This window comes from Streptomyces sp. NPDC002467, from assembly GCF_042889825.1.
Classification (GTDB): Bacteria; Actinomycetota; Actinomycetes; order Streptomycetales; family Streptomycetaceae; genus Streptomyces.
Map to the genome: position 1 here is coordinate 161435 of NZ_JBIARJ010000014.1, position 55837 is coordinate 217271.

At 71.8% G+C, this 55837-nt stretch carries 55 protein-coding genes and 2 riboswitches (1 of these 57 only partly in view); of the genes, 32 read left to right on the plus strand and 23 right to left on the minus strand.

All coding sequences use genetic code 11. The features are described from left to right. Window positions 1-118: 118 nt before the first annotated feature. Both ACFYYJ_RS27235 and ACFYYJ_RS27240 read right to left on the minus strand, forming a co-directional pair. Window positions 119-1240 (minus strand): glycosyltransferase, encoded by a 1122-nt coding sequence (locus ACFYYJ_RS27235; RefSeq protein ID WP_385122372.1) that lies wholly within the window; start codon window positions 1238-1240, stop codon window positions 119-121. An 11-nt stretch (window positions 1241-1251) separates the two neighbouring features. After that, the gene (locus ACFYYJ_RS27240; RefSeq protein ID WP_385122204.1) at window positions 1252-1791 is read right to left on the minus strand and encodes a WcaF family extracellular polysaccharide biosynthesis acetyltransferase; all 540 of its coding nucleotides are present in this window, start codon (window positions 1789-1791) and stop codon (window positions 1252-1254) included. A gap of 121 nt (window positions 1792-1912) precedes the next feature. Between ACFYYJ_RS27240 and ACFYYJ_RS27245 the strand changes: the two genes are divergently transcribed. Further along, window positions 1913-3427, plus strand: coding sequence for a hypothetical protein (locus tag ACFYYJ_RS27245; protein ID WP_385362011.1), 1515 nt, complete (start codon window positions 1913-1915; stop codon window positions 3425-3427). 45 nt (window positions 3428-3472) lie between these two features. After that, window positions 3473-4723, plus strand: coding sequence for a Gfo/Idh/MocA family protein (locus ACFYYJ_RS27250; protein ID WP_385122208.1), 1251 nt, complete (start codon window positions 3473-3475; stop codon window positions 4721-4723). Here the strand turns inward: ACFYYJ_RS27250 and ACFYYJ_RS27255 are convergent. From ACFYYJ_RS27255 to ACFYYJ_RS27265, 3 genes are read right to left on the minus strand one after another with little or no spacing between them, the layout of a single operon-like run. Next, complete coding sequence (locus ACFYYJ_RS27255; protein WP_385362009.1) at window positions 4720-5931, minus strand: hypothetical protein; 1212 nt, start codon at window positions 5929-5931, stop codon at window positions 4720-4722. The genes ACFYYJ_RS27250 and ACFYYJ_RS27255 overlap by 4 nt on opposite strands. Next, on the minus strand, window positions 5928-7676 hold the full coding sequence (locus tag ACFYYJ_RS27260) for a lipopolysaccharide biosynthesis protein (RefSeq protein WP_385362007.1): 1749 nt from the start codon (window positions 7674-7676) through the stop codon (window positions 5928-5930). The genes ACFYYJ_RS27255 and ACFYYJ_RS27260 overlap by 4 nt, the downstream gene beginning before the upstream one ends. Then, window positions 7673-8878 (minus strand): glycosyltransferase family 4 protein, encoded by a 1206-nt coding sequence (locus ACFYYJ_RS27265; RefSeq protein WP_389136330.1) that lies wholly within the window; start codon window positions 8876-8878, stop codon window positions 7673-7675. Before ACFYYJ_RS27265 ends, ACFYYJ_RS27260 begins: the two co-directional genes overlap by 4 nt. A gap of 170 nt (window positions 8879-9048) precedes the next feature. Here ACFYYJ_RS27265 and ACFYYJ_RS27270 point away from each other — a divergent pair, with 170 nt between their 5' ends. After that, window positions 9049-9549 (plus strand): adenylyltransferase/cytidyltransferase family protein, encoded by a 501-nt coding sequence (locus ACFYYJ_RS27270; protein ID WP_385122217.1) that lies wholly within the window; start codon window positions 9049-9051, stop codon window positions 9547-9549. Here the strand turns inward: ACFYYJ_RS27270 and ACFYYJ_RS27275 are convergent. Further along, a complete protein-coding gene (locus ACFYYJ_RS27275) occupies window positions 9530-10252 on the minus strand; it encodes a CDP-alcohol phosphatidyltransferase family protein (RefSeq protein ID WP_389136232.1) in 723 nt (240 codons plus the stop codon). The genes ACFYYJ_RS27270 and ACFYYJ_RS27275 overlap by 20 nt on opposite strands. Before the next feature lie 64 nt (window positions 10253-10316). After that, window positions 10317-12665, minus strand: a complete 2349-nt coding sequence (glgX, locus tag ACFYYJ_RS27280) for a glycogen debranching protein GlgX (RefSeq protein WP_389136235.1) — start codon at window positions 12663-12665, stop codon at window positions 10317-10319. A gap of 172 nt (window positions 12666-12837) precedes the next feature. On the opposite strand from glgX, the gene ACFYYJ_RS27285 reads away from it, so the two are divergent. The 8 genes from ACFYYJ_RS27285 to ACFYYJ_RS27320 all read left to right on the plus strand — a co-directional run bounded on the left by ACFYYJ_RS27285 (window position 12838) and on the right by ACFYYJ_RS27320 (window position 21178). Beyond that, window positions 12838-14058 carry an Ig-like domain-containing protein gene (locus ACFYYJ_RS27285; RefSeq protein ID WP_389136332.1) on the plus strand — a complete coding sequence of 407 codons (1221 nt, stop codon included), beginning with the start codon at window positions 12838-12840 and terminating at the stop codon, window positions 14056-14058. A gap of 153 nt (window positions 14059-14211) precedes the next feature. Beyond that, window positions 14212-15009: a collagen binding domain-containing protein gene (locus tag ACFYYJ_RS27290; protein WP_385122224.1), complete on the plus strand. Its 798-nt coding sequence runs from the start codon at window positions 14212-14214 to the stop codon at window positions 15007-15009. A 114-nt stretch (window positions 15010-15123) separates the two neighbouring features. Next, entirely contained in the window at window positions 15124-15837 is a 714-nt protein-coding gene (locus ACFYYJ_RS27295) for a L,D-transpeptidase family protein (protein WP_385122227.1), read from the plus strand. A 131-nt stretch (window positions 15838-15968) separates the two neighbouring features. Continuing rightward, window positions 15969-17210 carry an Ig-like domain-containing protein gene (locus ACFYYJ_RS27300; protein WP_389136239.1) on the plus strand — a complete coding sequence of 414 codons (1242 nt, stop codon included), beginning with the start codon at window positions 15969-15971 and terminating at the stop codon, window positions 17208-17210. Window positions 17211-17313: 103 nt separating this feature from the next. Continuing rightward, window positions 17314-18081 (plus strand): enoyl-CoA hydratase/isomerase family protein, encoded by a 768-nt coding sequence (locus ACFYYJ_RS27305; RefSeq protein ID WP_376656779.1) that lies wholly within the window; start codon window positions 17314-17316, stop codon window positions 18079-18081. A gap of 230 nt (window positions 18082-18311) precedes the next feature. Continuing rightward, window positions 18312-18824: an ATP-binding protein gene (locus ACFYYJ_RS27310; protein ID WP_385122232.1), complete on the plus strand. Its 513-nt coding sequence runs from the start codon at window positions 18312-18314 to the stop codon at window positions 18822-18824. A 420-nt stretch (window positions 18825-19244) separates the two neighbouring features. Further along, window positions 19245-19994, plus strand: a complete 750-nt coding sequence (locus tag ACFYYJ_RS27315) for a polysaccharide deacetylase family protein (RefSeq protein ID WP_385362013.1) — start codon at window positions 19245-19247, stop codon at window positions 19992-19994. Then, window positions 19991-21178: a YncE family protein gene (locus tag ACFYYJ_RS27320; protein ID WP_385122235.1), complete on the plus strand. Its 1188-nt coding sequence runs from the start codon at window positions 19991-19993 to the stop codon at window positions 21176-21178. The genes ACFYYJ_RS27315 and ACFYYJ_RS27320 overlap by 4 nt, the downstream gene beginning before the upstream one ends. A gap of 71 nt (window positions 21179-21249) precedes the next feature. Here the strand turns inward: ACFYYJ_RS27320 and ACFYYJ_RS27325 are convergent, their stop codons facing one another. Both ACFYYJ_RS27325 and ACFYYJ_RS27330 read right to left on the minus strand, forming a co-directional pair. Further along, window positions 21250-22488 (minus strand): cytochrome P450, encoded by a 1239-nt coding sequence (locus tag ACFYYJ_RS27325; RefSeq protein WP_389136244.1) that lies wholly within the window; start codon window positions 22486-22488, stop codon window positions 21250-21252. Further along, entirely contained in the window at window positions 22469-23218 is a 750-nt protein-coding gene (locus ACFYYJ_RS27330) for a tRNA-dependent cyclodipeptide synthase (protein ID WP_385122240.1), read from the minus strand. The genes ACFYYJ_RS27325 and ACFYYJ_RS27330 overlap by 20 nt, the downstream gene beginning before the upstream one ends. 254 nt (window positions 23219-23472) lie before the next feature. On the opposite strand from ACFYYJ_RS27330, the gene ACFYYJ_RS27335 reads away from it, so the two are divergent. Continuing rightward, on the plus strand, window positions 23473-23685 hold the full coding sequence (locus ACFYYJ_RS27335; RefSeq protein ID WP_376656785.1) for an EF-hand domain-containing protein: 213 nt from the start codon (window positions 23473-23475) through the stop codon (window positions 23683-23685). Between the two features lie 46 nt (window positions 23686-23731). Here the strand turns inward: ACFYYJ_RS27335 and ACFYYJ_RS27340 are convergent, their stop codons facing one another. The 6 genes from ACFYYJ_RS27340 to ACFYYJ_RS27365 are packed head-to-tail and all read right to left on the minus strand — an operon-like array spanning window position 23732 to window position 28015. Beyond that, a complete protein-coding gene (locus ACFYYJ_RS27340) occupies window positions 23732-24340 on the minus strand; it encodes a PadR family transcriptional regulator (RefSeq protein ID WP_385122243.1) in 609 nt (202 codons plus the stop codon). 9 nt (window positions 24341-24349) lie between these two features. Next, the gene (locus ACFYYJ_RS27345) at window positions 24350-25366 is read right to left on the minus strand and encodes a hypothetical protein (protein WP_389136249.1); all 1017 of its coding nucleotides are present in this window, start codon (window positions 25364-25366) and stop codon (window positions 24350-24352) included. Window positions 25367-25381: 15 nt separating this feature from the next. Next, entirely contained in the window at window positions 25382-26203 is an 822-nt protein-coding gene (locus ACFYYJ_RS27350; protein ID WP_385122249.1) for an ATP-binding cassette domain-containing protein, read from the minus strand. After that, window positions 26200-26949, minus strand: coding sequence for a cobalt ECF transporter T component CbiQ (cbiQ, locus tag ACFYYJ_RS27355; RefSeq protein ID WP_385361992.1), 750 nt, complete (start codon window positions 26947-26949; stop codon window positions 26200-26202). The genes ACFYYJ_RS27350 and cbiQ overlap by 4 nt, the downstream gene beginning before the upstream one ends. 2 nt (window positions 26950-26951) lie before the next feature. Continuing rightward, a complete protein-coding gene (locus tag ACFYYJ_RS27360) occupies window positions 26952-27338 on the minus strand; it encodes an energy-coupling factor ABC transporter substrate-binding protein (RefSeq protein WP_389136252.1) in 387 nt (128 codons plus the stop codon). Further along, entirely contained in the window at window positions 27335-28015 is a 681-nt protein-coding gene (locus ACFYYJ_RS27365; protein ID WP_384587920.1) for an energy-coupling factor ABC transporter permease, read from the minus strand. The genes ACFYYJ_RS27360 and ACFYYJ_RS27365 overlap by 4 nt, the downstream gene beginning before the upstream one ends. Before the next feature lie 29 nt (window positions 28016-28044). Then, window positions 28045-28240, minus strand: a riboswitch (cobalamin riboswitch). Between the two features lie 55 nt (window positions 28241-28295). Between ACFYYJ_RS27365 and ACFYYJ_RS27370 the strand changes: the two genes are divergently transcribed. Further along, window positions 28296-29009 (plus strand): flavodoxin family protein, encoded by a 714-nt coding sequence (locus ACFYYJ_RS27370; protein WP_385122256.1) that lies wholly within the window; start codon window positions 28296-28298, stop codon window positions 29007-29009. Between the two features lie 2 nt (window positions 29010-29011). On the opposite strand, the gene ACFYYJ_RS27375 is transcribed toward ACFYYJ_RS27370, so the two are convergent. Further along, window positions 29012-29518 carry a hypothetical protein gene (locus ACFYYJ_RS27375; protein ID WP_389136255.1) on the minus strand — a complete coding sequence of 169 codons (507 nt, stop codon included), beginning with the start codon at window positions 29516-29518 and terminating at the stop codon, window positions 29012-29014. A gap of 514 nt (window positions 29519-30032) precedes the next feature. Here ACFYYJ_RS27375 and ACFYYJ_RS27380 point away from each other — a divergent pair. Beyond that, a complete protein-coding gene (locus ACFYYJ_RS27380) occupies window positions 30033-30899 on the plus strand; it encodes a hypothetical protein (protein WP_389136257.1) in 867 nt (288 codons plus the stop codon). Window positions 30900-30974: 75 nt separating this feature from the next. Here the strand turns inward: ACFYYJ_RS27380 and ACFYYJ_RS27385 are convergent, their stop codons facing one another. The 5 genes from ACFYYJ_RS27385 to gcvT form a co-directional block, all read right to left on the minus strand. After that, window positions 30975-32357, minus strand: coding sequence for an L-serine ammonia-lyase (locus ACFYYJ_RS27385; RefSeq protein WP_385122275.1), 1383 nt, complete (start codon window positions 32355-32357; stop codon window positions 30975-30977). 278 nt (window positions 32358-32635) lie between these two features. Next, window positions 32636-32998 carry a hypothetical protein gene (locus ACFYYJ_RS27390; RefSeq protein ID WP_389136260.1) on the minus strand — a complete coding sequence of 121 codons (363 nt, stop codon included), beginning with the start codon at window positions 32996-32998 and terminating at the stop codon, window positions 32636-32638. A gap of 158 nt (window positions 32999-33156) precedes the next feature. Beyond that, window positions 33157-34413, minus strand: coding sequence for a serine hydroxymethyltransferase (gene glyA / locus ACFYYJ_RS27395; RefSeq protein WP_385122281.1), 1257 nt, complete (start codon window positions 34411-34413; stop codon window positions 33157-33159). Between the two features lie 15 nt (window positions 34414-34428). Then, entirely contained in the window at window positions 34429-34809 is a 381-nt protein-coding gene (gcvH, locus tag ACFYYJ_RS27400) for a glycine cleavage system protein GcvH (protein WP_384587842.1), read from the minus strand. A gap of 101 nt (window positions 34810-34910) precedes the next feature. Next, window positions 34911-36026 (minus strand): glycine cleavage system aminomethyltransferase GcvT, encoded by a 1116-nt coding sequence (gene gcvT / locus ACFYYJ_RS27405; RefSeq protein ID WP_384587839.1) that lies wholly within the window; start codon window positions 36024-36026, stop codon window positions 34911-34913. Window positions 36027-36184: 158 nt separating this feature from the next. Continuing rightward, window positions 36185-36288: riboswitch (glycine riboswitch) on the minus strand. A 234-nt stretch (window positions 36289-36522) separates the two neighbouring features. Here gcvT and ACFYYJ_RS27410 point away from each other — a divergent pair. The 11 genes from ACFYYJ_RS27410 (at window position 36523) to ACFYYJ_RS27460 (ending at window position 49135) form a co-directional block, all read left to right on the plus strand. Further along, window positions 36523-37209: an AAA family ATPase gene (locus ACFYYJ_RS27410; protein ID WP_389136265.1), complete on the plus strand. Its 687-nt coding sequence runs from the start codon at window positions 36523-36525 to the stop codon at window positions 37207-37209. A gap of 348 nt (window positions 37210-37557) precedes the next feature. Further along, window positions 37558-38304 (plus strand): enhanced serine sensitivity protein SseB, encoded by a 747-nt coding sequence (locus ACFYYJ_RS27415; RefSeq protein WP_385122286.1) that lies wholly within the window; start codon window positions 37558-37560, stop codon window positions 38302-38304. 61 nt (window positions 38305-38365) lie between these two features. Further along, window positions 38366-39106 carry an enhanced serine sensitivity protein SseB C-terminal domain-containing protein gene (locus tag ACFYYJ_RS27420; RefSeq protein ID WP_385122288.1) on the plus strand — a complete coding sequence of 247 codons (741 nt, stop codon included), beginning with the start codon at window positions 38366-38368 and terminating at the stop codon, window positions 39104-39106. A 440-nt stretch (window positions 39107-39546) separates the two neighbouring features. Beyond that, entirely contained in the window at window positions 39547-40542 is a 996-nt protein-coding gene (locus tag ACFYYJ_RS27425; protein ID WP_389136269.1) for an ABC transporter permease, read from the plus strand. Between the two features lie 90 nt (window positions 40543-40632). Further along, window positions 40633-42408, plus strand: a complete 1776-nt coding sequence (locus ACFYYJ_RS27430; protein WP_385122290.1) for an ABC transporter substrate-binding protein — start codon at window positions 40633-40635, stop codon at window positions 42406-42408. A gap of 144 nt (window positions 42409-42552) precedes the next feature. Further along, window positions 42553-43551: an ABC transporter permease gene (locus ACFYYJ_RS27435; protein ID WP_385122292.1), complete on the plus strand. Its 999-nt coding sequence runs from the start codon at window positions 42553-42555 to the stop codon at window positions 43549-43551. Next, a complete protein-coding gene (locus ACFYYJ_RS27440; RefSeq protein WP_385365402.1) occupies window positions 43548-44648 on the plus strand; it encodes an ABC transporter ATP-binding protein in 1101 nt (366 codons plus the stop codon). The genes ACFYYJ_RS27435 and ACFYYJ_RS27440 overlap by 4 nt, the downstream gene beginning before the upstream one ends. Next, window positions 44645-45775: an ABC transporter ATP-binding protein gene (locus ACFYYJ_RS27445; RefSeq protein ID WP_389136273.1), complete on the plus strand. Its 1131-nt coding sequence runs from the start codon at window positions 44645-44647 to the stop codon at window positions 45773-45775. Before ACFYYJ_RS27440 ends, ACFYYJ_RS27445 begins: the two co-directional genes overlap by 4 nt. Window positions 45776-46132: 357 nt before the next feature. Then, the gene (locus ACFYYJ_RS27450) at window positions 46133-46789 is read left to right on the plus strand and encodes a trimeric intracellular cation channel family protein (protein ID WP_385122298.1); all 657 of its coding nucleotides are present in this window, start codon (window positions 46133-46135) and stop codon (window positions 46787-46789) included. Between the two features lie 59 nt (window positions 46790-46848). Continuing rightward, complete coding sequence (locus ACFYYJ_RS27455) at window positions 46849-47706, plus strand: thioesterase family protein (RefSeq protein ID WP_389136277.1); 858 nt, start codon at window positions 46849-46851, stop codon at window positions 47704-47706. Between the two features lie 265 nt (window positions 47707-47971). After that, the gene (locus tag ACFYYJ_RS27460) at window positions 47972-49135 is read left to right on the plus strand and encodes a cysteine desulfurase family protein (protein ID WP_385122303.1); all 1164 of its coding nucleotides are present in this window, start codon (window positions 47972-47974) and stop codon (window positions 49133-49135) included. 11 nt (window positions 49136-49146) lie between these two features. Here the strand turns inward: ACFYYJ_RS27460 and ACFYYJ_RS27465 are convergent, their stop codons facing one another. Further along, a complete protein-coding gene (locus tag ACFYYJ_RS27465; protein ID WP_389136281.1) occupies window positions 49147-49806 on the minus strand; it encodes an N-acetylmuramoyl-L-alanine amidase in 660 nt (219 codons plus the stop codon). Window positions 49807-49874: 68 nt separating this feature from the next. On the opposite strand from ACFYYJ_RS27465, the gene mnmA reads away from it, so the two are divergent. Then, window positions 49875-51011, plus strand: a complete 1137-nt coding sequence (gene mnmA / locus ACFYYJ_RS27470; protein ID WP_385122308.1) for a tRNA 2-thiouridine(34) synthase MnmA — start codon at window positions 49875-49877, stop codon at window positions 51009-51011. 107 nt (window positions 51012-51118) lie between these two features. Next, a complete protein-coding gene (locus ACFYYJ_RS27475) occupies window positions 51119-51607 on the plus strand; it encodes a CAP domain-containing protein (RefSeq protein WP_389136283.1) in 489 nt (162 codons plus the stop codon). Window positions 51608-51628: 21 nt separating this feature from the next. Here ACFYYJ_RS27475 and ACFYYJ_RS27480 read toward each other — a convergent pair whose 3' ends face one another. Next, window positions 51629-52552, minus strand: a complete 924-nt coding sequence (locus ACFYYJ_RS27480; protein WP_389136286.1) for an NADP-dependent oxidoreductase — start codon at window positions 52550-52552, stop codon at window positions 51629-51631. A gap of 126 nt (window positions 52553-52678) precedes the next feature. Between ACFYYJ_RS27480 and ACFYYJ_RS27485 the strand changes: the two genes are divergently transcribed. The 5 genes in view from ACFYYJ_RS27485 to ACFYYJ_RS27505 are tightly spaced (at most 51 nt apart) and all read left to right on the plus strand, a layout consistent with a single transcriptional unit that may run on beyond the window. Continuing rightward, window positions 52679-53737 (plus strand): GlxA family transcriptional regulator, encoded by a 1059-nt coding sequence (locus tag ACFYYJ_RS27485; protein ID WP_385122315.1) that lies wholly within the window; start codon window positions 52679-52681, stop codon window positions 53735-53737. 51 nt (window positions 53738-53788) lie between these two features. Continuing rightward, window positions 53789-54133, plus strand: coding sequence for a DUF1330 domain-containing protein (locus ACFYYJ_RS27490; RefSeq protein WP_385122318.1), 345 nt, complete (start codon window positions 53789-53791; stop codon window positions 54131-54133). Window positions 54134-54135: 2 nt separating this feature from the next. Then, complete coding sequence (locus ACFYYJ_RS27495; RefSeq protein WP_385122320.1) at window positions 54136-55080, plus strand: hypothetical protein; 945 nt, start codon at window positions 54136-54138, stop codon at window positions 55078-55080. 30 nt (window positions 55081-55110) lie between these two features. Next, complete coding sequence (locus tag ACFYYJ_RS27500; protein WP_384753623.1) at window positions 55111-55800, plus strand: SDR family oxidoreductase; 690 nt, start codon at window positions 55111-55113, stop codon at window positions 55798-55800. Next, window positions 55797-55837 carry the 5' end (the start) of a methionine synthase gene (locus ACFYYJ_RS27505; protein WP_385122322.1) on the plus strand. The gene runs 943 nt beyond the window's last position, so the window shows 41 of its 984 coding nt (coding positions 1-41); its start codon is at window positions 55797-55799; the stop codon falls past the right edge of the window. The genes ACFYYJ_RS27500 and ACFYYJ_RS27505 overlap by 4 nt, the downstream gene beginning before the upstream one ends.

The following is a 55837-nucleotide window of genomic DNA, read 5'->3' on the forward strand; positions in this document are numbered from 1 at the left end:
CGGGTGGTCCCGCCCGGCAGCCTCTCGGGGTGGGGGGTGGTGCTGACGGGTGCGGCGTTCCCCGTCGCGGGCGGGCGGTTTTTGGGCCGCGGGGGAGCGGCTCCGCGCAGCGGGGGGCCTAGCGGCGGACGGCCGCCTCGTACACCGGCAGCAGCGTGTCCAGGACGGCGTCCATCGAGAAGGACTCCGACGCCAACTTGCGCGCAGCGCCCGACGCAGCCGAGTTGACCGCCGGGTCCAGCAGCGACAGGACCGCCGCGGAGACCCCCGCCGCCCCCGGGTCCACGACCCGCCCCGCCCCCGCCGCCCCCACATCCCGCGCCAGCCCGTTCGACCGCGTCACGACCACCGGCACGCCCACCGCAAGCGCCTCCAGCACCGACATCGGGAACGGCTCGTCCACCGACGGCAGCACGTAGACGTGCGCCCGCCGCAGTTCCTCCTGCACCCCCTCGGCGGAGAGCGCCCCCGGCACCGTGAACCGATCGGACAGGCCGAGCGCGGTGATCCGCGCGCGGACGGCCGCCAACTCGCCCTCGTCCGGACCCGCCACCACGAAATGCGCGTCCGGACGCACGGCCAGCACCGCCGGCGCCGCGTCCACGAAGTCCACCGGCCGCTTGCGGGCCTGCAACCGCGCCGAGTACAGGATCCGCGGCGGACCGCCCGGTGCCGGCCGCTCCTCCTGCGCCGGGGTCCCGTTCACCAGCCGTACGGCCCGTCCCAGCGGCGGCGCGCCGACGACCGCGTCCAGGCCCTCCCGTTCGTGCGGGGTCAGGTACAGCACGGAGTCCGCGCCGCGCAGCACCCGGCGTACCGCGACCGCGTCCAGCACCTTCGCCAGCAGCTTCTCGCTCGGGTCGACCATCCCGTGGGTCTGCAGCACCAGGGGCCTGCCCGCCCGCAGCGCCGCCAGCGCCACCGGCAGGGTCACCAGGTCCCGCGCGAGGTGTACGTGGACCACGTCGGCCTCCCGCACCAGACGCCCGGCCGAGGCCAGCAGCGCGGGCGAGGTCATCCCGCTGAAGCCGAGGGGCAGGAACCTGCGGGCCGGGAACAGCCTCGCGGGCACCCCCTCCACGGAATCGGGCCACGGCTCGCCGAAGCCCTCGCCGAGCGCCAGCAACCGCGCCTCGTGGCCGCGGGCCCGCAGCCCCTTGGCCAGGTTCAGCGCGACCCGGACCGGCCCGCCGAAGGCGTGCGACGGTGAGTGCAGGGTGACGGCGTGCAGGACTCGCAGACCACGGGTGCTCACTTCGGCTCCTCCACCGGGCGGCGCCGCCCGTCCTGGGTCTGCAGGGTCAGCTCCGGCAGGTCCCGGTGCACGACCGAGCCCGCGCCCGCGACCGCGCAGCGGCCCACGGTCACCCCGGCCAGCACGGTCGCCCGTACCGCGACCCAGGCGCCGTCCTCGACGGCGATGGGCGCGTTGCGGTAGCGGAAGTCGGCGGCCCGGTGGTCGTGCGAGCCGGTGCACAGCATCGCCTCCTGCGAGAGGCACACGTTCGCGCCGATCGTCACCGGCTCCAGGTTCAGCAGCCAGGCGCCCTCGCCGATCCAGGTGTGGTCCCCGACGGTGAGCTTCCACGGCCACAGCACCCGCACCCGGTGCCGGATCAACACGCCCTCGCCGATCGTCGCCCCGAAGGCCCGCAGCAGCGAGACCCGCAGCCGCGCCGGGCAGAACCAGCTCATGAACAGCGTGTTCATCACCGCGAACCAGAGCGCCTGCGTCAGCAGCCCGCGCCCCTTGTCGTATCCGGCCAGCGTGAAGGAAGGAAGGTCACGCAACTGAAGCCCCGATCGTGTCCGCCCCCGAACTCCGTCCGGGGGGACCCCGCCGGCGCCTCCCCTGACGCCGCGCGCTCAGACTAGACTGCGCGCGGACCAGGCACATGGGGTGGGGGCGGCAGTGGCAACGGACATACGCAAGCCCCCGATCGCGCCCCGACCGCCGAGCGCGTTCGAGGACGAGTCGCAGTGGGGCAGGGTCACCACCCCGCGCACCCTGCTCTCCCGCGCCCTCTCGGTGCCCCTCGCCCTCGGGTTCACCGTCTTCCTGCCGCTCTTCGTCGCCGTGCAGGACGGCGACGGCCGGCGCGACGCGGCCTTCTGGCTCCAACTCCTGCTCACCATGTACGCGGGAGCCCGGCTCTCCGCGATGGTGCTGACCAGCCGCCGCAAGCTGCTCCAGGGCTCCTTCTGGCTGTTCGTCTACATGGCCATGGGCGTGGCGCCGCTCGCGCAGGCCGTCCTCGGCAGGGTGCCGACCCCCGTCGTCGGCCCCCGCTCCGACCTGGCCGTCGCCATCGGGCTGGTGCTGCTCGGCTGCCTCGCCTTCGACGTGGGCGCCCTGCTGGCCCGGCACCGACCGGCCGGCCGCGCGGGCGGCTCCCAGAAGGAGTCGCGACCGGTCATGGCGCACCGGCGGCGCCTCCAACTGCTCACCGTCATCTCCTTCTTGTGCAGCGCCGCCTTCATCGTGAAGCTCGGCGGCCCGGCCGTCTTCTTCTCCAGCCGCCAGGAGATCATCGCGGGCATCGAGGAGGCGGGCATCTCCGACGGCGACGGCCAGGCCGGACAGGCGCTGCTGCGCGGCTTCGGCACCGTACCGGCGCTGCTCGCGCTGCTCCTCTACACGCGCTGGCTGATCACCTCGAAGTTCGCCCGCCGCAAGGTGTCGGTCATCGTCACCTGGGGGGCGCTCGCCGTCCTCAACCTGGTGGTCAACAACCCGATCTCGAACCCGCGCTACTGGTTCCTGACGGTCATGTTCGCGCTGCTGTTCACCGTCTTCCCGGTGAGCGCCGCGATGTACCGGGTGGCGCTGTCGATGGCGGTGGTCGTCGCCCTGCTCGTCTTCCCCTTCGCGGACCGCTTCCGCTACGACGAGAAGAACTACAAGCCGGTCGAGACCACGTCCTTCCTGGAGCCGATGGCCCTCAAGGACTACGACCAGATCGGCATGTTCGCCAACACCATCACCTTCTCCGACTCCGGCCCCGGCCACTTCTACGGACGCCAGCTCGCGGGATCGGTGTTCTTCGCGGTGCCGCGCGCGGTGTGGCCGGGCAAGCCGCGCGACACCGGCGTGATGGTCGGCCAGTGGATGGGCACGGTCAACACGAACCTCTCCTCCCCGATCTGGGCGGAACTCTGGCTCGACTTCGGCCCGCTGGGCATGGGGGCGGGACTGCTCGGCATCGGGTACGCCTCCGCCCGTGTGGACCGCCGGTACGCCAAGCGCGCCACCCGAAGGTCCCCGCCGGGCAGCCTGATCTCGGTGGTGGTTCCGCTCGTGGCGGGGTATTCCTTCATCCTGCTGCGCGGGCCGCTGCTCCAGGCGTCGGGCCGGGTCGCCATCGCGGCGATGTGCCTCGCCCTGGTGGCCACGTACCGGCAGGACAGGGCCACGACACTGCGCTGACCGACCGCACGCGCGGTCGCGCGCAATCGACGGAAGGCGGATCGCATGTCCTCACCGGTCACCCTCGCGGTCGTCGGCGCCGGAGACCGGGGCACCGGTTACGCGCGCTGGGCCCTGGCCCACCCGGACCGGGCACGGGTCGTCGCGGTGGCCGAGCCGCGCGCGATCCGGCGGGACCGCCTCGCCGCCGACCACGGCCTGGACGCCGGCGCGGTCGTGGACGACTGGCGGGAGCTGGCCGCCCGCGGCCGGATCGCGGACGCGGTCCTGATCTGCACCCTGGACCGGGACCACCTCGAACCGGCCCTGGCCTTCGCCGGACTCGGCTGCCACATCCTGCTGGAGAAGCCGATGGCGCCCACCGAGGAGGAGTGCCGGCGGATCGTGGCGGCGGTCGAGCGGGCCGGGGTGACCCTCGCGGTCGGCCACGTCCTGCGCTACACGCCCTACACGCGGGCGCTGAAGGCCGTCGTCGACTCCGGCCGGATCGGGGAGGTCGTCAGCGTCCAGCACCTGGAGCCGGTCGGTTTCTGGCACCAGGCCCATTCGTTCGTACGGGGCAACTGGCGGCGCGAGGACGAGGCCACGAGCATGCTGATGGCCAAGTCCTGCCACGACCTGGACTGGCTCCAGTACGTGCTCGGGCAGCCGCCGGTCCGCGTCGCCGGCTTCGGCCGCCTCTCGCACTTCCGGCCCGAGAACAAGCCGGCGGGCGCCGCGGACCGCTGTCTGGACTGCGCGGTGGAGACGACGTGCGCGTACTCCGCCAAGCGCGAGTACGGAGACCGGCTCGCCCGCGGCGAGCGCGGCTGGCCGCTGCGCGTGGTGGTCGACGAGTTCACCCCGCGGGCCCTGGAGACGGCCCTGCGCGAGGGCCCGTACGGGCGGTGCGTGTACGCCTGCGACAACGACGTGGTGGACCACCAGGTGGTGGCCATGGAGTTCGCCTCCGGAGCCACGGCCACCTTCACGATGACGGCCTTCACCGAATCGGCGGACCGCCACACCCGTGTCTTCGGCACCCGGGGCGAACTGCGCGGCGACGGGCGGAGCCTGACCCTCTACGACTTCCTCACGCGCGCGGAGGAGTCGATCGACCTCGCCGCCCAAGGGGCGGCGGACGCCGAGGGCGGCCACGGGGGCGGCGACTGCGGACTGATGGACGCCTTCGTCTCCGCCGTCGCCTGCGGAGACCCGACCCTGGTCAAGTCCGGCCCCCGGGAATCCCTGACCAGCCACCTGACGGTCCTGGCCGCCGAACGAGCCCGGCTGGCGGGCACCGTGGAAACCGTCTAGGCGGCGAGAGCGGGGGCGGGCTCCGGCCGCAGACGCCCGACCCGCAGCCAGCCGGCGGTCGCCTTCGCCGCCGAGCCGGCCGCCAGCCCCCACGCCGCGCCCGCGACGCCCCACAGCGCGTAGCCGCCCAGCAGCAGGGCCACCGCCAGCAGGGAGTAGACCACCTGGAGCGACAGCGTGGCCTTCGGGGCGAGCACGCGCAGGGTGAGCAGCGCACAGGTGCCGAGGCCCATCACCGCGTACTGCGCCCCGGTCGCCGGGAGCAGTGCGGACGCCGCCGCCCAGGTGTCGCCGAGCAGCGAGGAGCCCACCCGATCGGGCAGCGCGTACAGCACGGCCCCCCAGCCCGCGCCGACCGCGGCCAGCGCCAGGCCGAGCAGGGCCGTGGCCCGGACGGTGGCCCGCTTGCCGCGCAGCCGCCCCAGGAACGGGGGCGCGAAGGCGTTCGCGGAGTTGAACAGGACGTTGAGCGGCCCGAAGAGGGTGGTGGCGCCCCGCAGCGCGCCGACGGCGAGGGGGGTCGCGAAGACGCCGAGGCCCAGGACGGCCAGCTGGCTGGAGCCGTTGCCCACCGCGAACTCGACCACGAACCGCTGCCCGAGGTGACCGCGCCGCAGGTAGGGCCGCAGGTCCGCGCGCCGCCCGCGTACGAAGGGCCGCAGCAGGAACAGTCCGAGCGCCAGCGCGGGCAGCGCGGATACGCCCCACACCAGCACCAGCCGGCTCGCGGAGGCCCCTTCGGGCTGGACGGCCAGCGCCGCGACCACGCACACCAGCCGCAGCGCGTCGGCGGCCAGCGCCCGCTCGGGCGTGCGCAGCGCGGAGAAGCAGTACCGCAGCCCGTCCTGGAGCAGCACCAGCGGCAGTACGAGGCCCAGCGCGAGGAAGGCCCGCCCGGTGGCCCCCGGCAGTACGAGGCCCACGAGCGCGAGCACGGCGCCCACGGCGGCCGACGCGGCCCCGGTGAAGCCGGCGGCCGACCGGGCGAGTCCGCCGACCCGGTCGCCCTTCTCCAGGACCAGGCTCTGGCCGACGTAGGCCATGTTCAGCCCGAGGAGCACGCTGAAGGTGACGTAGACCATCGAGAAGTCGGCGAAACCGGAGGCCGAGGACAGCCTGGCGGCCAGCACCAGCACCAGGATGTTCGTGGCGCTGGAGGCCGCCTGGTCCAGGACCGACGCGATCGCCGCGAGGCCGCGCCGGCTCACCGCCGGCCCGGGCGGACCGTACGCAGGGCGACCGTGTCCGTACCGTCGCCCGGGATGTGCTGCTCGGGCTCGTCGACCTCGTAGCGCAGAGCCTGGGGCTGCGGCGCGGCGGGCGCGGCCGGTTCGGCCGCGGCGGACCGGCCGCGGTCCTTGCCGCGGCCGCGCTTCTCGCCGGGCAGCGGCGCGTGCAGCACCGCGCCGAGGACGGTGCCGCCGGCGCCGCTGATGAGTTCGCGGATCCGGGACAGGTCGGAGCGGTGGACGGCGCGCGGGTCGCAGACGACGAGGACGCCGTCGACGCGGTCCACGAGGGCGAGCGCGTCGGCGTAGGAGAGCACCGGAGGGGCGAGCACGACGACGGTGGCGTTGGGGGAGTCGGCCTCGGAGATCAGCCGGGTGGCGCGCGACGAGGTCAGCGAGCGCGCGACGTTGCGCACCGGACGACCCGGGATCAGGTCGAAGGCGCCGGACTCACCGGCGTCCACGACCAGCTGGCGCCCGTCGGGCCACTCCGTGTCCCCGTGCTGCGCGGGGGACTTCCCGGCGCCCGGGCCGCCCGAGCCCTGGCTCCAGCGCGGCCGGCCGCCCGCGTCGGTGGGCAGCTGGCTGGCCAGCAGGGGGGTGCGCAGGTCGGCCTCGATGAGCAGGACGTCCTTGCCGGTCTCCGCGAAGGACGCGGCGAGGTTCACGGCCACCGCGGCGGCCGTCTCGCTGCTGCCGCGCGGGGCGACGACGAGCAGCCGGCGCCGGTCGGCGAAGCGGGCGTCGTAGGCCAGCCGGAAGGCGACCGAGCGGTACTCCTCGGCGAGCTTGGGATCGGCCTCGCCCGCGGCGAGCAGCGGCCCGCCACCTGTCCGGTCCCGGGGCAGGTAGCCGAGCACGGGGGCCCGCAGGGAGCGGGCCACGTCGCCCTCGGAGCGCGGCGCCGGGTCGAAGACGAGCCGGACCCAGGCGGCCAGCAGACCGAGCGCCAGGCCCACGGCCGCGCCGAGCGCGAGCGACATCACGATGCCGGGGCCGTCGGAGCCGGGGGGCGCGGTCGCCGCGCTCGTGACGCGGCCCGGGGTCATGTCGAGGGCCTGGAGCTTGGTGATGTTGCTGTTGAGGGTGTTGACCTTGCCCTGGAGGTCGGTCTTGGACGCGTACGCGGCGTCGCGCGCGGCGCCCGCCGGCATCGTGTTGACCTGCTTGACGAGTTCGTCGAGCTGCTTGGCGACCGGGTCGCGCTGCTCCTGGTAGCTCTTGACCATCTTGTCGCGGGTGACGTCGAGGGCTTCCTGCCGCTTGGTCAGGTACGCCTCCGTCATCACGTTGGCCCGCTTGGCGGCCTCCTGGGGGGAGGATGCGGTGTAGGTGAAGCGGAGCACCATCGTCTGCGGCGGGTTGGTCACCTGCAGGCCGCCGCGCAGGGCCGCGAAGCCGGAGGGGCCGACGCCGAGCTTCTTCGCCGCCTCGTTGGCTATGGAGGAGCTGAGCGCGACCTGGCGCTCCGAGCCGATGTTGATCGCCTTGTCGGGGGCGAGGCTCGGGTTGAACGGGTCGTCGGTGGGCGCGCGCAGCACCACGTCGGCGGTCGCGACGTAGGTGTCGGCCGTGGAGACTCCGAGGTAGACACCGCCCAGCAGTCCGATGCCGATGCCCGCCCCGATGAGTCGGCGGTAGCGCAGGAGCTGTCGGAACTGGTCCCGGAGGAGGTCGGGTTCGTCCTCCGCCGGGGCCGCCGCAGGGCGGTTCGTCTCGATCACGGCCGGGGACCCCCAAGTGCTTCGTCCATCAATGCGTCGATCCGGGCCAGGCCCGCTTCACGGCTCAGGTGGGCCGCCACGTGGCGCGGTCCGGCCGCCCCCAGCGCGTCCGCCCCGTCCGGGTCCTCCGCGAGGATCCGGACGGCCTTCAGCAGGGCCTCCGGGTCCTCCGGCGGTACGAGCACCCCCGCGCCCGAGCGTTCCACTTCCTGGGCCGTTCCGCCCTCCGCCGCCACGGAGGCGACGACGGGCCGTCCGGCCTGGAAGTAGGAGGTGAGTTTCGACGGCACGCTCATGTCCAGTACGGCGGCGTGCTGCGTGACCGCGAGCACGTCCGCCGCCGCGAGGATATCGGGGAACTCGCCGTCGGCGGCAGGGGGGATGATGTCGAGATTGGGGACGTCGGCCGCGAGCTCGGCGAGCGCCGAACGCTGGCTGCCGTCGCCCATCAGGACGAAACGGACGCCCGGATCGAGGCGGGCCGCGCCCACCAGGACTTCGAGCCCCTGCTTGAGCCCCATGTTCCCGGAGTGCAGGACCACGGTCTGTCCGGGGGCCCAGCCCAGGTGGTGGCGGGTCTCGTCGCGCGGCTTGGACGGCTGCGCCACGTGCGACCAGTTGGGGACCAGGCGGATCTTCGCCGGGTCCACGCCCATGCCGACGACCCGGTCCACGAAGGTCTCGTGGATGACGCCGACGAGCGTGGCCCGCTTGAGGGCGTACGCCTCGGCACGGCCCGCGATGGCGGCCGCCTTGTCGCCGCCGCTGATCCCGCTCTGCGCGGCGGCCGCGCCCATCAGGTCCTGGACGACCGGGACGTACGGCACCTTCCAGCGGGCCGCGAGCCGCGCGGCGAGCACCCCGCCGGCCAGGCTGGGCATCTGGGCGAGGACCGCGTCCGGCTTCGGCATCCGGGGCGGGGCCACGGCGCCGTGCAGCAGAATCGATCCTTCGAACAGGGCCCGCCTGACGGCGGTCTGACGTGGCGGCACCGTGTGCGCGCGCCGGTGCACAGTGACCCCCGCGCGCCGTTCCGTGCGCTGGAGCGCCCCCTGGTACTCCGGCTCGACCGACCAGGCCGGGTAGTGTGGCATGCCGGCCAGGACGTGGGTCTCGTGGCCGAGATCCGCCCAGTGCTCCGCGATCTGGGTGGCGTACGGCCCAATCCCCGCGTGCTCGGGAGCGTAATTCGTGGAAACCAGCAGCAGGCGCCGGTTGCCGGATCTCGACACTGAACGTTCCTTCCGCCCCTGGATGATGCGCAGGCCACCCTATTCGTTCACCCGCGTGGTACGGAACGTGCACGCTATTGTCTGCTAATCCGCCGCGCCGGGGGGCGCGGCCCTGGGGGTAAGAGATGACGGAGCGGGAAATGTCGGACTTTGGCGCGCCCGCGCGGCGAGACCACGCCAGGCCCTACCGAGTCGGATACGCACCAGGTGCCTACGACCTGTTCCACATAGGGCACCTCAACATCCTTCGGCACGCCCGCAGTCAGTGCGACTACCTGGTGGCCGGAGTGGTGTCCGACGAGATGGCCGAACTCGCCAAGGGACGGCGGCCGATGATCCCGCTCGTCGAACGGCTGGAGATCGTCCGCAGCGTGAAGTACGTGGACGCCGCCTTCGTGGAGACCGTCCCGGACAAGGTGGAGACCTGGAAGCAGGTCCGGTTCGACGTCATCTTCAAGGGCGACGACTGGCGGGGGACGCCCAAGGGCGACAAGTTGGAACAGGACTTCGCCGCCCACGGCGTCGACGTCGTCTACTTCCCCTACACGGTGCACACGTCGAGCACCCAGCTGCGCCGGGCGCTGGACGCGCTCGCCGAAGCCCCCGGCGCCCCGGGCCAGCTCACCGCCGAACTGCGCTGAGCTCCCGGAACCACTTCGTGAGGAACGCCACCAGGAACAGCGCGGCGACCGCACCGAACGCCGCGTAGGCCAGGGCGAACAGCTCGCCGCCGCCGAGCAGCAGGAAGACCAGGCAGAACACGCCGTAGTCCACGGGCAGCAACGCCACCGCGCGCAGCGTCGACGGCGCCTCGGCGGGGCTCCCGGGGGCCGGCCCGGGCTTCAGCTTCTCGGTCAGCAGACCGCCGAAGAAGGTCACCACGGCGGCGAGTTGGAAGCCCAGCGGAACCAGCAACCAACCGTCGGATCCCGTCCCGTACGCGTCCGGAAAACGGTAGAAGGCGATCAGTACGCAGGCGTGCAGCGCGGTGAGTTTGGCGGCGTCCACGACGTGGTCGAGCCACTCGCCCGCCGCACTGCCACCCCCGCGCAGCCGCGCGAGCTGCCCGTCGGCGGAGTCGAAGGCGAACCCGAGGGCGAGGGCCGCCCACACGGCGAGCCCCAGCCACCACGACGGCGCGGCCACGGCGACCAGGGCCACGGCGGCGAAACTGAGGGCGGCGCTGATCAACGTCACCTGGTTCGGGGTGAGCCCGAGCGCGTAGGACCCGGCCGCCAGGTACCGTCCCACGGGACGGTTGACGAACCGCGAGTAGAGCGACACCCCCTTCGCCGACTTCTGCGCCCCGCGCAGCTCCCGCAGCGCGGTTCCGACTCTGCCCATCCGGCGACCCCCTCGGTGACGATGCCGTTCGAACACATCATCGCAGGGCCGTGCGAGGGCCCTTTCAGCCGGCGGCTCCACCTGGCCGGAAGCCGCCGACCCGGAGCACGACCACCGAGCGGGCCGGGACCGTCACCGTCTCCCCGCCCCGGTGCCGGGTGCCCGGCGGCTCGGCCTGGTCCTCCCGGGAGGTGTCGAGGACGACCTCGTACGCGTCCGCCCACGGAGCCCCCGGCAACACCCACGGCACCGGCCGGTCCCCGGTGTGCAGCAGGACCAGGAAGCTGTCGTCCGTCACCTGACGGCCCCGATCGTCACGGCCCGGGATGTCCCGCCCCGACAGGTACATCCCGAGCGCGGCGGCCGGCGCGTACCAGTCCCGCTCGGTCATCTCCACCCCCGCCGGCGTGAACCAGGCCAGGTCCCGCAGCCCGTCCGCGCCCTGCGGCCGCCCCGAGAAGAACGCCCGCCGCCGCAGCACCGGATGCGCCTGCCGCAGCGCGACCAGCCGCGACGCCAGCGCGAACAGCGACTGCCAGGCCGGATCCTCCAGCAGCGACCAGTCCACCCACCCCGTCTCGTTGTCCTGGCAGTACGCGTTGTTGTTGCCGCCCTGCGTACGCCCGAACTCGTCCCCCGCCACCAGCATCGGCACCCCCGTGGACAGCAGGAGCGTCGTCAGGAGGTTCCGCAGCTGACGGCGGCGCAGCGCACCGATCCGGGGGTCGACGCCCTCTGCGGGCTCCCCCTCCACCCCGCAGTTCCACGACCGGTTGTCGTGCGTCCCGTCCCGGTTGTCCTCCCCGTTGGCCTGGTTGTGCTTGCGCTCGTACGACACCAGGTCCCGCAGCGTGAAACCGTCGTGCGCGGTCACGAAGTTGACCGAGGCGTACGGCCTGCGCCCGCCCCACGCGTACAGGTCGCTCGACCCCGAAAGCCGGTACCCCAGGTCCCGTACGTCGGGCAGCGCGCCCCGCCAGAAGTCCCGCACGGCGTCCCGGTAGCGGTCGTTCCACTCCGTCCACAGCGGCGGGAACGCCCCCACCTGGTACCCGCCCGAGCCCACGTCCCACGGCTCGGCGATCAGCTTCACCCGCCGCAGCACCGGGTCCTGGGCGATCACCGCGAGGAACGGCGACAGCATGTCCACGTCGTGCATCGAGCGGGCCAGCGCCGCGGCCAGGTCGAAGCGGAAGCCGTCCACCCCCATTTCCGTGACCCAGTAGCGCAGCGAGTCCGTGATCAGCCGCAGTACGTGCGGCCGGCCCGCGTGCAGGGTGTTCCCGCAGCCCGTGTAGTCGGAGTACCGCCGCTGGTCGGACTGGAGCCGGTAGTAGCCGCGATTGTCGACCCCGCGCAGCGACAGCGTCGGACCGAGCTCGCCCGCCTCCGCCGTGTGGTTGTAGACCACGTCGAGGATCACCTCGATCCCCGCCGCGTGCAGGGCCTTCACCATCCGCTTGAACTCCCCGACCTGCTGCCCGGCCGTGCCGCTCGCGGAGTAGCCCGCGTGCGGCGCGAAATAGCCGATCGAGTTGTAGCCCCAGTAGTTGCGCAGGCCCCGCCGCAGCAGGTGGTCCTCGTGCGCGAACTGGTGCACCGGCAGCAGCTCCACCGCCGTCACGCCGAGCTTCGTCAGGTGCTCGACCGCCGCCGGATGGGCGAGCCCCGCGTAGGTGCCTCGCAGTTCCTCGGGAACACCCGGATGGCGCATGGTGAAGCCGCGCACGTGCAACTCGTAGATCACCGAATCGGCCCAGGGCGTCTTCGGCCGGACGTCGTCCGCCCAGTCGTCGTCATCGTGGACCACGACCCCCTTGGGGACGAACGGCGCCGAGTCCCGGTCGTCGCGCACGGTGTCCGCGATGTACTGCTGCGGCCAGTCGCGGACGTGCCCGTACACCTCCGGCGGCAGCCGGAAGTCACCGTCCACGGCCCGCGCGTACGGATCCAGGAGCAGCTTCGCCGGATTGAACCGGGCGCCCGTCCACGGGTCCCATCGGCCGTGCACCCGGAACCCGTACCGCTGCCCGGGGCGCACTCCGGGCAGGAAACCGTGCCAGATCTCGTGCGTGAGCTCCCCGAGCGGGCACCGGGTCTCCGTCCCGTCGGCGTCGAAGAGGCACACCTCCACCGCCTCCGCGCCCTGCGCCCACAGCGCGAAGTTGGTGCCCGCCGTCCCGTCGGCCGCGTCCGAGCCCGGCCGGAACCGGGCCCCCAGGGGATGCGAGGACCCGGGCCACACCGGTGGCCCGGGGCGCTCGGACGCCCTCGGCACCCGGCCCGTGACCAGGCCGTTCGGCTGGATCCCGGCACCGTCGGACCGCGGTGCGGGCGCGGCGGCGCCGCTCCGCACCGCCGGTACGGCGTCCATGACGGCTTCCACCGCCTCTTGCTCGGCTGCGCTCGACACTGCCCGCCTCCACGGCTCCTGGGTACCGGCGGGGGTGCGTCCCGGGCGTCCCGGCCCGGTCCGCCCCCGTCTGGTCCTTCACACTGTTCTGCCCGGACTGCCGTACCCGGAACGTCGACCGCGCTCACGTTTCCCCCGGAGGGGCCCGGTCGTTGGAGGGATCGTGACACTTCTGACGAGGCGGGCAGGGGCGGGCTTGGCCGCCGTGGCGGCATGGGCGGGCCTGCTCGGCGGCCTGACGGGATGCACCGAGGACGGCCGCTCCCCGGTCGAGATCGCGCTCCCGGGCAAACCCCGATCGCCGGACGAGGCCATCCGCATCACCCCCGAGGACAAGGCCAAGGACGTACCGGCCGACGGACGCCTCGTGGTCGCGGTGCCGGAGGGCCGGCTGGAGCGGGTCGTGGTCACCAAGGTGGAGGACGCGCAGGAGGAGGGGGTCCCCGGCTCCATCGCCGAGGACGGGCTCAGCTGGAGCCCCGACCCCGGGTCCGCCCGGCTCGCGCTCGCCGCCAAGTACACCGTGGACGCCGTCGCCCTCGACGGGCACGACCGCCGCCAGGCCCGGCACACCACCTTCACCACCTTCGTCCCCGAGGAGCGGTTCATCGGCTACTTCAAGCCCGAGAACCGCTCCACCGTGGGCACCGGCATGATCGTCTCCTTCGGCTTCAGCCACCCCATCGAGCGCAAGGTGGACGTGGAACGGGCCATCACCGTCACCTCCGAACCACCGGTGCAGGTCGTGGGCCACTGGTTCGGCAAGGAACGGCTCGACTTCCGCCCCAAGGAGTACTGGAAGCCCGGCACCCGGGTCACGGTCAAGGTGAACCTGCGGGACGTCGAGGGCGCCCCCGGCTCCTACGGCATCCAGGACAAGACGATCTCCTTCACGGTGGGCCGCTCCCAGACCTCGCTGGTGGACGCCGCCGCGCACACGATGGAGGTACGCCGGGACGGGCAGCTGCTGTCGACCGTGCCGATCAGCGCCGGATCCCCCAAGACCACCACCTACAACGGGAAGATGGTGGTGATGGAGATGTTCGACGTCACCCGCATGAACGGCCAGACCGTCGGCTTCGGCGGCGAGTACGACATCCCCGACGTCCCCCACGCCATGCGGCTCACCTCCTCGGGGACCTTCCTGCACGGGAACTACTGGCTCAGCCCCGACACCTTCGGCTCCAGCAACATGAGCCACGGCTGCGTGGGCCTGCGCGACGACAAGGGCGGCGGCTCGGACACCCCGGCGGGCTGGTTCTTCGACCGGACCCTGGTCGGGGACGTGGTGGAGGTCGTGAACTCCCAGGACAAGACGGTGGCCCCGGACAACGGTCTCGGCGGCTGGAACATGTCCTGGGCGGACTGGGTGGCCGGCTCCGCAGTCGCGTGAGCCGTGGCGTGAGCCGTGGCGTGAGCCGTCGCGTGAGCCGTGCGGGTGGTCCGTGTGATCGGAATGCCGTACGGGACGAGTGTCCTCCCGCACTCCCGTACGAGGCTCCGCGCAGCCTGTAGGGCGGACAGGCCCGCCCACGGACGGAGTGCCATGACAGGCAGGACAGCACGTACAGCGGCGAGGGCGAAGGCGGGGGCGCTCGGCCTCGCGGCCGTGATGGTGATCGCCGCGGCCCCGGCGGCCGAGACGACCAAGGTGGTGCTCCGGCAGACGGACGTGGACACCGGGGCGCCCCTGCGCGGCGCCCGGTTCGAGCTCTGGCGGGAGGCCAACGGCCGGGCCGGGCTCCAGACCACCGGCGCGAACGCCGACCGGCTGCGCGGCAGCGGCTGCGTGACCGACGCCAAGGGCACCTGCACGACCACCCAGCCGGTCGGCGAGACGTACTACTGGCGCCAGACCGCCGCCGCCGCGGGCTACGAGGGGACCGCCGACCCGGTCACCCCCTTCGACCTGGAGGAGGAGGACCGCCCGGACGGCATCGTCCTCAACGTCCCGCAGCGCAGGAAGGGCGCGGTGCACCGCGGCTCGATCCGGATCCTGAGCAAGGACGCCAAGACGGGCCGGCCCCTGCGCGGCACGGTGTTCGAGGTCTGGAAGGAGACCAACGGCACCAAGGGCCTCCAGGACCACGGCCTCGATGCCGACCAGCCGACCGGCGGCCTCGGTCTGGCCTCCGACGCGGGCGGCGCCAGCGACTTCACCGGCCTCTCGGACGGCTCGTACTACCTGACCGAGCGGGACCTCCCCGAGGGGTACGTGATGCCGGAGCAGTCGGTGACCGGCCCGCTGGCCCTGGACGCGAAGACTCCGGGCCGCCGGCTCGTGGTCACCGTCAAGAACGAGCGCGACCTCTACGGCAAGCTCCCCGACACGCGGGCCCGCTGACCCGTCGGGGTGACAGCGTTCACCCCTCCGGCCCACTTCCGGGCGCCCCCACCCCGCCCGGCCGGGTTGGCTGGGGGCAGCGGGGCCCGGCCGGCGGGCCCGAGGAGGCTCCCGATGGCCGCAGCCCGGACGACAGCCCTGACGGCCCGAGCGGCCGCTCTCGCCGCCGTACTCGCCCTGGCGGGACCGACCCCGGCGACGGCGGCCGAGACCACCGGCCCCGAGCCGGTCAGCGCCTGCTGGTCCAACACCGGCCCCTACCAGCGGGAGCTGGAGGCCCATCTGCGCCGCCCCGTCGACGGCACGGAGTCCGTGGCGGACTGCCTCGCCATCCGCTCCTTCCAGTGGAAGAACGGGGTCCGCCCGGCCGACGGCTACGCGGGCGTGGACACGTACCGCATGATGCTCGTCGTGGCGGCCCGCCCGAACCCCAACGCCCGCGGCGACTGTCCCGTCGAGGAGGAGCGGGTGACCTGCGTGGACCTGGACCGGCAGCTGCTCTGGGTCCAGGAGGACGACCGGATCGTCTTCCCCGTCGTGCCCATCCGCACCGGTCGGGACACGGAAGAGACCCGCCGCGGCCGGCACGAGATCTACTGGCGCAGCAAGGACCACAAGTCCACGCTCTACAACAACGCCCCCATGCCGTACGCACAGTTCTTCGACGGGGGGCAGGCCATCCACGCCCGGTCCGACTACCTCTACGCCCACGGAGGCTCCGGCGGCTGCGTCAACCTAGCCGAGCCGGACGCCGTGAAGCTGTGGAACCTGCTCACCGAGGGCGACACCGTCTACGTCTGGGGGACCAAGCCGGGCACCGACGGCTGAGCCCGATCCCGGCGGGTTCCGGCCCGCGGTCAGGGCTTCTTGGGACGGAACGGTGACATGACCGTTTCTCTTCGTGATCCCCCCGTGTGATTTCCTGTCGACATGCGCGCGACTGTCCGCGCGCGGGGGACATGGGGAGAACACGAGTGAACCTGCAGCCGATTCGCGGTCGCGTCCGCACCGGCCTGCCGGCCCTTCTGCTGGGGGCGGCCCTGCTGTTCACCACCGCGTGCAGCGGCGGCGGGGGCAACAACGCGGGCACGGGTGGGGACAACGCCGGGGGCGGCGGAGGCAAGGCCGGTACGGAAGCCTCCAAGGCCGTGGTCAGCGTCCAGCCCGAGGACGGGGCCAAGGAGGTCGCCACCAGCGGCGTCCTGAAGATATCCAGCACCGGCGGCAAGCTCGCCACGGTGACCGTCGCCGACACCAAGGGCAACGCGGTCGAGGGCAAGCTGGCCGCCGACGGCGCGAGCTGGGAGCCCGCCCGCAACCTCGCCTCGGCCACCGAGTACAAGGTGCACGCGGTCGCCAAGGACGAAGCCGGCCGGGAGTCCGCCAAGGACACCACCTTCACGACCCTGACCCCGCAGAACACCTTCGTCGGGCACTACACGCCCGAGGACGGGGCGGAGGTCGGCGTGGGCATGCCGGTCTCGATCAACTTCACCCGCGGCATCACCAACACCGAGGCCGTGGAGAAGGCCATCACGGTCACGGCCGAGCCCGCCGTGCAGGTCGAGGGCCACTGGTTCGGCAACGACCGCCTCGACTTCCGTCCCGAGAAGTACTGGGCGGCCGGCACCAAGGTCACCGTGAAGATCGCCCTCGACGGAGTCGAAGGCCGCCCCGGCGTCTACGGCAAGCAGACCCGCACGGTCAGCTTCAAGATCGGCCGCTCCCAGGTCTCCACCGTCGACGCCGGCGAGCACACCATGCAGGTCGTGCGCGACAACCAGGTGATCAAGGACCTTCCGATCACCGCGGGCGCCCCGTCGACCACCACCTACAACGGGCAGATGGTCATCAGCGAGAAGTACAAGGTGACCCGGATGAACGGCGCGACCGTCGGTTTCGGCGGCGAGTACGACATCTCCGACGTCCCGCACGCGATGCGGCTGTCGAACTCCGGCACCTTCGTCCACGGCAACTACTGGGCCTCCTCCGGCACCTTCGGCTCGGAGAACGTCAGCCACGGCTGCGTCGGCCTGAAGGACGTCCGCGGAGCCGGCGACGACAAGCAGCCCGCGGCCTGGTTCTTCAACGAGTCCCTGATCGGCGACGTGGTCATCGTGAAGAACTCCAAGGACAAGCAGATCGCGCCCGACAACGGCCTCAACGGCTGGAACATGGACTGGGCGGAGTGGATCAAGTAAGCCCCGTCCGTACGTAGTCGAATCGGACCCTGTGTCCGGTGGCCCGGTGCTGTGACCCACAGCACCGGGCCACTTCGCGTTAACCGGCGCTAACCTGACCCGCATGACCATCTCTCTCGAAGTCTCCGAAGGCGTCGGCACCATCCGCCTGGACCGGCCGCCCATGAACGCCCTGGACATCGCCACCCAGGACCGGCTGCGCGAGCTCGCGGTGGAGGCCACCGACCGCGCGGACGTCCGCGCGGTCATCCTCTACGGCGGCGAGAAGGTGTTCGCGGCGGGCGCGGACATCAAGGAGATGCAGCTGATGGACCACGCGGCGATGGTCGCCCGGTCCCGCGGTCTCCAGGACGCCTTCACCGCCGTGGCGCGCATCCCCAAGCCCGTCGTCGCGGCCGTCACCGGCTACGCGCTGGGCGGCGGTTGCGAACTCGCGCTGTGCGCCGACTACCGGATCGCCGCCGACAACGCCAAGCTCGGCCAGCCCGAGATCCTGCTCGGTCTGATCCCGGGCGCGGGCGGCACCCAGCGGCTCTCCCGGCTGGTCGGCCCGTCCAAGGCCAAGGACCTCATCTTCACCGGGCGGATGGTCAAGGCCGACGAGGCGCTCGCCCTCGGCCTCGTCGACCGGGTCGTGCCCGCCGCCGAGGTGTACGAGCAGGCGCACGCCTGGGCCGCGAAGCTGGCCCAGGGCCCGGCGCTCGCGCTGCGCGCCGCCAAGGAGTGCGTGGACGCGGGCCTGGAGGCCGACATCGACACCGGCCTCACCATCGAACGCAACTGGTTCGCGGGCCTGTTCGCCACCGAGGACCGCGAGCGCGGCATGCGCAGCTTCGTCGAAGAGGGCCCGGGCAAGGCGAAGTTCGTCTAGGTCCTCCCTGGGGGTGGATTAGCCGGGCCTTAAGGCAGCCTTAAGGGGAATCGGTGATCCACTCACGGTGATCGTTCCCGTGCGGTGCGTAACGGCAGGTCAGGGTGGGTTTTACGGCCCTCCGCATGCCTCCCGCATATGACAGGGCACCCCCTTGGATTCGTTGAACCCGGGGGGTGTTTTCCTCTGGAACGGCCCGGAGGGGCGGTGCGGCCGTCCATGATGGGTGCATGGCGGGCCTGGAGGGTGTGGAACAGCCGCGGCAGCGCAGTGGCGCTCCGGTCGTGCGGCTCACGGCGGCTCTTGAGGACGAACAGGGCCTCAAGGCGATGGAGTCGTACGGGAATCCGGCTGAGGCCGAGGTGACGCTGCCGTCCATGCCGGAGTCGGCGAGCACGGCCCGCCGGCTCACCCAGTGCGTGGTGATCCGCCTCTGGGGCCTCTCGCCGCAGACCGCCGAGCACGCCGTCCTGTTGGTCTCGGAACTCGTCGGCAACGCGGTCCGGCACACCGGCGCCCGCTCCTTCGGCTTACGCATGCTGCGCCGGCGCGGCTGGATCCGCGTCGAGGTGCGGGATCCCTCGCGCGGGCTGCCCTGCCTGATGCCGGTCCACGAGTTGGACATCACCGGCCGGGGCCTCTTCCTCGTGGACAAGCTCTCCGACCGCTGGGGCGCCGACCTGCTGCCGCGCGGCAAGATCACCTGGTTCGAGATGCGCGTGGCCGACCGCCAGAACGCCTGAAGCCCCCGGGTCGCCGTGGTGGGGCTTGTGCGGGGGCCTCATGAGGGTGCCGAGGATCGAATGGGGTGTGTGATCCTCGGCAGTGCGACTTCGCTCGGGTCAATGGGGAAGTCGTGGTCTCGACTATGGCAGACGCGGGCTCAAACGCCAAAAGTCCTTACTCGGACATAAGTGTGCAAATCGGAAGACTCTCGCGTTGAATCCTAGGTGAGGTGGGACACCTGCCTCGCAATCGATGAATAAATATCGAACGCTACGTGTGAATCGATGCCCGGATAGCGAACAGGAGCCCTCCGGAAGGACTTCCGGCGAACGCCCTGAATTGGGTCAATCATTACCATCCGGGCCATCCGCCCCTTAAATGGGCAGGTGCTCTCACATCCAGGCCGCAGAGCGGCCCTGCGCGCGGCCGCTCTCGGGATGGCCGGCGCGGCGACGGCCGGCCTCACCGCCGCCTGCGGATCGGGCCGCCCCGCCGACGCGCCCTCCGCCCCGCCCCCGGGCCCGGCCAGACCCTCCTCCAGGCAGGTGCCGGCCGCCGCGGCCTCCCCGCGCCGGTTCGCGGGGCAGCCCGTCGAGATCGGCCACGGTCCGCGCGACCGACCACGCGTCGCCCTCACCTTTCACGGCAACGGGGACCCCGCCATCGCCCGCGCGGTGCTCACCGAGGCCGAGCGGGCGGGCGCGCGGGTGACCGTACTCGCGATCGGGAGCTGGCTCGACGCGCACCCGGACATGGCCCGCCGCGTCCTCGACGGCGGCCACGAGCTCGGCAACCACACCCAGCGCCACCTCGCGATCAACGACATGCCCGAGGCGGAGGCGTACGCCGAGATCACCGGCTGCGCCCAGCGGCTCAAGCGCCTCACGGGCTCCATCGGCACCTGGTTCCGGCCCTCGCAGACCCAGTACGCCACCCCCCTCGTCCGCACACTCGCCCAGCGGGCCGGGTACCCGCACGTCCTCTCGTACGACGTGGACTCCCTCGACTTCACCTCACCCGGTGCCGCGGCCGTCATCCGCAACGTCACCGGGACGATCCACGGCGGATCGGTGGTGAGCCTGCACTTCGGCTACGCGGACACGGTCGACGCGATGCCTCCCCTCCTCGACGAACTCGCGCGCCGCAAGCTGCGCGCGGTGACCACCACGGAGCTGCTGACCCCATGACGACCATCCGCCTTCCCCGGAAGGCCACCGTGCTGCTCGCCGGTCTGGTCCTCGCCGCCCTGGCCGGCTGCGGATCATCCGACAAGGGTCCCGCCGAGGCCATGGGCACCAAGGGCCCGGCCAAGCCCGTCAAGGCCGTGCCCGCCATCCCGCCCGGACTGCCCGGCATGCCGCCCGTCCTCGACCCCAATGACGTCTACGCGGCGGACCGGCCGAACAAGCTCTCCCCGGTGGTCAAGGACTTCCCGTCCCGCGTCTACGTGCCGAACACCAACTCCAACACGGTGTCCGTCATCGACCCGACGACCTACCAGGTCATCGACACCATCCCGGTCGGCGTCCAGCCCCAGCACGTGGTCCCGTCCTGGGACATGAAGACCCTGTGGGTCAACAACAACCGGGGCCACACGCTCACCCCGATCAACCCGGCCACCGGCGAGGCGGGCAAGCCGGTGGAGGTGCACGACCCGTACAACCTCTACTTCACGCCCAACGGCAAGTACGCCGTCGTCATGGCCTCGATGGACAAGGAGCTCGTCTTCCGCGACCCGCACACCATGGACCGCGTCAAGACGGTCCCGGTGAGCTGCTACGGCGTCAACCACGCGGACTTCTCGCTCGACGGCCGCTACTTCATCGTGAGCTGCGAGTTCTCCGGCGAACTCCTCAAGGTCGACACCGAGAAGATGGAGGTCATCGGGCAGCAGAAGCTGCCGTTCGAGGGCGCGATGCCGCAGGACGTGAAGGTCTCGCCGGACGGGAAGACCTTCTACGTCGCCGACATGATGGCGGACGGCATGTGGGTGCTCAGCGGCGACAAGTTCGAGACGCCCAAGCTGCTGCCCACGGGCAAGGGCTGCCACGGCCTGTACGTGAGCCGCGACTCCAAGGAGATGTACGTCTCGAACCGCGGCGAGGGCAGCATCTCGGTCTTCAATTTCCCGCAGAACAAGCTCACCAAGAAGTGGGAGCTGCCCGAGGGCGGCAGCCCCGACATGGGCGGCGTCTCCGCCGACGGCAAGGTGCTGTGGCTGTCCGGCCGCTACAACTCCGAGGTCTACGCCATCGACACCACGAGCGGCAAGGAACTCGCGCGTATCCCGGTGGGCAGCGGCCCGCACGGCCTCGCCGTGTACCCGCAGCCCGGCCGCTACTCCCTCGGCCACACCGGCATCTTCCGGTAGCCGGCGGCCCGTGGTCGACGGGCGTGAGGGGCCCCGGGAGCTCGCACTGCTCCCGGGACCCCGGTCCGGTGCTACCAGGCGACGGGCAGCCGCTCCGGCAGGCGCTTGATGAAGCCCGTACGCCAGACCAGGTTCTCCGCGGGGACCGCGAGGCGCAGCCCGGGCAGCCGCTCGACCAGCACCTCCAGGGCGATCTCGGCGTGCGCCCGGCCCAGCGCGGAGGCCGGGCAGAAGTGCCGGCCGGCGCCGAAGGCGAGGTTGGCGTTCGGACTCTCGCGCTCCAGGTCCAGCACGTCCGGCTCGTCGAAGGCCGCCGGGTCGAAGTTGGCCCCCTCCAGCAGGACGAGCACCAGCTCGCCCTTCATGACCCGCACCTCACCGACCCGTACGTCGGCCAGCGCGATGCGCGGCAGGCCGTCCCCGACGGACAGGTTCCAGCGCAGCAGCTCCTCCACGGCCCGGCCCATGCGCTCCGGGTGGTCCCGCAGGTACCCGATGAGCTCGGGCCTCTGGAGCAGCGCGAGCACCGCGAGGGTCAGGAAGGCGGAGGTGGACACCGCGCCCGCCCCGAAGAGCGAGACGGCGACCGTCGCGAACATCTCGTCGGTCAGGTGCGCCGACTCCGGGTCCGCCTCCCTCAGCTCGGCGAACTTCCCGAGGAGCCCCGTACGCTCCTCGGGGTCCAGCGAGAGCTGCACCCTCAGCCGGTCGGCGAAGTAGCCGACGTCCTTGTACCAGTTGAGGGCCGAGTCGGCGAACGGTTCGCGCGCGGTCATGAACGCGACGTCCAGCCCCGACATCAGCCGGCGCCAGTCATCGAACGGCACCCCGAGCACCTCGCAGTGCAGGGCCGCCGAGAAGGGGTCGGCGAAGCCGGCCCGGAGGTCGGCCGGGCCCCCCTCGTCCACGATCCGGTCGAGCAGCTCGCCGGCCTTGGCGAGCAGCCGCTCCCGGAGCCCCGCCTGGCGCGGGTTCAGGGCCTTCATCACGGCGCTCCGCAGCCCCGCGCCGTTGATGTTGCCCATGTTGTTCACGACCTCGGGCGGGATCGTCAGCGCGTACTGGCGCGGTACCCCGGCGTCGGCCGTGTCCTTCAGGCTGAAGCGTTCGTCCTCCAGCACCTGCCGGGCCAGTGCGTAGCTGCTCACCAGCCAGGCCGGGTCCCCGGTGAGGGTGCGGACCCTGGCGACCGGGGCCTTCTCGCGCAGCCAGGCGCACTCCTCGGGCAGGACGTCGCCGCGGCGCGAGAGCGGGAAGTCGAGGAGCGGCTGCCCTTCCGGGGCGTTCGGGTCAAGCTGCTCGACGCTCATCGAGGTCCCCTCCGGTCGTGGTGTTCTCGGGCCTGACGACGGCGTACGCCTGGTTACGGGTCGCGCGCAGACCCCCGCCGCGTGCGAAGAGGACGTCCGTCAGCGGCATCCGGACGTGGTACGCGGCCACGGAGGACGGCACGTCAAGGATGCTCGGGGTGTCCACGAAGAACGGCAGCTCGGCTGCCATGTAGTCGAAACAGACGCGCAACTGCTCGTCGGTGATCGATTCACCTTCCGGCAACTTCGATCCGACAAAATGAAGGGCCATCTCCTCGCAGCCCTTGCGGAATTCGTCGTCGGTTTCCAGGAAATGCAGAACCCGCCGGTGCAGCAGTTGATAAACGGGGTTCGACTGGAACTCGGAAAGCGCCCTCACTCGGATTTCCGCCTGCGGAGCGGTCGACTCCGACGACTCCGACAGCTCCGACACGCCTTTGGTGATCCTGCGCCGGACCGCCTTGATCTCCTTCGTGGCGCGCTTCTCCGCGTGCTCCCCCGTGTAGCCGAAGGCGGCGAACATCCGGTCCACGTGGAGGTCCGCGTACACGAAGTCGACCTGTGCGAACCGGGTCACTGCCCACCGGGCCAGGCCGGCGATGCGCTCGGAGCTGAAGTAGCTGTTTCCGGGGCTCACCCCGATGAGTACATGGTCGCCGTCTTCCCAGATGTGCCGGCAGGTGCGGGTGAAGGGCAGAACTTCGAATGATGCGTCGTCCGTGATCGTCATTTGATTGATCGCCCTTTATGCCACTAGTCCCGGGGAGCCCTGCGCTCCTGGTGTGGCGGCAATGCCGTTACGTTATGCGTTGATCCCGGAGCGTGACAAGGGGGTGCCGCAATTGTTGGGTGGAATTATAGATTCCGCCTACTCGGGAGTTAATTGAATTTCTTTCTGCCGCTTGAACGGGACCCGCGGCGGCCCCCGGCCCGGGCGGCCGCTACCCTGGGCCGGTCAACAAGCACCAAGAAGGGGTGGACCCAGTGGCGGACATCGAGAGCGCACGGGCGACGTTCGACAAGTTCGACGTCGACGGCGACGGCTTCATCACGGCCGACGAGTACAGCGCTGCCATGAAGGCGATGGGTGACGCGTTCGTCACCGCCGCGGTCGCCGACGCCGTGGTCGCCTCCAAGGACCTGAACGGCGACAAGAAGCTGAGCTTCGACGAGTTCTGGGCCTCCCTGAACAAGTAACACCTCACCGCACGCCCCCTCCCCGCCCGCCGGGGCGGGGGCGCGGTCATGCCTCCGGCCCGGTCCCGCCGTCCTCGGTCCCGCCGTCCCCGGTGCCGCCGTCCTCGGTCCGGCCACCCGCGGCCATGTCCTCGACCTCGGCCAGCGCCTCCTCCAGCCAGTGCAGCCAGAACGTCTCCAGGGCGATCCCGCCGTGCAGCACGAGCCGGCGCAGCCGGTCCTCCACGGCGTCGCGCCCGGGCGGGAAGTCCTTCTCCTCGATGGCCTCGTACTGCGCCAACTGCCTCTGGTGCAGCTCCAGATGACGCCGCAGCTCCGGCCCGAGCCCCTGCGGCCCCACGACCCCCGCCGCGCGGATCCGCAGCAACAGCGGGTCCCGCATCGGCTTGGGGTCCTGGCTCTCGCCGACCCAACGCGCGAGCTCGGCGCCGCCCGCCGGCAGCACCTCGTACTCCTTCTTCTGCCCCCGCAACGGCACCTCGCCGGGCAACTCCCGGATCAGCCCCGACTCCTCCAGCCGCCCCAGCTCCCGGTAGATCTGCTGGTGGGTCGCCGACCAGAAGTACCCGATCGACTTGTCGAACCGCCGCGTCAGCTCCAGCCCAGACGAGGGCTTTTCGAGCAGGGCGGTGAGAATGGCGTGCGGGAGCGACATGCCGCCATCCTAGATACGCCGGTCCTGCCGATCCCGCGGCAGCTCCAGGACGGCGATCCCGTTCTCCACGGCCACCGCCACGCGGGTGCCGTCGCCGTGCAGGGCCGTCACGGGGCTGGGGAAGTGCGTGACCCCGTACGCCCCGTCCCGTCGGGGCACCGCCACGTCGGGCCACTCGGCGAGCACGGTGCCGTCCGTGGCGTCCACCAGGCGCGGATGCCCGTACAGGGACAGGACGCGGTTCCCGCCGCAGGGGACGAGCGTGCCCCAGTCGGCGGCGCCCGCGCTCCGGTGGAGCCACCGCGCGGCGGAGCAGGACCAGACGGCCAGCTCCCGCACGCCCAGGGCCCGCTGGTCCTCGCCATCCGCTTCCCCGGCACCCAGGTCCCAGTCGTTCGCGGCCACCGCCAGCCGGTCCGAGTCGAGCCAGCATGCGGAGCTCACTTCGGCGTCCAGCGCCGCGTTCCCCGGGGCCCCCTGCCCGTCGAGCAGCGAGGGGTTCGCCGCAGCCGCCTCCAGGTCGTAGGCGCTCACCAGGCCGAACGGGCTCCACACCCAGCCGGCGGACAGCAGCCGCCTGCCGTCCGGGCTCACGGCGAGCCGGGAGTGGAAGAAGTCGCGGGGCTCGCGCGGCCCGGAGGTGAGCCGCTCCCCGCTCGCGGCGTCCTCGACCTCCAGGACGTTGTACTCCTCCGGGCAGTGGACCAGCACCTCGCGCCCGTCCGGCAGGGTGCCGAGGGCGACGGGGTAGTCGTAGTCCCGGGCGGAGTAGTGGCTCCGGTCCAGCTCCCGCGCGATCCTCTGCCCGTCGAGGAGGAGCGCCTTCGTGCCGCGCTCCTCGTAGACCACCGTCCAGCGGCCGGAGGGCGAGTGCGCGGCCCGGTCGAACTCGTACCCGTACCGGAACCCGCTCGCGTGCTCGGCCCCGTCCGGGGTCCAGCGGCGGAACGCGCCCGCCGCGTCGACCAGTTCGTCGCCGTCCCAGCGGAGGGACCCGGGAGTGCCCGAAGCCTTGAAGATCCTCATGAGCGGCGAACCTACCTACTGCCAGGGGGTCAGCGCCTCCGGGATTCGGGGGCCGGGGGCGTGCGGGTCCAGGAGGCCGTGGGCGCGGAGGACGGCAGTCACCGCCGGGGACCAGGCCTGGCGCAGGCCCGCCTCGGCCAGCAGGGACGGGTCCGAGAGGAGGGTCCCGGCCGGGCCCGTGCGGATGCCCGACGGGGTCAGCACCGCCGCGTCGTCGGCCCAGCGGACCGCCAGGTCCACGTCGTGCGTGGCCATCACCACCGTGGTCCCGGACGCCCGCAGGCCCGCCAGGACGTCCAGGAGCCGCTCCTGCCCGTCCGGGTCGAGCCCGGCCGTCGGCTCGTCCAGGATCAGCACGCGCGGAGCCATCGCCACCGCGCCCGCGATCGCCGCGCGCTTGCGCTGGCCGTAGGAGAGGAGGTGGGTCGGGCGGTCGCGAAGCGCCGTGATGTCCAGGGCCGCCAGGGCCGAGTCGACGCGCTCGCGGACCTCCGGCGCGGGCAGGCCCAGGTTCATCGGGCCGAAGGAGACGTCCTGCTCCACGGAGGCGGCGAACAGCTGGTCGTCCGGGTCCTGGACCACCAGCTGGACCGCCGTCCGCAGCCGGGTCAGGCCCTTGCGGTCGTACGTCACCTCCGCGCCGTCGAGGTGCAGCGAGCCCGAGCCGGGCCGCAGGCCCCCGCTCAGCAGCCGCATCAGCGTGGTCTTGCCCGAGCCGTTGCGGCCCAGCAGCACCAGCGCCCGGCCCCCGGCGATCCCGAAGTCCACGCCGGACAGCACGGCGGGCCCGTCCTCGTAGGCGTAGCCCGCGCCCACCAGCTCCACCAACGGCCTCACAGGTACAGCTCCTTCAGTACGAGGGTCACGGCCACCAGGGCCGACAGCAGTGCGGCGGACGCGGCGAGGAACCGCCACGACAGGGCCGCCTCGGGCACGAGCACCCGCAGCGAGCCGTCGTAGCCGCGCCCCGCCAGGCCCGACTGGAGCCGCGCGGCGCGGTCGAAGGCCCGTACGAACGAGGTCGCGGCCAGGCCGGCCACCGAACGCCAGGCCGCCGCCCGCCCGGTGTTCCCGAGGCGGGCCGCCTGGGCCTGGCGGATGCGGGCCAGCGAGTCGAGCAGCAGGAACGTGATCCGGTACATGACCAGGGCCACGTCCACCACCGGGGCCGGCACGCCCGCCCGGACCAGCCGGGGCAGCACGTCCGACACCGGGGTGGTGAAGGCGAAGAGCAGCACGCCGAGCGAGGCCGCCGAGGTGCGCAGCAGCAGCTCGACGGCGTGCTGGAGCCCGCCGGGGGCCGGCGCGACCCAGCCCCCGGGCCCGCCGACCGAGACCAGCAGCGGCAGCGCCCCGGTGAAGCAGAAGCCGAGCGGGATCCGGAAGGCCCGCCACAGCTGCCGCCGGGCCACTCCGGCGGGCCCGAGCAGGACCGCCAGCGTGGCGGCCCCGACGATCGGCCCCCCGGGCCAGGCCGGCAGGCACACGGCGGTCACCGTGAGCCCGATGCCGAGCAACGCCTTCTCCAGAGGATGCCGCCACCGCCACCGACTGCCGTGCGCGGCGACATCGATGGGCAACACCGTCAGCTCCCCCCGCCGCCGGCCCCGGACCCCGTCTCCGGGCCCTGTCCGGCTGCCACGCCCTCCGCCGCCGGGTCCGCGGCGGCAGCGGCGGCCGCGCCCTGTCGGCGGCCCTTGCGGAGGCCGAAGTAGTACGCCAGTACGCCCGCGCCCAGGGCCGCCTGGAGGGCGAACAGGGCCGATTCGATCTCCGCCGACGGGGGCTCGTACAGCGGTGAGAACCAGGGCTCGTAGTCCGGCTTCAGCTCGGTGATGGCGGCCTCGGCCTGCGCGTCGGCGCCGGTGAACGGCTCCTCCTTGCCCTCGCCGAGCCCCAGCGCGAGCGGGAGCACGGCGAGCGCCGCCACCAGGAACAGCAGCAGGGCGTTGATCTTCGCGTTCCTGCTCACCGGGCCACGGCCTCCTTCGCCTTCGCGACGCCGAGGCGGATCAGGTCCGAACGGCTCGACCGCATCAGCAGCCGCATCACCAGCACGGTCAGCAGCCCCTCGCTCACCGCGAGCGGTATCTGCGTCACCGCGAAGATCCCGCCGAACTTCCCGAGCGCGCCGAGGAAGCCCGTACCCGGGTCCGGGAAGGCCAGCGCCAGCTGCACCGAGGTCACGCAGTAGGTGACCAGGTCGGCGACGAAGGCACCGAAGAACACGGTCACCATCAGCGGCACGTCGAGGCCCCGCAGCAGCCGGTAGATCCCGTAGCCCGCCCACGGCCCGGCGATGGCCATCGAGAAGACGTTGGCGCCGAGGGTGGTCAGCCCGCCGTGCGCCAGCAGCAGCGCCTGGAAGAGCAGGGTGATCGTGCCCAGCACCGCCATGACCGGCGGCCGGAACAGGATCGCTCCGAGCCCCGTGCCCGTCGGGTGCGAGCAACTGCCCGTCACCGAGGGGATCTTCAGCGCGGACAGGACGAAGGTGAACGCTCCGGACGCCCCGAGCAGCAGGGTGCTCTCCGGATTGGCCTTCACCTCACGGGTGAGGGCGCGGACACCGTGTACGACGAAGGGGGCGGACGCGACGCCCCAGGCGGCCGCGTGCCATGGGGGTAGGAACCCCTCGGCTATATGCATGAGTAGGGAAGACCTCTCCAGCACCTCGTGGATGGACAGCGCGCCCCGGCCGGTCTCCTGGCTCACGGGTTCTGATGCCCGGGCCCCGCCTTCCCGGGGCCGTGCGGTCTCCCGCGCGGGCCCAGTGGCTTCCCGTAGGAGTGGAGCCGGACTTCCCGATCACAGTGGCGAGGGCCGCACCGGTTTCCCACCGGTTTCCCGAACACCAAGGCCCACTGACCCTATCCCGTCCGGCCGCGCCCCGATGGCGCCACCTCCCGACCCCGGCCAGGCTGGGGGAGTGACTGCCGAACCCGACTACTCGAACCTCTCCGCCCTCTTCGTGAACTGCACGCTCAAGCGATCGCCCGAGGTCAGCAACACCGAGGGTCTGATCGACAAGAGCCGTGCCGTCATGGAATCGGCCGGAGCCCGTACGTCGCTCATCCGCGCCGTCGACCACGACATCGCGACCGGAGTCTGGCCGGACATGACCGAACACGGCTGGGAGACCGACCAGTGGCCGGTGCTCTACAGCCAGGTGATGGACGCCGACATCCTCGTCCTCTGCGGCCCGATCTGGCTCGGCGACAACAGCTCCGTGATGAAGCAGGTCATCGAACGGCTCTACGCCTGCTCCTCGATCCTGAACGACCAGGGGCAGTACGCCTATTACGGCCGGGTCGGCGGCGCGCTGATCACCGGCAACGAGGACGGCGTCAAACACTGCGCCATGAACGTCCTGTACAGCCTCCAGCACCTCGGCTACGCGATCCCGCCGCAGGCCGACGCGGGCTGGATCGGCGAGGCCGGACCCGGGCCGTCCTACCTCGACCCGGGCTCGGGCGGCCCCGAGAACGACTTCACCAACCGCAACACCACCTTCATGTCCTGGAACCTGATGCACCTGGCCGCCCTCCTCAAGGGCGCGGGCGGCATCCCGGCGCACGGCAACCAGCGCTCCCTGTGGGACGCCGGCTGCCGCTTCGACTTCCCGAACCCCGAGCACCGCTAGGTTCAGCGGGCGATGTCCACGACGAACCGTTCGGGGGAGTGCAGGGGGAAGGCGCGGTAGTAGGGCAGCGTGTCGAAGGCGGCGCCGAAGGTCACGTACCCCTCGAAGTCCCCGGTGAGCGCGATGCCCTTGAGCTTGGGCAGGGCGATCCTCTGCAGCCTGGGTCCGAGGTAGACGTTCCCGCCCGCGTCGTCGTGGGCGGCGGCGGGATGGAGGCGGATCTCCAGGAAGTACCTCCCGGGCAGCGGCACGGGCTTGCCGGACCCGTCTTGGACCAGGTGCGGGACGGGGGTGACGGTCGCGGTGGGGACGTACCCCCGGATGTCGATGACGATCCGGTCATAGGTGGGGTGCCCGGCCCAACGGGCATCGACCACGAGCGGGCTGCCGGACTGCGCCCGGGCGGCGGTGGTGGTGGCGGTGGCGGCCGGTGCGGCGAGCGAGAGCCCCGCGGTGAGCAGGACACCGGAGGCCAGGGCCGCGATCCGGCGGAACTGTCGGTGGATCATGACGTCCCCTCGATTCTCGAGAGACTGGGGACAAACGTGTCAAATGTGAAGACATCGGACGTGCGGCATCGGTTGCACCAGCGGCCGGACCGGTCGACACGACCGGAAGAGGGGCGCCATCGACGGCCCCGACCCGAGGCCGACCGGGCGGCGACCGGCGGCCGACCCGGCGGACACCCCGCATGGGGCGATCCTGCCAGGAAGGGCCGGGCCAGGTCAGGGCGTTTCCGGGGCGATTGCCGGGCAGGTGCTCGCAACCCCATGTCCGCAGGCCGCGTTGGCAGTTGACTGTTTTGGTGGCGGCGGACGTCCGCTGGTACCTTCCGCGCCGCACCCATACTGCATCACAAGGAAGGAAACCGGCGTGACATTCGGGGGACAGAACCCGTACGGCCCGACAGGGCAGCCGAACGGAGGTCAGGCACCGCCATGGCCGGGCGTGCCGCCGCAGCCCGGCTCCCCTCCTTACCCCACCTCGAATCCGTACCCGTACATGCCGCCGTACCCTCCACACGTGGCGCACCGTCCGCTGTGGCAGCAGTTTCGCGATGGCGACTGGCCCCCGTTCCTGGAACTGCTGAAGCGGGTACGCATGAACGGCTGCGCGTGGGTCGCGGTCGCGTTCTGCCTGTGGCCCCTGCTCATCCCCGCCCTGGCCTATCCGCTGGCCCGCTCGGCCCGCCGGCAGGCGCGGGCGACGTTCCCTCCGCACGTCCACCACAGCCTGTCGGATCCGGAGGTGGTGCGCGTACAGAAGATCAGGGCCGTGGTCGCGCTGGTCGCGTCGTTCCTGATCCTCGTCCTCTACGGCACCGAGTCGGACCTTGCCGAGATGCAGGGGCAGTACCTGCTCAGGCTCACCATCACGCCGTGGCTGTTGCTGCTCACCGCACCCTTGGTGATCATGGTCCTCCTGCGGCTCGCACCCGAGGCCGCGAGGCCGGGGATGCGCGCCAGACTCCGGCCCGCCGTGCGCTCGGCCCTCATCTACTTCGGCGCGTTCACGGCCGTGCCGTTGCTCTTCATGGGCACGAAACTCGTCGTCGAGACCTTGCAGTCCTCCCTGTACGGCCCGTTCCTCGCGATTCCCGCGCTCGCGCCGCCGGTGTGGATGCTGTTCTTCGTCTGCTTCGCGTCCGCCACGCTGGTCCGCTCCGCGTTCGGTACCGCCGCGGTGCACGCCGCGCTTCCGGCCCTGCTGACGGGTGTGCTGGTGTGGGAGCTCGCGGTCGTCAACCTGGCCATGACCGGAATGCCGCCGGGCCCGCCGGTCATTCAGATCTGCGCCCTGATCTGCGGTCCGGCATCGGTGTCGGCGGTGGCGTGGTGGGAGATCGGCCGACTGCGCACCATGTACGGGATCACTCTGCGGGGGGAGTGACCGAGGGAACGGGGATGCGAAGGGGAAGGCCCCGGCCGGCGCCGCAGGACGCGACGCCGGCCGGGGCCGGGGGGATCAGCACTCGATGACGTTGACCGCGAGGCCGCCGCGGGCCGTTTCCTTGTACTTGATCTTCATGTCCGCGCCGGTCTCCTTCATGGTCTTGATGACCTTGTCGAGGGAGACCTTGTGGCTGCCGTCGCCGCGCATCGCCATCTTCGCCGCGGTGACCGCCTTGACCGCCGCCATGCCGTTGCGCTCGATGCACGGGATCTGCACCAGGCCGCCGACCGGGTCGCAGGTCAGGCCCAGGTTGTGCTCCATGCCGATCTCGGCCGCGTTCTCCACCTGCTCCGGGGTGCCGCCCAGCACCTCGGCGAGGGCGCCCGCCGCCATCGAGCAGGCCGAGCCCACCTCGCCCTGGCAGCCGACCTCGGCGCCGGAGATGGAGGCGTTCTCCTTGAACAGCATGCCGATCGCACCGGCCGCGAGGAGGAAGCGGACCACGCCGTCCTCGTCCGCGCCGGGGACGAAGTTCATGTAGTAGTGCAGGACGGCCGGGAGGACGCCCGCCGCACCGTTGGTGGGCGCGGTGACGACCCGGCCGCCCGCCGCGTTCTCCTCGTTGACCGCCATCGCGTAGATCGTGGTCCACTCGCTGCGGTGCATCATCGGGTCGCCCTCGGTGCGCAGCTGGCGCGCCGTGGAGGCGGCCCGGCGCTTGACCCGCAGGCCGCCCGGCAGGATGCCCTCGCGGGACATGCCGCGCGCGACGCAGGACTGCATGACGCGCCAGATCTCCAGGAGGCCCTCGCGGATCTCCTCCTCCGTGCGCCAGGCCTTCTCGTTCTCCAGCATGAGGGAGGAGATCGACAGGCCGGTCTCGTTCGCGAGGCGCAGCATCTCGTCGCCGGAGCGGAAGGGGTACTTCAGCACGGTGTCGTCGAGCTTGATGCGGTCCTCGCCGACCGCGTCCTCGTCCACGACGAAGCCGCCGCCGACCGAGTAGTAGGTCTTCTCCAGCAGCGGGGTGCCGGCCGCGTCGTACGCGAAGAGGGTCATGCCGTTCGCGTGGTAGGGCAGCGAGCGCCGGCGGTGCAGGATCAGCTGGTTCGGCTCGTCGAAGTCGATCTCGTGGACCTCGCCTATCTCCGTGCCGAGGAGGCGCAGGCGGCCGGTCTTGCGGATGCGCTCGACCTCGTCGTCCGCCGTCTCCACGTTCACCGTGCGCGGGGAGTGGCCCTCCAGGCCCAGCAGCACCGCCTTGGGGGTGCCGTGGCCGTGGCCGGTCGCACCGAGGGAGCCGAAGAGCTCGGCCCGCACGGACGCCGTCTGGGCGAGTACGCCGTCCTTCTTCAGCCGCGTCACGAACATGCGCGCGGCGCGCATCGGACCGACCGTGTGGGAGGAGGAGGGGCCGATGCCGATGGAGAAGAGGTCGAAGACGGAGATGGCCACTGGCGGACTCCCTTGTCTGCTCGTGGGGTGGGAGGGGGCAGGAGAGGTGTATTGCGGATTTTGTCCGGCAGGCGAGCTTATCGCGGTGAGGTGAACGGCTCGTCTGCCGGACGAGGTGGTGTGCGTTACGCGGACGGGTCGGGCGGGTGCCGGTTCACGCTCCGGAGCCGGTACGTCGCCGCGTGCGGACGGGTCGGCTTCGAGCGTCGGGTCGAGGGCCGGGTCGACGGCGCGGTCGAGGATCGGGTCGGGGTCGGGCAGGCCCGCGTGGTGGGCCTTCACGCCCGCGCCCACGGCCCAGTGGTACGTACCGAGGGCCATGGCCGCCACCAGGGCGATGTCCCGCAGGGACAGGGTGCCGAGGAAGAAGACGATCCACCAGGCGGGGCGAACTGGCGGGCCAGGTCGTGCTCGCCCTTGCGGGAGAGCACCAGCGCGGCGATCGGGGCGGCCGGCAGGGTCAGGGCGGTGACGATGCCGGTGTTCGGCCACTTCGACCGGTACAGCGCGCACGCCGCGAAGACGAAGGTCAGCGGAGACAGGATCCTCGCCGCCGGGAGGCGGAACGGGCGGGGCAGACCGGGCTTCGTGCGGCGGAAGACGCCCACCGCGACGGGGCCGATCAGGTACGAGATCACCATGGCGGCCGAGATGATCGGCGCCAGGGTCTTCCAGCTGCGGCCGACGGTGACCAGGAGCAGGACGGAGAAGCCCAGGTGGGCCGCATCCGCCTGGGGCTTTGGTCATGAGAAGGGCCCGACCCTGTGGAAACCAAGGCCGGGCCCCTTCAGGCCGTTGCCTAGAGCGACGGGTACAGCGGGAACTTAGCGGCGAGCGCGGAGACGCGCGCCTTCAGGTCCGCCGCGTCGTACTCCGGCTTCAGGGCCTGCGCGATGATCTCGGCGACCTCGGTGAACGCCTCGGCGTCGAAACCGCGGGTGGCCAGGGCCGGCGTACCGATCCGCAGACCCGAGGTGACCATCGGCGGCCGCGGGTCGTTCGGGATGGCGTTGCGGTTGACCGTGATGCCGACCTCGTGGAGGCGGTCCTCGGCCTGCTGGCCGTCCAGCTCGGAGTCGCGCAGGTCGACCAGGACCAGGTGCACGTCGGTGCCGCCGGTGAGGACGTCCACGCCCACGGCCTTGACGTCGTCCTGGACCAGACGGGCGGCGAGGATCTTCGCGCCCTCCAGGGTGCGCTCCTGGCGCTCCTTGAACTCGGGCGAGGCCGCGACCTTGAAGGAGACGGCCTTGGCCGCGATCACGTGCTCCAGCGGACCGCCCTGCTGACCCGGGAAGACCGCGGAGTTGATCTTCTTGGCCAGCTCCTGCGTCGACAGGATGACACCGCCGCGCGGACCGCCGAGGGTCTTGTGCGTGGTGGTGGTGACGACGTGGGCGTGCGGCACCGGGTTCGGGTGCAGACCCGCGGCGACCAGGCCGGCGAAGTGCGCCATGTCGACCATCAGGTACGCGCCGACCTCGTCCGCGATGCGGCGGAAGGCGGCGAAGTCCAGCTGACGCGGGTACGCGGACCAGCCCGCGACGATCAGCTGCGGCTTGGACTCCTTGGCGAGGCGCTCGACCTCGGCCATGTCGACCTGGCCGTCCTCACCGACGTGGTACGGGACCACGTTGTAGAGCTTGCCGGAGAAGTTGATCTTCATGCCGTGGGTCAGGTGACCGCCGTGGGCCAGGTTCAGGCCCATGATCGTGTCGCCCGGCTTCAGCAGCGCGAACATCGCGGCCGCGTTCGCCTGCGCACCGGAGTGCGGCTGCACGTTCGCGGCCTCGGCGCCGAACAGCGCCTTGATCCGGTCGATGGCGATCTGCTCGACGACGTCGACGTGCTCGCAGCCACCGTAGTAACGGCGGCCGGGGTAGCCCTCGGCGTACTTGTTGGTCAGGACGGAGCCCTGGGCCTCCATGACGGCGACCGGAGCGAAGTTCTCCGACGCGATCATTTCGAGGGTCGACTGCTGGCGCACGAGCTCGGCGTCGACGGCTGCGGCGACGTCGGGGTCGAGTTCGTGGAGAGGGGTGTTCAGTACGGACATCAGGATCCCCTGGGGTCAGTTACCGGCGGTGAGTGCGGTGTACTCGTCGGCGGAGAGCACGTCCTTGGGCTCCTCCGAGATGCGCACCTTGAACAGCCAGCCGCCCTCGAAGGGGGCGGAGTTCACCAGGGACGGGTCGTCGACGACGTCCTGGTTGGCCTCGACGACCTCACCGGAGACGGGGGAGTAGAGGTCGCTGACCGACTTCGTCGACTCCAGCTCGCCACAGGTCTCGCCCTCGGTGACGGTGTCGCCGACCTCGGGGAGCTGGGCGTAGACGACGTCACCGAGCGCGTTGGCCGCGAACTCGGTGATGCCGACCGTCGCGACGCCGTCAACGACGTCCGACAGCCACTCGTGCTCCTTGGTGTAACGCAGCTGCTGGGGGGTGCTCATGGCCTGATTCTCCTGGATGCGCGGGGGTGGAAACGAACGGTGGTCTTGGGTACTGCGACATCGCCGCACGGGGCACCCGGCGGCAGGCCTGACTACAAGGACTACTTCTGCCGCTTGTAGAACGGCAGAGCGACGACCTCGTACGGCTCATGCGTACCGCGAATGTCGACGCCGACGCCGGAGGTGCCGGGCGCGGCGTGCGCCGCGTCGACGTACGCCATCGCGATCGGCTTGCCCAGGGTCGGGGACGGGGCGCCCGAGGTGACCTCGCCGATCACCTGGCCGTCGGCGACCACGGGGAAGCCGGCGCGCGGGACGCGGCGGCCCTCGGCGACCAGGCCGACCAGCTTGCGCGGCGGGTTCGTGGCGGCGCGCTCGGCGGCGGCCTCCAGGGCGGCGCGGCCGACGAAGTCGCCCTCCTTCTCGAACTTCACGACCCGGCCCAGACCCGCGTCGAACGGGGTCAGCGAGGTGGTCAGCTCGTGCCCGTACAGCGGCATGCCCGCCTCCAGGCGCAGGGTGTCGCGGCAGGACAGGCCGGCCGGGACCAGGCCGACGCCCTCGCCGGCCTTGGTCAGCGCCTGCCACAGCTCCACGGCGTGCTCGGGGGAGACGAACAGCTCGAAGCCGTCCTCGCCGGTGTAGCCCGTACGCGCGATCAGCGCGGGCACGCCGGCCACGGTGCCCGGCAGGCCGGCGTAGTACTTCAGCCCGTCCAGGTCGGCGTCGGTGAGGGAGGCGAGGATGCCGGGGGACTCGGGGCCCTGCACCGCGATCAGCGCGTACGCGTCGCGGTCGTCGCGGACCTCGGTGTCGAAGCCGGCGGCGCGCTCGGTGAGCGCGTCCAGCACCACCTGGGCGTTGGAGGCGTTCGCGACGACCATGTACTCGGTCTCGCCGAGGCGGTAGACGATCAGGTCGTCGACGATGCCGCCGTCTTCCCGGCAGATGTGCGTGTAGCGGGCGCGGCCGACGCCGACGGTGGAGATGTTGCCGACCAGCGCGTAGTCCAGGGCCTTGACGGCCTCCGGCCCGGTCAGCGTGATCTCGCCCATGTGGGAGAGGTCGAAGAGACCGGCCTTGGTGCGGACGGCGTTGTGCTCGTCGCGCTCGCTGGCGTACCGCAGGGGCATGTCCCAGCCCGCGAAGTCGGTCATGGTCGCACCGAGGGAACGGTGCAGCGCATCGAGGGCGGTCAGGCGGGGGGCAGTGCTCATGGGTGTGGCTCCCGGGTCCCAGGGCATGACATGACGAGGAGGGGTCCTCCCCATCTGTCATCGGAACCTGAGAGGTTCGCCGAGAGTTCCTGACGCGTCAGGGATCTCCGGCTTGCACCTTGGGTGGAGCTGCCGAGCAGCTCGCTTTTCAGATCTGCCTCATCCACGCGGTACGGGGCCTGAGAGATTCAAGGGAGGTTCTTGCTCCTTCGGCGCCCACGCACCGCCTTGCGGCGTGCCGGGACTCTCCCGCGCGGATTCAAGCGGCCGGTATGCAGTTGGTGATGCGGGGGTGATGCGGTTGGTCCAGATGGCGCACATCATTGCACGGCATGGTGGTGATCGGGTGGGTGGGCCCGAAAGATCGTGCGGCTGTCCAGGGGGTGGACGGGGTCGAGGACGGGAACCCCGACCGGAACCGAAGCCACCGGATTACCGTCTCTTTACACTCAGTGGGGAAGGGTCCTGGTGACCCGATTCGGGGGAGGCGAGCACTGTGCGGAGATTCGTGGGTGCGGCGGCGGCCGCGGGGACCGCGGGCGCGGTGCCGGCGCAGCGGGCCGGTGCGTCGGCCCGGGCGCGCGGGCACGAGGCCGGTCCGGTACGGGACCTGCGCGGTCCGGGCGTGCGGGGCCCGCGGCGGCTGCGCTTCGCCGAGGGCGACATCGTGGTCGTGTCCGGCCTGCCGGGGGGCGGCAAGAGCACGCTGATCAAGCGGGCGGCGGCCGAGGGCGGTGCGGAGGGCGGCGCCGTCGACTCCCAGGACACCCGCGAGCGCTGGGAGCGCCGGATGCCGGGGGCGCTGCCGTACGCGGTGTACCGGCCGCTGGTGCGGGTCGCGCACTACTGGGGGCTGTGGCGGCAGCTGCGCTCCGGGCGCTCCGTCGTGGTGCACGACTGCGGGACGCAGAGCTGGGTGCGGGGGCTGCTCGCGGCGGCGGCGCGGCGGCGGGGGCGCGCGCTGCACCTGCTCCTGCTGGACACCAGCCCCGAGGAGGCGCTGTCGGGCCAGGCCGCGCGGGGGCGGGGGGTGTCGGCGTACGCCTTCGCCCGCCACCGGGGTGCGGTGGGGCGGCTACTGCGCGAAGCGGAGGCCGGGCGGCCGCCGGCGGGGTGCGCCTCGGCCACCCTCCTGGACCGCCGGTCCGCGTCCGCGGTCACCCGGATCGCCTTCCACCCGTAGCCACCGGGTGCGCTCCCGCTGCCGGCGACCGGTCCCCCGCCCGTGTGCGGCGCCGCCGCTGGGGCTCCGCCCCAGACCCCGCGCCTCAAACGCCGGCGAGGCTGGATGTGGCTGATGCGGGTCCGCCAGGCGCAGCTGGATTGCCCGCAGCAGGGCAATTTCAGCCCCGCCGGCGTTTGGGGCGCCGCCGGAGGCAAAACAGCCCCGCCGGCGTTTGAGGCGCGGGGGCTGGGGCGGAGCCCCGGGAGCGGTGCGGCACGTTGCGTACAACCGAACCCCGGCGGAGGCGTGTCGGTGGGGGCCGGTACCCTGCGGGGCGACAACTCGCGGGATCACGGAGGCACGTACATGCACAGCGGCGGCGGCTGGCCGGGGAATGAGCTGGAGCAGGTGCTCGGGGCGGCGCTCGGGCAGCCGGACGCCGGCGGGCGGATCCTGGAGGTGCTCGGGCGGAGCCAGGTGTGGGTGCCGCTGCCCGCCGGCGCCGGGACCGAGCAGGGCGGCGCCGAGGGGCTGACCCTGCCCACCATGGACATCGGCGGCGCCGCGTACGTCCCCGTGTACAGCTCGGAGGCCCAGTTCCTCGCCTGCGTCGGCCCCGGCATGGACTTCACCGTGGCCCCCGCCGTCGAGTTCGCCCGCGGCCTGCCCCCGCAGCTCGGCATCGCGCTCAACCCCGAGGGCGCCGTCGGCGTCCCCCTCCCCCCGCCCGCCGTCGCGGAGCTCTGCCGCAGTGGCCGGACCCCCCTCGACGGCCCCGCCGGCGGCGGCCGCGTCCGGCTCTACGAGCCCGACTGGCAGGAGGACCCGGTGGACTTCCTGACCGCCGCCGCGGAGGAGTTCCGGGCGGCCGGCGTGGTCTCCGCCGCCTACCGCTGCCTCGCGAGCATCGAGGGGGGCGAGCCGCAACTGTTCATCGGTGTCCGACTGGTGGGATGGGAGCCCGAGACCCGGAACGTCCCGATGGACGCCCTCGGCCGGGCCCTGACCCGCGTACCGCCGCCCTGGCCCGTGCAGTTGATCCTGCTGGACGCCGCCGAGGACCCGGTCACGGACTGGATTCGTGAGCGCGTACGCCCCTTCTACCTCCCGTAGGGCGGCTTAAGCTGTTCTCGGGTTGACGTCGGGCGGAAGAAGAGACGAAGAGGGGTACCGGGTGAGTGCGTCAGGCACGGCCGCGGCCGGGCAGGTCGAGCACATGCTGCGCCAGGTGACTCCCGGGCGCTACGAAAGCTACGAGTCGCTCCTGCACGCCCTCGCCGAGGGCCGGCTGTGGATGCTGCTGTGGCAGGGGCAGCCGGGTTCACCGGACGCCCAGTACGGCGGCATGGAGGTCGAGGGGCTGGGCTACGCGCCCTGCGTGACCTCCCCGCAGGAACTGGCCGCCAGCGGCTGGGGCCGGGGCTACGAGATCGTCACGGGCCGGGACATCGCCCGCGCGCTCTATCCCGACCGCTGGGGACTGTGGCTCAACCCGCACGCCCAGGGCGGCGGCGTCGGCATCCCGTGGGCGGACCTGCGCCGCATCGCCACCGGGCTGGACCGGATGCCGGCCGGCCCGCTGCGGCTGTCCGAGCCCGCGATCGAGCTGCCGCAGTTCTACGGGCTGCTGACCCAGCACGCCCACCGGACGCCCACCGTCCGCTCGCTGCGCCGCGCCTGGGTCCAGCCCGCGCTCGGTTCCCCGTACCTCGCGGTCGGGCTCGACCTGTACGACGCCTCCGCGCCCGCGCTGGAGTCCGTGCGGGAGATGATGCGCCAGTCCGTCGGCGTCGTGCCCGAGGGCGTACCCGTGTGCACGGTGGCGCTCGCGGACGAACACGACCCCGTCGCGATGTGGCTGCGCGCGCAGACCCGCCCGTTCTACGACCGCGAGGGCCAGGCACCCGCTTACTGACGGGTGGACACCCCACACTTCCGAACATCCGCATATTGAGACATCCGTCTCGAAGGCCGCACCGATCCCATCGGTGCGGCCTTCGTCATATGGGCCGAATCGGCCCAAGATCCCTGCCCGAAATGGCAGTTGGGCGGGATGTCCGTTCCGCGCCGAACGGGCGGAGTTTCACCGCTCAACAGACCTTGCCGTTCGGATAACGGAAGGTGTAGCCGCAGATCACGGTTGCGCATCACATCCCCGACGGGTCTGGCGGCCGATCGAGACACCGTTGAAGACTCCCCCCACCGAAGGCAGGTCAGTCCCGCAACCACCAGCTCTTCACGTGCACTTCAGGCGCATTTCGCGCCAATCGCACCATCAGCGACGCCGATAGAACCAAGCCGCCACAGCGGCGGGCATGGGCCGGCCACAGTCGGCCGAGAGGGGTCCCCACCACGATGACGGCACCACTGCACGACACCAGCGCGGCCGAGCCCGCAGCCGTGGCCGCCCCGGAAGTTCCGCAGAAGGCGATCGAGGGGCGCTCGCCGTGGCGGATCGCCTGGCTGCGCCTCAAGCGCGACAAGGTCGCCCTGGCCGGCGGTGTCGTCGTGCTCCTGCTGATCCTCGTCGCGATCTTCGCGCCGCTGATCGTCAAGGCCTTCGGCCACCCGCCGGAGGAGCTGCACGAGGACCTGCTGGACCCGCTGCTCGGCCTGCCGGCCGGGGACTGGGGCGGCATGAACGGCGACTTCCTGCTGGGCATCGAGCCGGTCAACGGCCGCGACGTCTTCAGCCGGATCGTCTACGGCGCCCGGATCTCGCTGCTGGTGGCCTTCCTGTCCGCCTTCGTGGCGGTCTCGCTGGGCACCGTCTTCGGCGTCATCGCCGGATACTTCGGCGGTTGGGTCGACGCGGCCATCAGCCGCGTCATGGACCTGCTGCTGGCCTTCCCGCAGCTGCTCTTCATCATCGCGCTGATCTCGGTGGTCCCCAGCAAGCTGTGGGGCTTCGAGGGATCGGGTCTGCGCATCGCGGTGCTGGTGCTCGTCATCGGCTTCTTCGGGTGGCCGTACATCGGCCGCATCGTCCGCGGGCAGACCCTGTCGCTGCGCGAACGCGAGTACGTCGAAGCGGCCAGGAGCCTCGGCGCCGGCCGCGGGTACATCCTCTTCCGCGAACTGCTTCCGAACCTGGTGGCGCCCATCACCGTCTACTCGACGCTGATGATCCCCACCAACGTGCTGACCGAGGCCGCCCTGAGCTTCCTCGGAGTCGGCGTCAAGCCGCCCACGCCGTCCTGGGGAGAGACCCTCTCCACGGCAGTGCGGACCTACGAGGACGATCCGCTCTTCATGATCTTCCCCGGCGTAGCGATCTTCATCACCGTGCTGGCCTTCAACCTCTTCGGCGACGGCGTCCGTGACGCCCTCGACCCGAAGGGTTCCCGCTAGCAGCCGCAGGGCGCACACCAGATCCCGGCTTCGAGTTTCGAGCCGTAAGTAACCAGTACACCGGAACTACAACGGAGGGTTGCGAGCATCGTGACTACCCATCGCACGTCGAAGCGCAGGCTTGCCGCTGGCACGGCCGTCGTGCTCGCGGCCATGCTCACCGCCACCGCCTGTGGCGGCAGCGACAAGAAGGACGACAAGCCCGCCGGCGCCGCAGGATTCAACTCGGGCATAGGCAAGATCGCCAACGCGTCGGACAAGAAGGGTGGCGAGCTCAAGTTCGTCGGCACCCAGGAAGCCGACTCGTGGGACCCGCAGCGCGGTTACTACGGCTTCATGTGGGACTTCTCCCGCTACTACGCGCGTCAGCTGGTCAGCTACAAGGCGGCCCCGGGTGAGCAGAGCACCGAGCTCGTGCCCGACCTGGCCACCGCCAAGGCCGAGATCAGCGACGGCGGCAAGACCTACAAGTACACCCTGAAGGACAACGTGACCTGGGAGGACGGCTCGCCCGTCACCGCCCAGGACGTCAAGTACGGCATCGAGCGCACCTGGGCCCAGGACGTCATCTCCGGCGGCCCGGTCTACCTGATGCAGGTCCTCGACCCGAAGACCGAGTACCAGGGCCCGTACAAGGACACCGCCCCGGACAAGCTCGGCCTCAAGGCCATCGAGACCCCGGACGCGAAGACCATCATCTTCAAGCTCCCGGCGCCCAACGGTGACTTCGAGCAGATGCTGGCCATGCCGGCGGCGAGCCCGGTCAAGCAGGAGAAGGACACGGCGGCCAAGTACGGCCTGAAGCCCTTCTCCAATGGCCCGTACAAGATCGACTCGTACGAGCCCAACAAGAGCATGAAGCTCTCGCGCAACGACAAGTGGAAGCCCGAGTCGGACACCATCCGCAAGGCGCTCCCGGACTCCATCTCGGTCACGTTCATGGCGAACGCGGACGACATGGACAAGCGCCTGATGAACGGCGAGTTCGACCTGGACATCAACGCGACCGGCATCGGCCAGGCGGCCCGCGCCACCGCGCTGAAGGACCACAAGGACAACCTGGACAACGGCCAGACCGGCTTCATCCGGTACGCCGTCATGCCGACGACCGTCGCGCCGTTCGACAACGTCGAGTGCCGCAAGGCCGTCATCTACGCGGCTGACCACAAGTCCCTGCAGACCGCCCGCGGCGGCCCGCAGGCCGGTGGCGACATCGCCCCGAACATGCTCCCCGCCGGCATCAAGGGCTCCGACCCGTCGTACGACCCGTACGGTGTCCTGAAGAACGACGGCAAGCCGGACGCGGAGAAGGCCAAGGCCGCGCTGAAGGCCTGTGGCAAGGAGTCGGGCTTCAAGACCACGATCGCGGTCCGCAACAACAAGCCGGTCGAGGTCGCCACCGCCGTCTCGCTGCAGAACGCCCTGAAGCAGGTCGGCATCGAGGCCGACGTCGACCAGTTCGACGGTGCCCAGACCTCCGGCATCATCGGTTCGCCGAAGGTCGTCAAGGAGAAGAACTACGGCATCATCATCATGGGCTGGGGCGCCGACTTCCCGACCGGTCAGGGCTTCTCGCAGCCGCTGGTCGACGGCCGCTTCATCCTGCAGAGCGGTAACAACAACTTCTCCGAGCTGAACGACCCGGCGATCAACAAGCTGTTCGACGACGCCATCGCGGAGACGGACCCGGCCAAGGCCGGCGACATCTACAAGCAGATGAACCAGAAGGTCTCCGAGGCCGCGGTCTACCTTCCCTTCGTCTACGACAAGACGATCACCTGGCGCTCCACCCGTCTGACGAACGCCTACACCTCGGACGCCTACAACGGTCGCTACGACTACGCGTCCCTCGGCGTCACCAAGTAACACCCGTCAGACCAGGCTCAGTTCCAGTTTCCAGTGTTCCAGTGCCACACCCGCTAGGCACGAAGGGCAGGTGATGGCCGCGGTTTCGGCTTGGGGGCGCTCTCCAGAAGGGGGCGCCCCCGGGCCGCAGCCAGGCCGAGCGCAGTGCTTGCATATCTCACCCGACGGATCTTCGCCGTCATCGTCATGCTGTTGGTCATCACGCTGGTGACCTTCGGAATCTTCTTCCTCTTCCCGAAGCTGATCGGGACCGATCCGGCTCTGTACTTCGTCGGTAAGCAGTCCGACCCCGCCGCGATCGAGGGCATCCGGCAGAAGATGGGTCTCAACGACCCGATCCTCGTCCAGTTCGGCAAGTTCGTCGTCGGGCTGGTGGCGGGTCGTACGTACGCCAACGGCTCCGACGTCACGCAATGCGCCGCGCCCTGCTTCGGCTACTCCTTCAAGACCGAGCAGGAGGTCTGGCCGCTGCTGCTGGACTGGCTGCCGGTCACCCTCTCCCTCGCCGCCGGCGCCGTCGTCATCTGGGTCATCGGCGGTGTCGCCACCGGTGTCGTCTCCGCGCTCAAGCGCGGTACGGTCCTGGACCGTTCGGCGATGGGCGTCGCCCTCGCGGGCGTCTCCCTCCCCATCTACTTCACGGGCATGCTCTTCATCGCCTTCTTCTCCGACCAGCTCGGCTGGTTCGGCAGGCCGGAGGCGACCTTCGCCGAGGATCCGGGCAAGTGGTTCAACGGCATGATCCTGCCGTGGGTCTCGCTCGCCTTCCTCTACGCGGCGATGTACGCGCGGCTCACCCGCGCGACCATGCTCGAAGTCCTCAACGAGGACTACATCCGCACCGCCCGCGCCAAGGGCCTGACGGAACCGGTCGTCATCGGCAAGCACGCCATGCGTTCGACGATGACCCCGATCCTGACCGTCCTCGGCCTGGACCTCGGCGCCCTGATGGGCGGCGCGGTGCTCACCGAGTCCACGTTCTCGCTGCACGGCCTCGGCTACAGCGCCGTTCGCGCCATCAGCGACCACGACCTGCCGGTCATCCTCGGCATCACCCTGATCTCCGCCTTCTTCGTCGTCGCGGCGAACCTCATCGTTGACCTCATGTACGCGGTGATCGACCCCCGAGTGAGGCTGTCATGACCGAACTGACCAAGACCGGAGCTCTCAACGAGCCCGTCGGCGGCCCGGGGGAGCCCTCCACCTCCTTCCTCGAGGTCCGCGACCTCAAGGTGCACTTCCCGACCGAGGACGGCCTGGTCAAGTCGGTCGACGGACTCTCCTTCTCGTTGGAGAAGGGCAAGACCCTCGGCATCGTGGGCGAGTCCGGCTCCGGCAAGTCCGTCACCTCGCTGGGCATCATGGGCCTGCACCGCGTGGGCCAGTACGGCCGCCAGCGGGCGCAGATCTCCGGCGAGATCTGGCTCAACGGCAAGGAGCTGCTCTCCGCCGGTGAGGACGAGGTGCGCAGGCTGCGCGGCCGGGAGATCGCGATGATCTTCCAGGACCCGCTGTCCGCGATGCACCCGTACTTCACCATCGGCAAGCAGATCGCCGAGGCCTACCGGGTCCACAACAAGGTCGACAAGAAGGTCGCCCGCACGCGTGCGGTCGAGCTGCTCGACCGCGTGGGCATCCCCGAGCCGCACAAACGGGTCGACAGCTACCCGCACGAGTTCTCCGGCGGCATGCGCCAGCGCGCGATGATCGCGATGGCGCTGGTCAACAACCCCGAACTGCTCATCGCGGACGAGCCGACGACCGCCCTGGACGTCACCGTCCAGGCCCAGATCCTCGACCTCATCCGGGACCTGCAGAAGGAGTTCGGCTCCGCGGTCATCATGATCACGCACGACCTGGGCGTGGTCGCGGAGATGGCCGACGAACTCCTCGTGATGTACGGCGGCCGCTGCGTCGAGCGGGGCACCGCCGAGAAGGTCTTCTACGAGCCCCGTCACCCGTACACCTGGGGCCTGCTGGGCTCGATGCCGCGCATCGACCGCGAGCAGACCGAGCGCCTCATCCCGGTCAAGGGCTCGCCGCCCAGCCTGATCAACATCCCGAGCGGCTGCGCGTTCAACCCCCGCTGCCCGTACGCCGACGTACCCAAGGGCAACGTGACCCGCACGGTCCGGCCGGAGCTGGTCGAGGAGGACGGCAGCCGCCACTGGTCCGCCTGCCACATGTCGGCGGAGGAGCGGACCCGGATCTGGACCGAAGAGATTGCGCCGAAGCTGTGACCGACACGCCTGACAAGAAGAAGACGGCCACCGCGTCCATCCCGGCGCAGGCCACCGACTCTCCCGACGCCGTCGCCACCCCCGAGGTGCTGCTCAAGGTCACCGGGCTCACGAAGCACTTCCCGATCACCAAGGGACTGCTGCGCAGGCAGGCCGGCGCGGTCAAGGCCGTCGACGGCATCGACTTCGACGTCCGGCGCGGCGAGACCCTCGGTGTCGTGGGCGAGTCCGGTTGCGGCAAGTCCACCATGGGTCGGCTGATCACGCGACTGCTCGAACCGACCGGCGGCACGGTCGAGTTCGAGGGCAAGGACATCACGCACCTGGGCGTGGCGGGCATGCGCCCGATGCGCCGCGACGTGCAGATGATCTTCCAGGACCCGTACGGCTCGCTGAACCCGCGCCACACGGTGGGCACCATCGTCAGCGCGCCGTTCAAGCTCCAGGGGGTCACCCCGGAGGGCGGCCTCAAGGCGGAGGTCCAGCGCCTCCTCTCCCTGGTGGGCCTCAACCCCGAGCACTACAACCGCTACCCGCACGAGTTCTCCGGCGGCCAGCGCCAGCGCATCGGCATCGCCCGCGCGCTGGCCCTGAAGCCGAAGCTGGTCGTGGCCGACGAGCCCGTCTCGGCCCTGGACGTCTCCATCCAGGCCCAGGTGGTCAACCTGCTGGACGACCTCCAGGAGGAGCTCGGCCTCACGTACGTGATCATCGCGCACGACCTGTCGGTCATCCGGCACGTGTCGGACCGCATCGCGGTGATGTACCTCGGCAAGATCGTCGAGCTGGCCGACAACAAGTCGCTGTACGACGCGCCGATGCACCCGTACACGACGGCCCTGATGTCGGCGGTGCCGGTCCCGGACCCGCGCCGGCGCGGTGCGAAGAGCGGCCGCATCCTGCTCAAGGGCGACGTGCCGTCGCCGATCTCGCCGCCGAGCGGCTGCCGCTTCCACACGCGGTGCTGGAAGGCGACGCAGATCTGCACGACGCAGGAGCCGCCGCTGGTGGCCCTGAAGACGGGCCACCAGGTGGCCTGCCACCACCCGGAGAACGCCCCCGACCAGGCCCCGGGCGACAAGCCCCTGCCGGGAGCGGCCGACGCGGTGGACACGGTCTCGGAGTAGCGGCCGAACCCTGGCGGGGCCGGGTAACCCCCGACCCCGCCGGGCCCGCTGCGCGGTGCCCCTCCGCCCTGCCGCCCCCGGACTCCGTCGCGGGTTCCGCTGCGCGGTGCGTTTCGGCTCTCGCCGCCACTCCCCTCTGCCTGTGGGTTTCGGCTGCCTCCGGCGGCGCCTCAATCGCCGGCGGGGCTGAAATTGCCCTGCGGGCAATCCAGCCCCGCCGGCGATTGAGGCGCGGGGTCTGGGGCGGAGCCCCAGGGCCGGGTGCAGCCCGGTTCTCCGGCGGAGCCGCCGCCGACGCGGCCCGCCACCCACGGCCCGGGCAACGGGCCGCGCCCCCCGTCGGGCGACAATGGCCCGGTGCCCCACGATCTCTTCCCGGCGGGGATCCAGCATGCCCTGGACCTCGCCGGCATCTTCGTCTTCGCCACCGCCGGCGCCCTGCTCGCAGTTCGCAAGAACTTCGACGTCTTCGGCATCGCGGTCCTCGCCCTCGTCACCGCGCTCGGCGGTGGCCTCTTCCGCGACATCGTCATCGGTGCCGTCCCCCCGGCGGCCTTCGGCGAGCTCAGCTTCTTCATCACCCCGCTCGTCGCCGCCGGCATCGTCTACTTCCTGCACCCCGAGGTCCAGCGGATCAACCGGGCCATCAACGTCTTCGACGCGGCCGGCCTCGGCCTGTTCTGCGTGACGGGCACGACCAAGGCGTACGGCTTCGGCCTCGGCCTCACCGCGTCCGCCGCGCTCGGCGTGGCGACCGCCGTCGGCGGCGGCGTCCTGCGCGACGTGCTCGTCAACGAGGTGCCCTCGCTGCTGCGCGACCGCGAGATGTACGCCGTCCCCGCCCTCGTCGGCGCCTCGATGGTCGCCCTCTGCATCCGCTTCGAGGCCCTCAACGGCGTCACCACCGGCCTGGCGATCGTCACCACGTTCGTCCTGCGGCTCCTCGCGATGCGCTATCACTGGCGGGCCCCGCTGGCCTGGAACCGCCGCTCTTCCGTGGCCGAAGAGCCGTAGCCAAACCGGGCGCCCAGCAAAGCTACCGCTTAGTAGCAAGCCGGTGTACCGTCGTTTACATGTCACATGCAGCTGCCAAGGCAACCATCGGCGACAGCGAGTTCGACCGCGACACCACCGTCACCGCCCGCGCGGACGAGCCCGGTGTGTACGACGCGGAGCTCTCCGCCGGCTGGACGATCATCACCGCCGTCAACGGCGGCTACCTGCTGGCCCTGGTGGGCCGGGCCCTGTCGGCGGCCCTCCCGCACCCGGACCCGTTCACCGTCTCCGCGCACTACCTGACCTCCTCGGTGCCCGGCCCCGCCGTGATCCGCACGCAGGTCGTCCGCGTCGGCCGCACCCTCTCCACCGGCCAGGCCTCGCTGTTCCAGTACGACGAGAACGGCGCCGAGGTCGAGCGCATCCGCGTCCTCGCCTCCTACGGCGACCTCGCCTCGCTCCCCGAGGACGTCCGCACCACCGCCACCGCGCCCGTGATGCCGGCGTACGAGGACTGCCTCGGCGCCGAGGCCGGCTCGGCCCCGATCCCCGGCAGCTCGGCGATCGTCGACCGGCTCCGGCTGCGCCTGGACCCGGCGACGGCGGGCTGGGCCGTCGGCGCGCCCTCGGGCAAGGGGGAGATGCGGGCCTGGTTCGAGCTGGCCGACGGTCGCGACGCCGATCCGCTGTCCATGCTCCTCGCGGTGGACGCGCTGCCGCCGACCGTCTTCGACCTGGGCCTGATCGGCTGGGCCCCGACGGTGGAACTCACCACCCACATCCGGCGCCGCCCCGCTCCCGGCCCGCTCCGGGTCTCGATCACCACCCGGAACCTGGCCGGCGGCTTCCTGGAGGAGGACGCCGAGATCTGGGACTCCGAGAACCACCTGGTGGCCCAGTCCCGCCAACTGGCCCGAGCCCCGCGCCAGGCGTAGCGGGCCCGGCCCCGACGCCTCCGGCCCGGCCTGGCGCTTCCGGCCTCGCGGGGCCGGGCTCCGAGCCGCGACGGTGAAAATCCGGCCTCGCCGGCGTTTGAGGCGCGGGGTCCGGGGCGGAGCCCCCGGGAAACGGCGAAAGGGCGGGGCGGGGACCGGCTCCGCGCAGCGGCGCCCCGTCAGGTAGCGCAGCCACCCGCACCCGCCCCTCAGGCGGGACCGCCCGGCCGGAGCCTCCCCGGGGGACTCGTAGAATCGGGGGATCATGGCCTACCTCGACCACGCCGCAACCACCCCGATGCTGCCGGAGGCCGCCGCGGCGATGACCGCGCAGTTCTCCGCGACGGGGAACGCGTCCTCCCTCCACGCCGCCGGCCGCCGGGCCCGCCGTACCGTCGAGGAGGCCCGCGAGGCCTTCGCCGAGGCGATCGGCGCACGCCCGAGCGAGGTGGTCTTCACCGCCGGCGGCACCGAGGCCGACAACCTCGCCGTCAAGGGCCTCTACTGGGCCCGGCGCGACGCCGACCCCGCCCGCACCCGGGTCCTCGCCAGCCCCGTCGAGCACCACGCCGTGCTCGACGCCGTCCACTGGCTCGCCGAGCACGAGGGCGCGCAGGTCGAGTACCTGCCCGTGGACCGCTACGGCCGCGTGCACCCCGAGGCCCTCCGCGAAGCCGTCGAGCGCAACCCCGAGGACGTGGCCCTGGCCACCGTCATGTGGGCCAACAACGAGATCGGCACCGTCATGCCGGTCCGCGAACTGGCCGACGTCGCGGGCGAGTACGGGATCCCCCTGCACTCCGACGCCGTCCAGGCCTTCGGGCAGCTCGACGTCCGGTTCGGCGACAGCGGTCTCGCGGCGATGGCCGTCAGCGGCCACAAGATCGGCGGCCCCTACGGCATCGGCGCCCTGCTCCTCGGCCGCGACCAGACCCCGGTGCCCGTCCTGCACGGCGGCGGCCAGGAGCGGCACGTGCGTTCCGGGACCCTCGACGTGCCCGCCATCGCCTCCTTCGCGGTGGCGGCCGTACTCGCCGCCGAACGGCGCGAGCGCTTCGCCGCCGAGATCGGCGCCCTGCGCGACGAACTCGTCTCCGCCGTCCTCGCGGCCGTACCGGACGCCGTCCTCGGGGGCGATCCCGAGGGCCGGCTCCCCGCCAACGCCCACTTCAGCTTCCCCGGCTGCGAGGGCGACTCCCTGCTGCTGCTGCTCGACGCCCAGGGCATCGAGTGCTCCACCGGTTCGGCCTGCACCGCCGGCGTGGCCCAGCCCAGCCACGTCCTGCTGGCCACCGGCACCGACCCGAGACTCGCCCGCGGCACCCTGCGCTTCTCCCTGGGCCACACCTCCACCAAGGAGGACGTGGCGGCCCTGGCCGCCGCCATCGGCCCGGCCGTGGAACGCGCCCGCACGGCGGGCCTCAGCTGAGCCCCGGGGACCTACGACGGTATGTGTGACCGCACGAGCGCCATGTACCTGTCCCAGTCCCAGTTCGGGCCGGGGTCCGTGTGGTCGGCGCCCGGGACCTCGGAGTGGCCAAGGACGTGCTTGCGGTCCGCGGGTATGCCGTAGCGGCGGCAGATGTCGGCCGCCAGCACGGCGGACGCCTCGTACATCGCGTCCGTGAAGTCCTTCGGCCGGTCCACGAAGCCGACGTGCTCGATGCCGACGCTGCGCTCGTTCATCGAGCGGTTGCCCGCGTGGAAGGCCACGTCGAGCTCGCGCACCATCTGCTCCACATGGCCGTCCCCGCGCACGATGTAGTGCGCCGACGCCTTGTGCCACGGGTTCTTGAAGGCGTCCACGGAGGACTCGAAGCCGCCCTGCGTGACGTGCACGACGATCCTGTCCACCCGGTAGTCGTCCGGCCGGTCCGCCAGCCGCCAGTTCGCGGGCGAGGCCGCCGTCCAACTCGCGCCCGCGTGGTCGAGCTCGCCCTCCTTGCGCGGCTTGGCCACTCCCGGCACCAGCCACCAGCTCCGGCGGATCTCGTCCCGCCCGGCGATCGCCGCCACCGCGAAGACCCCGAGCCCCCCGAACAGCACCGCCCTGCGGGTCCGGCCCGGCCCCTTCTTCCCCTTGTCCGCCTGCTCGACCATGTGATCCACCCCCCACTGCCGATAACGCGCCGTGACCCCTTGCGGTTCCCCGTACCCTGGACGGTGCTATGACTGAGAACCTGCCGCGCACCGCCCGCCCCCTCCGCGTCCTGGCCGCCATGTCCGGCGGAGTGGACTCCGCCGTCGCCGCCGCCCGCGCGGTCGAAGCCGGGCACGACGTGACCGGCGTCCACCTGGCGCTCTCCGCGAACCCACAGTCCTTCCGGACCGGTGCCCGCGGCTGCTGCACCATCGAGGACTCCCGCGACGCCCGTCGCGCGGCCGACGTCATCGGCATCCCCTTCTACTGCTGGGACCTCGCCGACCGCTTCCGCGAGGACGTGGTGGAGGACTTCATCTCCGAGTACGAGGCCGGGCGCACTCCCAACCCCTGCCTGCGCTGCAACGAGAAGATCAAGTTCGCGGCGCTGCTCGACAAGGCCCTCGCCCTCGGCTTCGACGCCGTCTGCACCGGCCACTACGCGACGATCGTGGAGAACGAGGACGGCACGCGCGAGATGCACCGCGCCTCCGACATCGCCAAGGACCAGTCGTACGTCCTCGGCGTCCTCGACGAGAAGCAGCTGGCCCACGCCCTCTTCCCGCTCGGCGACACGGTCACCACCAAGGACGAGATCCGCGCCGAGGCCGAGCGCCGCGGCCTCGCCGTGGCGAAGAAGCCCGACAGCCACGACATCTGCTTCATCGCCGACGGCGACACCCAGGGCTTCCTCGCGAAGCGCCTCGGCAAGGCCGAGGGCGACATCGTCGACGAGGCGACCGGCGAGAAGGTCGGCACCCACGACGGCGCCTTCGGGTTCACCATCGGCCAGCGCAAGGGCCTGCGCATCGGCCACCCCGCCCCCGACGGCAAGCCGCGCTACGTCCTCGACATCTCCCCGGTGAACAACACCGTCACCGTCGGCCCCGCCGAGGCCCTCGACGTCACCGCCCTGACCGCGATCCGCCCCCGCTGGTGCGGTTCCACGGCCGCCGCCCCGGGCACGTACACCGCCCAGCTGCGCGCCCACGGCGGCGAGACCGAGGTCTTCGCCGAGCTCGTCGACGGCGAACTGCGGGTCTCCTTCACCGAGCCCGTCCGCGGCGTGGCCCCCGGCCAGGCGATCGTGCTGTACGACGGCACCCGCGTGGTCGGCTCCGCCACCATCGCCACGACGCGGCGGGCGGCGACCGCCGCGCTCTGACCTGGCCCTGGTGCGGGTTGCGGGCCGCGCGGCCAGACTCGGAAGTGGGGAATCCGGGGGCGGGAGGGGGCAGGCACCTCCGGGCCGTACCGCCGAGGGGACACCACATGAGCACCTCAACCAGCCGCGTCCGCCGTCTGACCATGGCCGCCTGCGCGGCGTCGCTGCTGTTCAGCGGGGCCGCGGCGGGCGTGGCCGTCGCGGCCGCGCCCGCCACCGTACGGGACTCGAACGCCGACGAGATCGTTTCGCTGGTCAACGCGGAGCGGGCCAAGGCCGGCTGTCAGCCGCTGACCGTGAACGCGCAGCTCACCCAGGCCGCGCAGGGCCACGCCGAGGACATGGCCAAGAACAACCTCAACGGGCACACCGGGTCCGACGGCTCCAACGAGGAGGCCCGGCTCGCCAAGGTCGGCTACCAGTGGAGCGCCTGGGGTGAGAACGTCTCCTCGGGCTTCCCGAACTCCAAGGCGCACGTCGACGGCTGGCTGGCCAGCGCACCCCACAAGGCCGCCATGCTGAACTGCAACTTCACCGAGACGGGCGTCGGAGTCTCCGGCGACCGGGCCGTGCAGATGTTCGGGAGGCCCATGTGACCTCGCCCGAGCCCGGGGCCGTCAGACCACCGTGAGGACGATCTTGCCGGTGGTGCGGCCGAGCTCGCCGATCTCGTGGGCCTTGGCCGCCTCCTCCAGCGGCAGCACCGTCTCGACGAGCGGGCGGAGCAGGCCCTTGTCGGCCAGCGCCGCGATCTCCTCCAGCCCCTTGAGGTCGGGCTCCACCAGCACCCAGGAGGCCTTGACGCCCTGCGGGTCGGCCGGCAGGCCGTCCGGACCGGGCAGGGTGATCAGGTGTCCGCCCGGCTTCAGGACCTTCAGCGAGCGCTGCCCGTGGTCCCCGCCGAGGGCGTCGATCACGACGTCCACGTCCGTGACGGCGTCCTCGAAGTCGGTGGTGCGGTAGTCGATCACCTCGTCGGCGCCGAGGTCCCGGAGCACGTCGTGCTTGCCCGCGCTCGCGGTGCCGATCACGTACGCGCCCCGGGCCTTGGCGATCTGCACGGCCAGGTGGCCGACGCCGCCCGCCGCCGCGTGGACCAGGACCCGCTGCCCGGCCGAGACCCCGGCCGTGTCCACCAGGGCCTGCCATGCGGTCAGCGCCGCCAGCGGCAGCGCGGCCGCCCGTACGTGGTCCAGCGAGGCGGGCTTGCGGGCGAAGTGCCGGGCCGGGCCCACCACGTACTCGGCGTAGCCGCCGGCCTGGCGGGGGAAGCTCGGCATCCCGTACACCTCGTCGCCCGGGGCGTAGAGGGTCACGCCGGGGCCGACCGCCTCCACCGTGCCCGAGACGTCCCAGCCGACGATCGGGACCTCGCCCCAGGTGATCAGGCCCCCGCTGCCCCGCGTCTTCCAGTCGACCGGGTTCACGCCGGCCGCGTGGACGCGCACCAGGATCTCGTTCAGGCCCGGCTCGGGCCGCTCGATCTCCCGCTCGACCAGGGTCTCGGGGCCGCCCCACTCGCTCACGACGATCGCGCGCATGTCTGTTCTCCTCGTTCCGTTCGGCTGTGTCGGCACCGGAGCCTTCCCCGGCGACACGTCCCAGATTGGGGCAGCGCGGCACCCGGCGGTGTTGGCCGAATGGCCACTATGTGACAGGATCTGGCCATGGGTGAAATCGGTGAAATGGGCGAGATGCGTACGGCGGCCACGACCGGCGGACAGGACCGGCACCGGATCGCGGTGCTCGCCCTGCCCGGCTTCCCCCCGTTCGAGCTGGGCATCCCCTCCCGCGTCTTCGGCAGCGCCGTCGACGAGGCCGGCGAGGCCCTGTACGAGGTCGTCGTCTGCACCGCCGACGGGCGGCCCGTGCCCAGCGACTCCGGGTTCACCCTCCAGCCCGCCGCCGGGCCCGAGGCCCTCGCCACCGCCGACACCGTGATCGTCCCGCCCACCCACGCCATGCCCGAGCTGGCCGACGGGGGCCCGCTGCCGCCCGAGGTGGCCGAGGCCATCGCGGGCATCCGCCCCGGCACCCGCCTGGTCTCGATCTGCTCCGGTTCCTACGTGCTCGCCGCCGCCGGACTCCTCGACGGCCGCCCCGCGACGACGCACTGGAACCTCGCCGGCGAGTTCCGTCGGGCCTACCCCCGGGTCCGCATCGACGAGGACGTCCTCTTCGTCGACGACGGCGACGTCCTGACCTCCGCCGGGGTCTCCGCCGGCGTCGACCTGTGCCTGCACCTGATCCGCCGCGACCACGGCGTCGCCGTGACCAACCGCGCCGCCCGCATGTGCGTCGTACCGCCCTGGCGGGACGGCGGCCAGGCCCAGTACATCGACCGGCCCGTCCCGGAGCCCACCGTCGCCACCACGACCGCCACCCGCGCCTGGGCCCTGGACCACCTCGACGAACCACTGACCCTCGGCGAGCTCGCCGCCCACGCCCGGATGAGCCTGCGCACCTTCACCCGGCGCTTCCGCGACGAGGTCGGCATGACCCCGGTCCAGTGGCTCACCGGTCAACGCCTCGAAGCCGCCCGCCACTTGCTGGAGACCACGGACCTCTCCGTCGACCTGGTCGCGCACCGTTCGGGCTTCGGCTCCGGCAACTCCCTGCGCCAGCACATGCGTACCGCCTTCGGCGTTTCCCCGATCGGCTACCGGCGTACCTTCCGGGCCAGGGACATGACCTCGGAGGTCATCGCCACCGCGGCCCTTCCTTGACAAGATCGGATCAACGAGCCGATCAGCCGAGGAACTTGTGGAGGCACTGCCATGACCGCGTACGCCATCGCCCACATACGCCCCGAGACGATGAACGAGGAGATCCTCGACTACATCGAGCGGGTCCAGTCCACCATGGACCCCTTCGAGGGCCGCTTCCTCGTCCACGGCAAGGAGGTCGAGGTCATGGAGGGCCCCTTCCCCGGCACGATCGTCATGATCGGCTTCCCGGACATCGAACGCGCCCGCGCCTGGTACGCCTCCGACGCCTACCAGGAGATCCTCCCGCAGCGCACCCGCCACATCCCGGGCGAGGTCATCCTCGTCGAGGGCGTCCCGGCCGACTACGACGCCGCGAAGTCCGCCGCCGCGATGCGCGAAGCCGCGGGTCTCTGACGGTGGGCAACCGCGCCGTCTTCGTCATCGCCGGGCCCGACGGCCACACCCGCCACCGCTCCTCCTTCGGGGCGGTGGACCTGGCACTCGACCTCCTCGGCGGACCGGAGGCGGCGCTGCCCTTCATGCGCGAGCACGTCCGGGAGGAGGGCTGGTACCCCGACGACATGGTCGAGGCGGGCGTCCTCGCCGACCCGGCCCGCGGGCTCCTGCTGCTCTTCGCCTGGGAGGGGCCGACCGCCTCCCCGCGCACCCGGGCCGCCACCCTGGAGCTGCTGCGGGGCGCCTGGCCCGGGTGGGAGGTGCGCTGGCTCTACGACGGCCAGCGCGGCCTGCGCGCCCACCTCGGCCTCGACCCGGAGGAGGAACCCGCCGGCGTGTACCCGGGCCCGGCGCTGGAGCCGGGCCACGAGGAGATCCTCGACCCCGACCCGATGGTGGCCGTGGTGACCACCGGGGACGGGCGCTGCCACGTACTGGCCGACATCGAGGACCACCCCGTCGAGGAGGGCCCGGCGCTCCTGGACCGGCTCCGCGACGCCCCGGACCACGGGAGCCACCGGCTGGGGGCGGAGGCGGGGATCCACGTCGACGCGCAGCGGCGCCGGGTCGGCTGGTGGCTGAACACGGCCCGGTCCCGTCCGGCCGCCTCGCCCTGGCCCGGCTGGACCGTGGAGTTCTGGGAGGACCGCTGGGAAGAGCACCGGCGGGCCTCCGGCGGCCGCTTCGACCCGCCCGCACCGGACCGCGCCGCCGCGCTGGCCGCCGTACGGGACGAGGCGCTGGAGCGGTGGGCCGGGCCGCGCGGCGACGCACGGGCCCGGCTCGCGGCCGCCCACCCGCACATCACGCTCGGCAGCGCCTTCGCCCCCGCCGTCGCGGCCGAACGGGCCGCCACCGCCCGCGCCGCGATCGAGGCCGCGTACCGAAAGGCCGTCGTGGGCTGACGCGCACCGGCGGGGTGCGAGCATGGCGGTATGGCTACTCACCTGATCACCGGTGCCGGCTCCGGCATCGGCGCCGCCGTCGCCGCCCGGCTGCACGCCCGCGGCGACGACCTCGTCCTGCTCGCCCGCGACGCCGCCCGGGGCAAGCAGCTCGTCGAGCGCTTCCCCGGCGCGCGGGCGCTCGTGGGCGACCTCTCCGACCCCGACCGGCTCTCCTGGGCCTTCTCCAAGCAGGCGATCCCGGAGCGCATCGACTCCCTCCTGCACATCGCCGGCATCGTCGACCTCGGCCCCGTCGGGGAGCTGCGGCCCAAGACCTGGCACCAGCAGCTCAACGTCAACCTGATCGCCCCCGCCGAGGTGACCCGGCTGCTGCTGCCCACCCTGCGCGCCTCCAAGGCCACCGTCGTCTTCGTGAACTCCGGCGCCGGCCTCACCGCCCACGCCGACTGGAGCGCCTACGCCGCCTCCAAGCACGGGCTCAAGGCCCTCGCCGACTCGCTGCGCGCGGAGGAGAAGCCCAACGGCATCCGCGTCACCTCCGTCTACCCCGGACGCACCGCCAGCCCCATGCAGGCCAAGGTGCACTCCCAGGAGGGCAAGGAGTACGACCCCGAGCGCTGGATCGACGCCGAATCGGTGGCGACCACCATCGTCATGGCCGTCGACCTGCCCCGCGACGCCGAGGTCAACGACCTGACCGTCAGGCCCGGACGATGAGCGCGAACGCCACCGGTGTCGGTTCGCTGCCCGGCGG

Excerpts from the sequence above, each read along its gene's own strand:
- ACFYYJ_RS27250 (WP_385122208.1), top strand. The coding sequence starts at position 3,473 with ATGTCCTCACCGGTCACCCTCGCGGTCGTCGGCGCCGGAGACCGGGGC.
- ACFYYJ_RS27270 (WP_385122217.1), top strand. The coding sequence starts at position 9,049 with ATGTCGGACTTTGGCGCGCCCGCGCGGCGAGACCACGCCAGGCCCTAC.
- ACFYYJ_RS27275 (WP_389136232.1), bottom strand. The coding sequence starts at position 10,252 with ATGGGCAGAGTCGGAACCGCGCTGCGGGAGCTGCGCGGGGCGCAGAAG.
- ACFYYJ_RS27290 (WP_385122224.1), top strand. The coding sequence starts at position 14,212 with ATGACAGGCAGGACAGCACGTACAGCGGCGAGGGCGAAGGCGGGGGCG.
- ACFYYJ_RS27295 (WP_385122227.1), top strand. The coding sequence starts at position 15,124 with ATGGCCGCAGCCCGGACGACAGCCCTGACGGCCCGAGCGGCCGCTCTC.
- ACFYYJ_RS27300 (WP_389136239.1), top strand. The coding sequence starts at position 15,969 with ATGGGGAGAACACGAGTGAACCTGCAGCCGATTCGCGGTCGCGTCCGC.
- ACFYYJ_RS27305 (WP_376656779.1), top strand. The coding sequence starts at position 17,314 with ATGACCATCTCTCTCGAAGTCTCCGAAGGCGTCGGCACCATCCGCCTG.
- ACFYYJ_RS27310 (WP_385122232.1), top strand. The coding sequence starts at position 18,312 with ATGGCGGGCCTGGAGGGTGTGGAACAGCCGCGGCAGCGCAGTGGCGCT.
- ACFYYJ_RS27315 (WP_385362013.1), top strand. The coding sequence starts at position 19,245 with ATGGCCGGCGCGGCGACGGCCGGCCTCACCGCCGCCTGCGGATCGGGC.
- ACFYYJ_RS27320 (WP_385122235.1), top strand. The coding sequence starts at position 19,991 with ATGACGACCATCCGCCTTCCCCGGAAGGCCACCGTGCTGCTCGCCGGT.
- ACFYYJ_RS27325 (WP_389136244.1), bottom strand. The coding sequence starts at position 22,488 with ATGAGCGTCGAGCAGCTTGACCCGAACGCCCCGGAAGGGCAGCCGCTC.
- ACFYYJ_RS27330 (WP_385122240.1), bottom strand. The coding sequence starts at position 23,218 with ATGACGATCACGGACGACGCATCATTCGAAGTTCTGCCCTTCACCCGC.
- ACFYYJ_RS27340 (WP_385122243.1), bottom strand. The coding sequence starts at position 24,340 with ATGTCGCTCCCGCACGCCATTCTCACCGCCCTGCTCGAAAAGCCCTCG.
- ACFYYJ_RS27345 (WP_389136249.1), bottom strand. The coding sequence starts at position 25,366 with ATGAGGATCTTCAAGGCTTCGGGCACTCCCGGGTCCCTCCGCTGGGAC.
- ACFYYJ_RS27365 (WP_384587920.1), bottom strand. The coding sequence starts at position 28,015 with ATGCATATAGCCGAGGGGTTCCTACCCCCATGGCACGCGGCCGCCTGG.
- ACFYYJ_RS27375 (WP_389136255.1), bottom strand. The coding sequence starts at position 29,518 with ATGATCCACCGACAGTTCCGCCGGATCGCGGCCCTGGCCTCCGGTGTC.
- ACFYYJ_RS27390 (WP_389136260.1), bottom strand. The coding sequence starts at position 32,998 with ATGGTGATCTCGTACCTGATCGGCCCCGTCGCGGTGGGCGTCTTCCGC.
- glyA (WP_385122281.1), bottom strand. The coding sequence starts at position 34,413 with ATGTCCGTACTGAACACCCCTCTCCACGAACTCGACCCCGACGTCGCC.
- gcvH (WP_384587842.1), bottom strand. The coding sequence starts at position 34,809 with ATGAGCACCCCCCAGCAGCTGCGTTACACCAAGGAGCACGAGTGGCTG.
- gcvT (WP_384587839.1), bottom strand. The coding sequence starts at position 36,026 with ATGAGCACTGCCCCCCGCCTGACCGCCCTCGATGCGCTGCACCGTTCC.
- ACFYYJ_RS27415 (WP_385122286.1), top strand. The coding sequence starts at position 37,558 with ATGCACAGCGGCGGCGGCTGGCCGGGGAATGAGCTGGAGCAGGTGCTC.
- ACFYYJ_RS27425 (WP_389136269.1), top strand. The coding sequence starts at position 39,547 with ATGACGGCACCACTGCACGACACCAGCGCGGCCGAGCCCGCAGCCGTG.
- ACFYYJ_RS27440 (WP_385365402.1), top strand. The coding sequence starts at position 43,548 with ATGACCGAACTGACCAAGACCGGAGCTCTCAACGAGCCCGTCGGCGGC.
- ACFYYJ_RS27455 (WP_389136277.1), top strand. The coding sequence starts at position 46,849 with ATGTCACATGCAGCTGCCAAGGCAACCATCGGCGACAGCGAGTTCGAC.
- ACFYYJ_RS27460 (WP_385122303.1), top strand. The coding sequence starts at position 47,972 with ATGGCCTACCTCGACCACGCCGCAACCACCCCGATGCTGCCGGAGGCC.
- ACFYYJ_RS27465 (WP_389136281.1), bottom strand. The coding sequence starts at position 49,806 with ATGGTCGAGCAGGCGGACAAGGGGAAGAAGGGGCCGGGCCGGACCCGC.
- mnmA (WP_385122308.1), top strand. The coding sequence starts at position 49,875 with ATGACTGAGAACCTGCCGCGCACCGCCCGCCCCCTCCGCGTCCTGGCC.
- ACFYYJ_RS27475 (WP_389136283.1), top strand. The coding sequence starts at position 51,119 with ATGAGCACCTCAACCAGCCGCGTCCGCCGTCTGACCATGGCCGCCTGC.
- ACFYYJ_RS27480 (WP_389136286.1), bottom strand. The coding sequence starts at position 52,552 with ATGCGCGCGATCGTCGTGAGCGAGTGGGGCGGCCCCGAGACCCTGGTC.
- ACFYYJ_RS27485 (WP_385122315.1), top strand. The coding sequence starts at position 52,679 with ATGGGTGAAATCGGTGAAATGGGCGAGATGCGTACGGCGGCCACGACC.
- ACFYYJ_RS27490 (WP_385122318.1), top strand. The coding sequence starts at position 53,789 with ATGACCGCGTACGCCATCGCCCACATACGCCCCGAGACGATGAACGAG.
- ACFYYJ_RS27500 (WP_384753623.1), top strand. The coding sequence starts at position 55,111 with ATGGCTACTCACCTGATCACCGGTGCCGGCTCCGGCATCGGCGCCGCC.